The sequence below is a fragment of the Rhodococcus sp. OK611 genome, from assembly GCF_003050885.1.
Taxonomy (GTDB): domain Bacteria; phylum Actinomycetota; class Actinomycetes; order Mycobacteriales; family Mycobacteriaceae; genus Rhodococcus_G; species Rhodococcus_G oryzae.
Window position 1 is genome coordinate 1 of the sequence record NZ_QAOZ01000010.1, and the last position, 57096, is coordinate 57096.

General features: G+C 68.8%; 52 protein-coding genes and 5 pseudogenes (1 of these 57 only partly in view). 28 read left to right on the forward strand and 29 right to left on the reverse strand.

The annotated features are described in order from the left end of the window. The coding region (locus tag C8K38_RS13660; protein WP_143548478.1) for an HNH endonuclease signature motif containing protein at positions 1 to 480 on the forward strand (480 nt) is incomplete at its 5' end. A gap of 78 nt (positions 481 to 558) precedes the next feature. Here C8K38_RS13660 and C8K38_RS13665 read toward each other — a convergent pair. Beyond that, entirely contained in the window at positions 559 to 1380 is an 822-nt protein-coding gene (locus tag C8K38_RS13665) for a thioesterase family protein (protein ID WP_097212394.1), read from the reverse strand. Positions 1381 to 1538: 158 nt separating this feature from the next. On the opposite strand from C8K38_RS13665, the gene C8K38_RS13670 reads away from it, so the two are divergent. Further along, positions 1539 to 2168 (forward strand): TetR/AcrR family transcriptional regulator, encoded by a 630-nt coding sequence (locus C8K38_RS13670; protein WP_097212393.1) that lies wholly within the window; start codon positions 1539 to 1541, stop codon positions 2166 to 2168. 43 nt (positions 2169 to 2211) lie between these two features. Continuing rightward, a complete protein-coding gene (locus tag C8K38_RS13675; RefSeq protein WP_097212392.1) occupies positions 2212 to 3189 on the forward strand; it encodes a pseudouridine synthase in 978 nt (325 codons plus the stop codon). An 8-nt stretch (positions 3190 to 3197) separates the two neighbouring features. Here C8K38_RS13675 and C8K38_RS13680 read toward each other — a convergent pair whose 3' ends face one another. Beyond that, positions 3198 to 4130, reverse strand: coding sequence for an arabinofuranosidase (locus C8K38_RS13680; RefSeq protein WP_097212391.1), 933 nt, complete (start codon positions 4128 to 4130; stop codon positions 3198 to 3200). Positions 4131 to 4304: 174 nt separating this feature from the next. On the opposite strand from C8K38_RS13680, the gene C8K38_RS13685 reads away from it, so the two are divergent. Further along, positions 4305 to 4757, forward strand: a complete 453-nt coding sequence (locus tag C8K38_RS13685; protein WP_097212390.1) for a hypothetical protein — start codon at positions 4305 to 4307, stop codon at positions 4755 to 4757. Here C8K38_RS13685 and C8K38_RS13690 read toward each other — a convergent pair. Together C8K38_RS13690 and C8K38_RS13695 are read right to left on the reverse strand one after the other, a co-directional pair. Beyond that, the gene (locus C8K38_RS13690; RefSeq protein WP_179800595.1) at positions 4754 to 4981 is read right to left on the reverse strand and encodes a transposase; all 228 of its coding nucleotides are present in this window, start codon (positions 4979 to 4981) and stop codon (positions 4754 to 4756) included. The two genes, C8K38_RS13685 and C8K38_RS13690, sit on opposite strands and share 4 nt — an antisense overlap. A gap of 209 nt (positions 4982 to 5190) precedes the next feature. Beyond that, positions 5191 to 5646 (reverse strand): DUF6326 family protein, encoded by a 456-nt coding sequence (locus C8K38_RS13695; protein WP_099459053.1) that lies wholly within the window; start codon positions 5644 to 5646, stop codon positions 5191 to 5193. A 162-nt stretch (positions 5647 to 5808) separates the two neighbouring features. Here C8K38_RS13695 and C8K38_RS13700 point away from each other — a divergent pair, with 162 nt between their 5' ends. Next, the gene (locus C8K38_RS13700; protein WP_097212389.1) at positions 5809 to 6948 is read left to right on the forward strand and encodes a sensor histidine kinase; all 1140 of its coding nucleotides are present in this window, start codon (positions 5809 to 5811) and stop codon (positions 6946 to 6948) included. Beyond that, positions 6945 to 7601, forward strand: coding sequence for a response regulator (locus C8K38_RS13705; protein WP_072753353.1), 657 nt, complete (start codon positions 6945 to 6947; stop codon positions 7599 to 7601). Before C8K38_RS13700 ends, C8K38_RS13705 begins: the two co-directional genes overlap by 4 nt. Here C8K38_RS13705 and C8K38_RS13710 read toward each other — a convergent pair. From C8K38_RS13710 to C8K38_RS13720, 3 genes and pseudogenes are all read right to left on the reverse strand, one after another. Continuing rightward, positions 7598 to 7924: pseudogene (locus C8K38_RS13710) on the reverse strand (integrase core domain-containing protein); the annotation flags it as partial. The gene C8K38_RS13705 and the pseudogene C8K38_RS13710 sit on opposite strands and share 4 nt — an antisense overlap. A gap of 3 nt (positions 7925 to 7927) precedes the next feature. Next, positions 7928 to 9373, reverse strand: coding sequence for a phytoene desaturase family protein (locus C8K38_RS13715; RefSeq protein ID WP_097212426.1), 1446 nt, complete (start codon positions 9371 to 9373; stop codon positions 7928 to 7930). Positions 9374 to 9383: 10 nt separating this feature from the next. After that, a complete protein-coding gene (locus tag C8K38_RS13720; protein ID WP_097212387.1) occupies positions 9384 to 11096 on the reverse strand; it encodes a DUF3556 domain-containing protein in 1713 nt (570 codons plus the stop codon). Positions 11097 to 11261: 165 nt separating this feature from the next. On the opposite strand from C8K38_RS13720, the gene C8K38_RS13725 reads away from it, so the two are divergent. Together C8K38_RS13725 and C8K38_RS26885 are read left to right on the forward strand one after the other, a co-directional pair. Beyond that, entirely contained in the window at positions 11262 to 11852 is a 591-nt protein-coding gene (locus tag C8K38_RS13725; protein ID WP_097212386.1) for a TetR/AcrR family transcriptional regulator, read from the forward strand. Between the two features lie 688 nt (positions 11853 to 12540). Continuing rightward, positions 12541 to 13755 carry a DUF6575 domain-containing protein gene (locus tag C8K38_RS26885; protein WP_143548477.1) on the forward strand — a complete coding sequence of 405 codons (1215 nt, stop codon included), beginning with the start codon at positions 12541 to 12543 and terminating at the stop codon, positions 13753 to 13755. A gap of 57 nt (positions 13756 to 13812) precedes the next feature. On the opposite strand, the gene C8K38_RS13740 is transcribed toward C8K38_RS26885, so the two are convergent. Both C8K38_RS13740 and C8K38_RS13745 read right to left on the reverse strand, forming a co-directional pair. Beyond that, the gene (locus C8K38_RS13740; protein ID WP_257017528.1) at positions 13813 to 15750 is read right to left on the reverse strand and encodes a site-specific integrase; all 1938 of its coding nucleotides are present in this window, start codon (positions 15748 to 15750) and stop codon (positions 13813 to 13815) included. Between the two features lie 273 nt (positions 15751 to 16023). After that, a complete protein-coding gene (locus C8K38_RS13745) occupies positions 16024 to 16332 on the reverse strand; it encodes a hypothetical protein (protein ID WP_143548476.1) in 309 nt (102 codons plus the stop codon). 121 nt (positions 16333 to 16453) lie between these two features. Here C8K38_RS13745 and C8K38_RS28170 point away from each other — a divergent pair. After that, a pseudogene (locus C8K38_RS28170) lies at positions 16454 to 16603 on the forward strand (pseudouridine synthase); the annotation flags it as partial. A gap of 99 nt (positions 16604 to 16702) precedes the next feature. Here C8K38_RS28170 and C8K38_RS28175 read toward each other — a convergent pair. After that, positions 16703 to 16975, reverse strand: a pseudogene (locus tag C8K38_RS28175) (DUF6891 domain-containing protein); the annotation flags it as partial. Further along, positions 16956 to 17261, reverse strand: a pseudogene (locus C8K38_RS28180) (DUF6891 domain-containing protein); the annotation flags it as partial. The pseudogenes C8K38_RS28175 and C8K38_RS28180, both read right to left, overlap by 20 nt. A gap of 242 nt (positions 17262 to 17503) precedes the next feature. Between C8K38_RS28180 and C8K38_RS13760 the strand changes: the two are divergent. Beyond that, positions 17504 to 17973: pseudogene (locus C8K38_RS13760) on the forward strand (YdeI/OmpD-associated family protein). A 76-nt stretch (positions 17974 to 18049) separates the two neighbouring features. Here the strand turns inward: C8K38_RS13760 and C8K38_RS13765 are convergent. From C8K38_RS13765 to C8K38_RS13785, 5 genes are all read right to left on the reverse strand, one after another. Beyond that, on the reverse strand, positions 18050 to 19177 hold the full coding sequence (locus C8K38_RS13765) for a hypothetical protein (protein WP_097212382.1): 1128 nt from the start codon (positions 19175 to 19177) through the stop codon (positions 18050 to 18052). Between the two features lie 139 nt (positions 19178 to 19316). After that, the gene (gene ychF / locus C8K38_RS13770; protein ID WP_072846694.1) at positions 19317 to 20396 is read right to left on the reverse strand and encodes a redox-regulated ATPase YchF; all 1080 of its coding nucleotides are present in this window, start codon (positions 20394 to 20396) and stop codon (positions 19317 to 19319) included. A 62-nt stretch (positions 20397 to 20458) separates the two neighbouring features. After that, positions 20459 to 20884, reverse strand: coding sequence for a CD225/dispanin family protein (locus C8K38_RS13775; RefSeq protein WP_097212381.1), 426 nt, complete (start codon positions 20882 to 20884; stop codon positions 20459 to 20461). 66 nt (positions 20885 to 20950) lie between these two features. Beyond that, positions 20951 to 21328: a hypothetical protein gene (locus C8K38_RS13780; RefSeq protein ID WP_143548475.1), complete on the reverse strand. Its 378-nt coding sequence runs from the start codon at positions 21326 to 21328 to the stop codon at positions 20951 to 20953. 24 nt (positions 21329 to 21352) lie between these two features. After that, a complete protein-coding gene (locus C8K38_RS13785) occupies positions 21353 to 21931 on the reverse strand; it encodes a class I SAM-dependent methyltransferase (RefSeq protein ID WP_097212379.1) in 579 nt (192 codons plus the stop codon). 156 nt (positions 21932 to 22087) lie between these two features. On the opposite strand from C8K38_RS13785, the gene C8K38_RS13790 reads away from it, so the two are divergent. Then, positions 22088 to 22654, forward strand: coding sequence for a LysM peptidoglycan-binding domain-containing protein (locus C8K38_RS13790; RefSeq protein ID WP_077042527.1), 567 nt, complete (start codon positions 22088 to 22090; stop codon positions 22652 to 22654). Positions 22655 to 22789: 135 nt separating this feature from the next. Then, on the forward strand, positions 22790 to 24379 hold the full coding sequence (locus C8K38_RS13795) for an FMN-binding glutamate synthase family protein (RefSeq protein WP_097212378.1): 1590 nt from the start codon (positions 22790 to 22792) through the stop codon (positions 24377 to 24379). Positions 24380 to 24400: 21 nt separating this feature from the next. Here the strand turns inward: C8K38_RS13795 and C8K38_RS13800 are convergent, their stop codons facing one another. Both C8K38_RS13800 and C8K38_RS13805 read right to left on the reverse strand, forming a co-directional pair. After that, positions 24401 to 25786 (reverse strand): lipase family protein, encoded by a 1386-nt coding sequence (locus C8K38_RS13800; protein ID WP_097212377.1) that lies wholly within the window; start codon positions 25784 to 25786, stop codon positions 24401 to 24403. After that, a complete protein-coding gene (locus tag C8K38_RS13805) occupies positions 25786 to 27072 on the reverse strand; it encodes a hypothetical protein (RefSeq protein WP_257017526.1) in 1287 nt (428 codons plus the stop codon). Before C8K38_RS13805 ends, C8K38_RS13800 begins: the two co-directional genes overlap by 1 nt. A gap of 298 nt (positions 27073 to 27370) precedes the next feature. On the opposite strand from C8K38_RS13805, the gene C8K38_RS13810 reads away from it, so the two are divergent. The 4 genes from C8K38_RS13810 (at position 27371) to C8K38_RS13825 (ending at position 33138) form a co-directional block, all read left to right on the forward strand. Beyond that, positions 27371 to 29761 carry a cellulase family glycosylhydrolase gene (locus C8K38_RS13810; RefSeq protein WP_179800592.1) on the forward strand — a complete coding sequence of 797 codons (2391 nt, stop codon included), beginning with the start codon at positions 27371 to 27373 and terminating at the stop codon, positions 29759 to 29761. A gap of 157 nt (positions 29762 to 29918) precedes the next feature. Further along, positions 29919 to 31406, forward strand: a complete 1488-nt coding sequence (locus tag C8K38_RS13815) for a DNA-3-methyladenine glycosylase 2 family protein (RefSeq protein ID WP_257017525.1) — start codon at positions 29919 to 29921, stop codon at positions 31404 to 31406. Continuing rightward, positions 31403 to 31906 carry a methylated-DNA--[protein]-cysteine S-methyltransferase gene (locus C8K38_RS13820; RefSeq protein WP_097212375.1) on the forward strand — a complete coding sequence of 168 codons (504 nt, stop codon included), beginning with the start codon at positions 31403 to 31405 and terminating at the stop codon, positions 31904 to 31906. The genes C8K38_RS13815 and C8K38_RS13820 overlap by 4 nt, the downstream gene beginning before the upstream one ends. A 107-nt stretch (positions 31907 to 32013) precedes the next feature. Beyond that, entirely contained in the window at positions 32014 to 33138 is a 1125-nt protein-coding gene (locus C8K38_RS13825; protein ID WP_179800597.1) for an AI-2E family transporter, read from the forward strand. A 21-nt stretch (positions 33139 to 33159) separates the two neighbouring features. On the opposite strand, the gene C8K38_RS13830 is transcribed toward C8K38_RS13825, so the two are convergent. Then, positions 33160 to 36141, reverse strand: a complete 2982-nt coding sequence (locus tag C8K38_RS13830; protein ID WP_097212373.1) for an AAA family ATPase — start codon at positions 36139 to 36141, stop codon at positions 33160 to 33162. After that, positions 36138 to 37319, reverse strand: coding sequence for an exonuclease SbcCD subunit D (locus C8K38_RS13835; RefSeq protein WP_097212423.1), 1182 nt, complete (start codon positions 37317 to 37319; stop codon positions 36138 to 36140). Before C8K38_RS13835 ends, C8K38_RS13830 begins: the two co-directional genes overlap by 4 nt. A gap of 120 nt (positions 37320 to 37439) precedes the next feature. Between C8K38_RS13835 and C8K38_RS13840 the strand changes: the two genes are divergently transcribed. Beyond that, positions 37440 to 38609: a DNA recombination protein RmuC gene (locus tag C8K38_RS13840; RefSeq protein ID WP_097212372.1), complete on the forward strand. Its 1170-nt coding sequence runs from the start codon at positions 37440 to 37442 to the stop codon at positions 38607 to 38609. Between the two features lie 89 nt (positions 38610 to 38698). Continuing rightward, a complete protein-coding gene (locus C8K38_RS13845; protein ID WP_257017524.1) occupies positions 38699 to 39472 on the forward strand; it encodes a DUF6542 domain-containing protein in 774 nt (257 codons plus the stop codon). Between the two features lie 51 nt (positions 39473 to 39523). On the opposite strand, the gene C8K38_RS13850 is transcribed toward C8K38_RS13845, so the two are convergent. After that, positions 39524 to 40537, reverse strand: a complete 1014-nt coding sequence (locus tag C8K38_RS13850; RefSeq protein WP_097212370.1) for a 4-hydroxy-3-methylbut-2-enyl diphosphate reductase — start codon at positions 40535 to 40537, stop codon at positions 39524 to 39526. 95 nt (positions 40538 to 40632) lie between these two features. Here C8K38_RS13850 and C8K38_RS13855 point away from each other — a divergent pair, with 95 nt between their 5' ends. The 3 genes from C8K38_RS13855 to C8K38_RS13865 are packed head-to-tail and all read left to right on the forward strand — an operon-like array spanning position 40633 to position 42748. Continuing rightward, positions 40633 to 41259 (forward strand): lipid droplet-associated protein, encoded by a 627-nt coding sequence (locus C8K38_RS13855; protein ID WP_097212369.1) that lies wholly within the window; start codon positions 40633 to 40635, stop codon positions 41257 to 41259. After that, positions 41256 to 42530, forward strand: coding sequence for an exodeoxyribonuclease VII large subunit (gene xseA / locus C8K38_RS13860; protein ID WP_077042538.1), 1275 nt, complete (start codon positions 41256 to 41258; stop codon positions 42528 to 42530). The genes C8K38_RS13855 and xseA overlap by 4 nt, the downstream gene beginning before the upstream one ends. Beyond that, a complete protein-coding gene (locus C8K38_RS13865) occupies positions 42527 to 42748 on the forward strand; it encodes an exodeoxyribonuclease VII small subunit (protein ID WP_037176321.1) in 222 nt (73 codons plus the stop codon). Before xseA ends, C8K38_RS13865 begins: the two co-directional genes overlap by 4 nt. A 13-nt stretch (positions 42749 to 42761) precedes the next feature. On the opposite strand, the gene C8K38_RS13870 is transcribed toward C8K38_RS13865, so the two are convergent. After that, positions 42762 to 44381 carry an amidohydrolase gene (locus tag C8K38_RS13870; protein WP_097212368.1) on the reverse strand — a complete coding sequence of 540 codons (1620 nt, stop codon included), beginning with the start codon at positions 44379 to 44381 and terminating at the stop codon, positions 42762 to 42764. Positions 44382 to 44580: 199 nt separating this feature from the next. Here C8K38_RS13870 and C8K38_RS13875 point away from each other — a divergent pair, with 199 nt between their 5' ends. Both C8K38_RS13875 and C8K38_RS13880 read left to right on the forward strand, forming a co-directional pair. Next, complete coding sequence (locus tag C8K38_RS13875; protein WP_097212367.1) at positions 44581 to 44928, forward strand: hypothetical protein; 348 nt, start codon at positions 44581 to 44583, stop codon at positions 44926 to 44928. Beyond that, positions 44921 to 45562, forward strand: coding sequence for a Dabb family protein (locus tag C8K38_RS13880; RefSeq protein ID WP_097212366.1), 642 nt, complete (start codon positions 44921 to 44923; stop codon positions 45560 to 45562). The genes C8K38_RS13875 and C8K38_RS13880 overlap by 8 nt, the downstream gene beginning before the upstream one ends. A 22-nt stretch (positions 45563 to 45584) precedes the next feature. Here C8K38_RS13880 and C8K38_RS13885 read toward each other — a convergent pair whose 3' ends face one another. Beyond that, positions 45585 to 46154 (reverse strand): DUF4245 domain-containing protein, encoded by a 570-nt coding sequence (locus C8K38_RS13885; protein WP_097212365.1) that lies wholly within the window; start codon positions 46152 to 46154, stop codon positions 45585 to 45587. 101 nt (positions 46155 to 46255) lie between these two features. On the opposite strand from C8K38_RS13885, the gene C8K38_RS13890 reads away from it, so the two are divergent. The 3 genes from C8K38_RS13890 (at position 46256) to C8K38_RS13900 (ending at position 50184) form a co-directional block, all read left to right on the forward strand. Beyond that, the gene (locus tag C8K38_RS13890; protein WP_097212422.1) at positions 46256 to 47533 is read left to right on the forward strand and encodes a hypothetical protein; all 1278 of its coding nucleotides are present in this window, start codon (positions 46256 to 46258) and stop codon (positions 47531 to 47533) included. A 116-nt stretch (positions 47534 to 47649) separates the two neighbouring features. After that, the gene (gene glpX, locus C8K38_RS13895; protein ID WP_097212364.1) at positions 47650 to 48690 is read left to right on the forward strand and encodes a class II fructose-bisphosphatase; all 1041 of its coding nucleotides are present in this window, start codon (positions 47650 to 47652) and stop codon (positions 48688 to 48690) included. A 90-nt stretch (positions 48691 to 48780) separates the two neighbouring features. Next, on the forward strand, positions 48781 to 50184 hold the full coding sequence (locus tag C8K38_RS13900) for a class II fumarate hydratase (RefSeq protein WP_097212363.1): 1404 nt from the start codon (positions 48781 to 48783) through the stop codon (positions 50182 to 50184). A 4-nt stretch (positions 50185 to 50188) separates the two neighbouring features. Here the strand turns inward: C8K38_RS13900 and C8K38_RS13905 are convergent, their stop codons facing one another. Together C8K38_RS13905 and C8K38_RS13910 are read right to left on the reverse strand one after the other, a co-directional pair. After that, complete coding sequence (locus tag C8K38_RS13905; RefSeq protein ID WP_097212362.1) at positions 50189 to 50725, reverse strand: ester cyclase; 537 nt, start codon at positions 50723 to 50725, stop codon at positions 50189 to 50191. 30 nt (positions 50726 to 50755) lie between these two features. Further along, entirely contained in the window at positions 50756 to 51409 is a 654-nt protein-coding gene (locus C8K38_RS13910) for a L,D-transpeptidase family protein (RefSeq protein WP_179800590.1), read from the reverse strand. A 94-nt stretch (positions 51410 to 51503) separates the two neighbouring features. Between C8K38_RS13910 and C8K38_RS13915 the strand changes: the two genes are divergently transcribed. Next, positions 51504 to 51989, forward strand: a complete 486-nt coding sequence (locus tag C8K38_RS13915; RefSeq protein WP_097212361.1) for a limonene-1,2-epoxide hydrolase family protein — start codon at positions 51504 to 51506, stop codon at positions 51987 to 51989. Positions 51990 to 52015: 26 nt separating this feature from the next. Here the strand turns inward: C8K38_RS13915 and C8K38_RS13920 are convergent, their stop codons facing one another. After that, positions 52016 to 52588: a hypothetical protein gene (locus C8K38_RS13920; RefSeq protein ID WP_097212360.1), complete on the reverse strand. Its 573-nt coding sequence runs from the start codon at positions 52586 to 52588 to the stop codon at positions 52016 to 52018. Continuing rightward, complete coding sequence (locus tag C8K38_RS13925; protein WP_257017523.1) at positions 52585 to 54474, reverse strand: DEAD/DEAH box helicase; 1890 nt, start codon at positions 54472 to 54474, stop codon at positions 52585 to 52587. The genes C8K38_RS13920 and C8K38_RS13925 overlap by 4 nt, the downstream gene beginning before the upstream one ends. 165 nt (positions 54475 to 54639) lie before the next feature. Between C8K38_RS13925 and C8K38_RS27660 the strand changes: the two genes are divergently transcribed. Then, entirely contained in the window at positions 54640 to 54765 is a 126-nt protein-coding gene (locus C8K38_RS27660) for a hypothetical protein (RefSeq protein WP_257017522.1), read from the forward strand. 43 nt (positions 54766 to 54808) lie between these two features. Here C8K38_RS27660 and C8K38_RS13930 read toward each other — a convergent pair whose 3' ends face one another. Both C8K38_RS13930 and glyA read right to left on the reverse strand, forming a co-directional pair. After that, positions 54809 to 56188, reverse strand: coding sequence for a PhoH family protein (locus C8K38_RS13930; protein WP_097212359.1), 1380 nt, complete (start codon positions 56186 to 56188; stop codon positions 54809 to 54811). A gap of 251 nt (positions 56189 to 56439) precedes the next feature. Continuing rightward, positions 56440 to 57096, reverse strand: partial view of a serine hydroxymethyltransferase gene (gene glyA, locus C8K38_RS13935; RefSeq protein ID WP_097212358.1) — the 3' end only. Its footprint extends 657 nt past the window's final position; 657 of the gene's 1314 nt are visible here — the last part of the coding sequence; its start codon lies off the right edge, out of view; the stop codon is at positions 56440 to 56442.

Sequence of the window (57096 nt, forward strand, 5' to 3'; positions counted from 1 at the left end):
CGCGACCGCCACCGCCACCTTCGGGGGCGACGGCGCGGGCCCGCCTGGATGCCCTGGTTGGGGCCGATCTCCCTCGACCTCGCCGCCCAGATCTCCTGCGACGCCGACATCACCCCCATCGCCATGGACTCCGACGGCAACCCGATCGACGTCGGACGCACCACCCGCCTCATACCCCGCAAGCTTCGCCGCGCCCTCAATGCGAGGGATTGCGGCTGCGCCTTCCCCGGCTGCGGACGACCCGCCGCCTGGACTGAAGGCCACCACATCCAACACTGGTCCAACGGCGGACCCACCAACCTGTCAAACCTGGTACTGCTCTGCCGCTTCCACCACACCACGATCCACCGCGGCGACTGGACCGTGACCATCAGCAAGACCGACGGCCATCCTTGGTTCACCCCACCCACCTGGATCGACCCCAGGCGACAACCCATGCCGGCACACAACCGGCGCAACCAACTCACCTTCGCCGCCTAAAAGGCGAAACCACAGGGCACCGCCCGACCACCCGAATACGGGACGAGTCGGAGCGGTGCCCTATGTCAGTCTCGCGGTCTATGCGGTCTGAACCGCGAGTTCTGGCTGCGGACGGACGGTGAGGATCTGTTGCGCACAGCCGACGGGTCCGCGGACATCGTGCAGGACCGTGCTCGTCAGCCCCTGCCCAGTCGGGCCGAACGTGACCGTGGTGTCGAGCCCGGTCCACCTCCCCTCCGGCTGGCGGTACAGATGGATGGTCAGGTCCAGGTTCGGGAACATCCACTCGGCGGGGTCCCGCCGCACTCCGATGCCGTTCGCGGTGTCGACCAGGGCGAGGAAGGAGGCCAGGTCACCGGCCTGCTCCCCGACCACCAGGTCCACCGACGTCGATGCCCAGACCGTCGCGCGTCCCGCACTCGGTGCACCGACCTGCCGGGTGTCGAGCGAAGCGATATACCCGCCGGGCCACACCGAATCCATCGGCCACAGTGTGGCCGACTCTGGGCTCGGCAGGGTGTCGGGTTCTCCGCCGGCGACGAGCGCGGTGTCGAGATCGGCCAGATACCAGGCCCGGGCTGTGACCACGGCACGGCCCGCGATGACCACGGTTGCCTGGACCAGTTCGATGGTCCGGCCGGGCCGGACGGTCTCGACGTGAACGTCGAACTCCTCCAACGCGATTCGTCCGAGGATGTCGAAGCCGATGCGACTCATCGGCAGCGCGGGGCGACCTTCGCGTAGCCGCATCCTCTCGATCTCGTGGACCACCAATCCGGCCAGCGGACTGAAATGCTGCTCGTCGGCCGCCCACGCGCCGCTCGCATGCGGAGTCGGGACGAACCGATTCTCCGAGACCCGCTCGAAGTAGCCGGCCCCGTGTCCTGTCGCCTCGGTCATCGGACGCACCTTTCACCATTTCTCGACCCTTGGGTCGAACTTTATCCCATCTGGTCGAATTACCGCCTCAATGGTTGATCCTGTTCATTCGGTTGAACCCGATTACCTGCCATTTCGCGGTAGATCGTCCCGACCCAGACTCCCGATATGATCGGGCGATGACTTCGACCGTGGAAGGGGAACCCGCCGCCCAAGCGGGGCGCGCCACCCGCCGTCGCGATCGTCGCAAGGCCGAGATGATCTCCGCGGCGCTCGAGATCCTGTCCAGCAGCGGCTACCAGGGCATGCGATTCGAGGACGTCGCCGAGCGCACCGATATCGCGAAAGCGACTCTGTACCACTACTTCCCGAGCAAGGATGCGCTCGTCGCCGAGGCTCTGGAGAAGCTCACCACCGACGTTCTGACCAGCCTTGGCGGGGCGCTCGAAGCCGCCACGGACCTGTCCGCGACCGACCAGTTGCGCGCCCTGATCGCCGAGCAGTTGCACATCCTCACCGTGCGCTACCCCGAGGTCGGCAAGGTGTTCTCGTTCCCCGCACCGTGGCCGCCGGTCCACAGCGAGGCGATCAAATCGATGCGCATGCGCCACGACCAGCTCTTCCGCAGGGTCGTCGATCTCGGCGTCGCAACCGGTGAGTTCGACTGCCCCGATCCGTCGGTCGCCCTGCACTGCCTGCACGGCATTCTCAACCACGCCTCGATCTGGCTCCGCCCGGACGCCGACCCCGACGGTCAGACCCGCGCCGCCGTCGTCGACGAGGCGATGCGTCTGTTCGCGCGCGCCTGACCTCGCGAAACCCCGCGGCACGTCCGCGCCAGTAGTCGGTGGGATGATGATGCTCGTGCCGATGCCCTCACCGCTGCCCGTCAAGAACGGGGTCGGACCGACGCGGCTGCGCGTCCCGACGTCCGGGCCGTGGGCGACGATCGCCGAGTATGTCATCGCGAGGTTCGACCACCTGGACGCGGACGGACTGTACCGGCGGCTCGACGCCGGCGAGATCGTGGGCACCGACGGCAGTCCGATCGGTCGCGGCACGGCGCTGGGCGCGCACCCGTTCGTCTGGTATTACCGCGATCTGCCGGTGGAGGACCCGGTTCCGTTCCACGAGGAGATCCTGCACGTCGACGACGACCTCGTCGTGATCGACAAGCCGCACTTCCTCCCGACCACCCCGAGCGGGCGGTACCTGCGCGAGTCCGCGCTCGTCCGATTGCGGGTCCGCCTCGACAACCCGGACCTGACGCCGATCCATCGACTCGACCGCGGGACCGCGGGCCTGGTGATGTTCTCGGCCCGCCCCGCGACGCGAGGCGCCTACCAGTCGTTGTTCGAGAAGCGGCTGGTCACGAAGGTCTACGAGGCGGTGTCGGCGCGACCGAACGGCTGGGACCCGGACGCACCGACGCTCGCCGGGCGCGTCGTTCCCGTCGTCTACCGCAACCACATCGAGGCGCGGCGGGGCGAGTTGCGGGCCGTCGTCGACGACTCACGCGAGCCCAACGCCGAGACGGCGGTCGAGATGCGCAGCACCGGCGTGAGCGCCTCCGGACGTGCCGTGCTGCACACGGTCCTGCGTCCGCACACCGGGCGGATGCACCAGTTGCGGATCCACCTGGCGGCGCTCGGCGTCGGGATCCTGGGCGACCGCTTGTACCCCGACCTGCAGCCCGAGGCGCCGGACGACCATTCCCTCCCACTCCAATTGCTCGCGCGGGAACTGGAATTCACCGATCCGCTGTCGGGGATGCCGCGACGGTTCGTCACCCGCCGGACCTTGAGCGAGGCGCCCGTGTCGGGGCGCTGAGCATGCGGTTACGCAGGCTCTCTCATCACGCCGACATGGCGCACCGTCCCGGAAAGGCCTGGAAGCTCTTGCGCGGGCGACCAGGTGTTCAGCCCATCCGTGCTGTCGGAATAGAGGTACTTTCCCTCGGTGTAGGCGTCGAGATATATCCGCCAGGCGTTGTTCGGCAACTGAACCAGGGCTGGGCCCTCCAGCATCGAGCCCCAATTTCCGGCCGGGACGAACGAATAGGGTCCCGTCACCGACGGCGCGACCGCATGCTCGATGACCTTCTTCGTCTCGTTCTTGGTGAAGGCGTGATACATCGATCCCACCTTGACCACGGTGGTATCGATGTGGTCCGCGCCGATGCCGTCGAGCGGAACGGGCAGGCCCCAGATTCGGAGCGACGGATCCAGCGCGGTCATCAGATACGGCACGAATCCGCCGCCGGTCGACATCGACAGGATGACGCTGACGCGCTCGCCGTCCACGAACCATTCGGGTGCCCAGGCCTTGGTGGTGAACGGCGACAGCGACGGTCCGTCGCTGAACCCGGCCGACCCCGAGGAGCCCGGCGGGCTCGCCGAGCCCGTTCCGTCCCCCGTGCCCGGCAGGAACGCGCAGCAGAGCGGGACCGGCCAGGCCCCCAGGAACGTCCAGTTGATGCGGTCACTGCTGCGCGCGAAGCCGATGTTCGCACCGTCGACTGTCGTGTAAGTGAGGTAGTAGAGCCCGTCCGTGTGCCGGAAGATGCTCGGGTCGCGCACCACCCCTGACGGCGGCCGATACGCCGACAGTCGTAGGGGCTGGAAGTGAGTGGCGTCCCCCGACTCGTAGACATCCAGGTCGTGGTCGCTGATGTTACTGAACGTCACCATCGTGTATCGCCAGTCCGGCGGTGCGGCGCCACTGCTCCCAGGGAGCGCGACCAGCAACCCCGCGACAGCGAGCATCACCATCGATATGGCGGAAAAGCCGTTTCGTTTGGTCGGCATCACCTGTGCAGCATCTCTGACAGCAGGCTCACAATGCGTAGCTTTGGCCGCAGGCGCTGCGGATCGTTACCGATGGCGATGTGGTCGGATGCGCCCGCTTCTCGGAGAGGCTGGCGTCTCGATCCCTATGATGCGGGCATGTTCGAGTTCGTACTCTGGGGCTCCACTGGACTCATCGTGGCTGGGCTCCTCGCATTCTGGTGGCGTCAAGATGTCCGAGAACGCAAGGAGGCCGAGCTCTTCAAGCGGTGGGCCAACGCGACCGTGTGGAACAGCGATCCATCGGCGAAGATCGTGGTGATATCTCGGACGGTCGAGAATGTCGCCTCGCTCAGCGACGGCGTCGTGGAGATCGAAGCGATCTTGACCTCAGACTCGCCAGTAGTCGCGGAAGCGGGATGGTATCTCCTCATCACGGGTTGGACGGATGCTCGAGACCGTGCGAAACCAGGCGAACCCATCGCGTTCGGGCCCGCTGAGATCCTCGACTCGTTCCCGCCCCACACGCCAGAGCTCGTAGATCGACTGAGGGGGCGAGGGGATCGACCACCTCGCCTCGCGAGTCGACTGCTCGGGCTCAGGGGACTCTAGGGCGTGTCTCCTACTGCGTTGAGCCAGAGCATGATGGCTCGGAGGACGGCTCCGCCGCGGTATGTGAGGGCGAGATTGTCGTAGCGGGTGGCGAGCCCGCGCCATTGCTTGGTCTCGTTGAAACCGCGCTCGATGACGTTGCGACCCTTGTAGTCCTCGGCGTCGTAGGTGACGGGGCGACCGCCTCGGTAGCCGCGCCGCGTGCGGCGCCCATCTGTACCCACTAATCGGCCCTCACAGCACCTGGACCGCTTCCAAGACTTTGATGCCGTTGCGTTTGCCGGTAGGTGCCTTGGAAGGCCCCTACGCGACGTCCCAGTGGTAGTTGGTGTCCCACCGCCAGGAGGCCCACACCGCGGCACCCGAGGCAGATGGCTCCGAACAGGACTGGGACTGCTCTTGGGTTCACGCTTGCTGTTGGGCGCGAACGGTTTCACGGTCCGGGCTGGTCGCCATGGTCGCCGACGGTGCGGGGCCAGGTCCAGGCGTACCGCACGATGAGGGCGAGAAGGATCAATTCCAGAACGATGCCGAGGCCGTAGAAGTACAGCCAGGACGCGCCCACCGCGTTGAATGCCGTGACGGGGACGTAGAGCGAGGCCACGATGAGGTTCGTGATGCGGTTCGCCCGGGCGGGCAGCGTCATCGACAGCACGACCATGAGGATCGGGATGGCCATGAGGGTCAGCGCCGTGGTCGAAAAGGTCTGGGAGAGGTCGAACTCGAAGACCTTGCCGTCGAGGATGTCTTCGATGACGCCGGGCGTGAAGAAGTTGAGAATGTCCACGTAGGCGTATAGGAACATGAAGCTTGTCCACGTTGCGGCGAGCTTGGCTCTCACCGGGATCCGCTGGTCTTCCAGTGTGGCGGTGGGTTGACCTGTTCTCATCATGGGCTCCGTTGTTGTGGTGAGGATCGGTAGGTCTACGATCGCTGAGCCCGGCGGCGGGCGCCTCGGCCCGGAGGCTGGGGTTCGCCTGGCCGATGGCATGGTCTCTCTCTCGTTCTTTCGGCGGGTACGCCGAGGCGCGCCGACCCCTAGGCTGTAGCCGTGGTCACTGTCCGGCGCTCCATCTGGCATGAGCCGCGGCCTGCTGACGCCCCACCCATCGGTCGGCTCGACTGGCTGCTTGTGGGCGTGTTCGCGGCCGCCGCCTTGGTCGAGGGCATCGCTCGGCCGGGCTTGGCCTGGCGACCACTTGTGACGATGCTCGCCCTGGCGGTGATGCCTGCCCTGCTCTGGCGGCGGGGTCGCCCCCTGATGGCCGCCCTGGTCGGGTGGGGCGTCGCCGGGCTGCTCTCGGTCCTCCAGCTGACTGCGCACGCCGAGGACCTCGGCCTCTACTCCATGATGGCCGTCCTGATCCTGCTCTACTCCCTGGTGCGGTGGGGCTCGGGCCGGGAGATGGTCTTGGGGACGGCGTTCGTGACGGCCGTCGTCGCGCTGGGGATGTACGTCTCCTCCGCGGGCTGGGCCGACGTTTTCGGCGGGAGCGTCCTCTTGCTGTTGTTCGTCGCCCTCGCGGCGGTGTTCCGCTACCGCGCGGACCTCTGGCATCGCCAGCAGCGCGAGATCCGCAATCAGGAGCGCGTGGGGCTGGCTCGCGAGCTGCATGACACCGTGGCCCACCACGTCTCGGCCATCGCGGTGCAGGCGCAGGCCGGTGGCGTGGTTGCCGGCATCGAGCCTGAGAAGGCTGCCGAGATCCTGGCCGCGATCGAGTCTGAAGCGTCGCGAACCCTGGCGGACATGAGATCCATGGTGCGGGTGCTGCGTGAGGAGGAAGCCGTCGCCTACTCACCGCAGCTGGGTGTCGCGGACCTGCCTGCTCTGGCGCGCGCGGACGCGACGCCCACCGTCGAGGTCTCGCTGGACGGTTCGTTAACCCGGCTGGCACGACCCGTGGATGCCGCGCTCTACCGGCTCGCGCAGGAGTCGCTGACCAACGCCGTACGGCACGCCCGGAGCGCGACCCGCGTCGGGATCGACGTACGCCGGGAGGGCGACGCCGTCAGGCTGCGTGTCAGCGACGATGGACAGACCGAGCCGGGGCCGGCCCCGGAGCCTGGGTTCGGCCTGCTGGGCATGGCCGAACGCGCCCAGCTCCTCGGCGGATCGCTCTCCGCGGGGCCGGGGCCCGAGGGTGGCTGGGTGGTCGAGGCCGTGATGCCGGTGGAGGCGATGGCATGAGCATCCGTGTTGTCGTAGCCGACGACCAGGACTTGGTCCGGACCGGGCTGGTGATGATTCTCGGCGCGCAACCCGACCTCGAGGTCGTGGGGGAGGCAGCAGACGGGCTCGCAGCGCTCGACCTGGCGACCCGGCTGCGTCCCGATGTCCTCCTCGTCGACATCCGGATGCCCGGGCTCGACGGCGTCGAGGTGACGCGGCGCCTGGCCGGGCCAGACGTGACGGACCCGATGGCGGTCGTCGTGATCACCACCTTCGACCTCGATGAGTACGTCCTCGGCGCCCTACGCGCCGGCGCCCGCGGCTTCCTGCTCAAAGACGCCGGGCCGGAGCTCCTCGTGCAGGCTATCCACGCGGCGGCCAACGGGGACGCGCTGATCGCCCCCAACGTCACCCGCCGGCTGCTGGCGACCTTCGCCGACCAGGCGCCGGTGGTACCGGTCCAGCCCATCGACCCGCTCACCGAGCGCGAGAAGGAGGTGCTCGCGCTGGTGGCACGGGGCCGGACCAACGCCGAGATCGCCACCGAGCTCTTCGTCGGCCTGAGCACGGTCAAGACCCACGTCGCATCGTTGATGACCAAGCTCGGCGCCCGCAACCGCGTCGAGATCGCGATGTGGGCATACGACACCAGACGCGTGAGAGTCGATTAGTGGGTACAGATTGCAGCGTAGGCCCGTGGGGTTCGGTAGCCCAATGATGAGTGCGGCCGGTCGTGGTTGTACTCCTCCTTCCAGTCGCTGATGGTGACCTTGGCGTGGGTCAGGGACCAGAACAGGTGCATGTTGAGGCGACCGTTGAAGGACTCGATGAAGGGGTTGCGCCACGGCTCCCCGGGTGGGATGAACAGCATCCCGGTCCTCGTGCCAGCCCAGTCGGTCAGCGCAGCAGCGATCATCTCCGGCACGTTGTCCAACCGCAGCACCGCCGTGCCACCACCACGAGTGGCCGTGATCCGGTTCAGTTCAGTGGTAACCCGTCAGTCGGCTCGGCGCCGGAGGGGCTGCACATCGACGCCCAGACTGCGCAACGCGCTGGCGGCAGCGCCTGCCCCGCACATTCCGTGTACGCCCGCACCTGGCGGCGTGGAGGCCGAACACAAGAACATGCCATCGACACCGGTCGCGTACGGGTCGAGCGCGAACCCCGGTCGCCCGACCATCTGGAGCGGCGAGTTCGCCCCTCCCCCGATGTCGCCCCCGACGTAGTTCGCGTTGTGACGCTCGTACTCTGCCGGACTGGTCGCGTGCGCTGCGACGACCCGGCCGCGGAAACCGGGCGCGTACGCCTCGATCTGGTCCAGCACGACCTCCGTCGCGTCCCCGTCGTAGCCGGACGGGACGTGCGCATACGCCCAGATCGGATGCACTTCCTCGACCGACCGGGTCGAGTCGGCCAGGTACTGCTGCCCGACGAGCACGAACGGCCGCTCCGGCATCCGGCCCGCGACGATCGCGGCCTCCGCTGCCGCCACCTCGCCGGCGGTGCCGCCCAGATGGACCGTGCCGGCGTGGCGCGCAGATTCGTTGGTCCACGGGACCCCCTCGCGCACGGCCAGGTCCACCTTGAACGCGGCAGGGCCGAACTTGTAGGACCGGTACCGGCGCTGGCCCCGCCCGCCGAGCCGATCACCCAGGATCTCGGCAACCGCCTGCGGAGTCGTGTCGAACAACGTCACGTCGGCGGCCGGCAGGTCGGCGAACGATCGGACCGGAGCGTTGAACTCGATCTCCCCTCCGCGCTCGCGCAGGAGGGAGACCAGCGCCGAGGTGATCGCCTGCGAGCCGCCCTCGGCGACCGGCCATCCGTGACGATGTCCAGCAGCCACCAACATCACGCCCACCGACGCCGACAGCGGACGGTTCAGCGGCTGGAACATGTGCGCCGCGCACCCCATGAACAGGGCCCGGGCCTGCGGTGTGCGGAAGGCCCTGGCCAGGACGGTTGCCGGGAGTCCGGCCCGGATTCCGAACCTGGCCAGGGCGACCGGATGCCTGGGCACTCGCAGGAGCGGCCCGAGCACCTCGGGGGCGAGGGTGTCGAAGGTGCGCGCGAGGGGCCCGAAGACCCTGCGCCAGGCCTCCGCGTCCACCCCCATCCCGGCGGCCGTGCGATCGACGTCGCCGGCCAGCACACCGGCCGACCCGTCCGCCAGAGGATGGACGAGGTCGATCTCGGGCCACCGCCACCGCAGGCCGTGTTCGGCGAGCGGCAGGGTCGCCAGGTACGGCGAGGCGACCCCGAGCGGGTGCACCGCAGAACAGACGTCGTGCAGCAGTCCGGGCAGCGTCAGTTCACTGGTGCGCGCGCCTCCTCCCGGACTTTCGGCACCTTCCAGCACCGTCACCTTCACTCCGTGCCCGGCCAATCGGACGGCGGCGGCCAGACCGTTGGGGCCGGAACCGACCACGACTGCGGTCCTCACGTTCGCCATGTCAGCGGGCCTGAGGGTTTTCGCTCACCGTCACCGGCATGTCGTCGGCCCACGGTTGCCGGTTGACCATGTCCGCGACCCGAACCGTGCCCCGCTCGAACTCACCGGTGGCGGCGTCCAGCAGCCGGTAGGCCTGGGTCTGCTTGTGGATCGGCTGGGCGTCCAGGACCAGGACCCGCAGTTCACCGGAATCGAAGGCACACAGGCTTTGGAGCGTCTCGACGAGCTGCTCGGAATGCAGGTGACCGTCACCGAAGTTCCAGCCGAGCACGACGCCGGCCACCGTCTCGCCGTCGAGTTCGACGTACTCCGTGGTGGGTTGGTCGGCCAGGAGTCGGGGCAGCAGTGCGGCGTGCGCGCGGCCGTGCGTGTGGATCGCGCGGAACGCGAAGCCGGTGAGCCGCGTGACCCGGGCCTCGTCCTCGCCGCCGTAGATCTTCTCCAGCTGGCGGTGCGGCAGCATCGCGAAGCGGATCGTACCGTCGGTCAGCTTCTGCTCGCCGCTGGGCGAGAGGCACCAGACGGTGGTGTCCCAGTTCCCGGCGTAGTACCGCATCCCGAGCAGGAAGCAGATCCGCTCGGGGAACAGGTTGCCGAGGATCACCAGGAGGAAGCTGACGGCCGGGATCAGCAGGACCGCGGGATGCACGAGGTCGTCGAGCCCCAGGGATGCCTTGTCCACGAACAGCGTCAGCACGGCGAAGATCATGAAGACGTTCCACTCGAGCGGCGTCCCCATCGGGATCGTCACGATGATGTGCAGGTGGAACAGGATCATCACGGTCGCCGCGACCGTCGTGACGGTGCCGCCTCCGGAGAGGATCAGTACGAGCGGGACGCCGAACTCGATCGCGGTTCCGCCGTGGGCGAGCAACTTCGAGAGCCAGGAGGGGCGCAGGTCATCGGGGTACGAGCGGGTGAAGAGGTGCTTGATGCGCTTCGTTCGCCACAGCGGGCTGTTCGCCTCCATCGCCTGCACGACCGACGGGAAGTGCACGTTGAGCTTCGAGACCGCCGCACCCCACCAGATACACAGCAGGACGAACTTGGCGGCCACGATGGAGTCGGGGAACGGGACGAGGAAGGTCACGGCAATCGCGCCGTAGACCTCCGCGCGGGCGGCCAGGAAGATCGTCCGGTCACGCAGTCCTATGACCGCGAGCAGTCCCAGGACGACGGCCACCTTCTGCCAAGGCAGCTGAACCGTCCCGGCAGCGGTCGCGGAGACCAACGCCACCAGCAGCGAGACGAGCAGCGCGGCGTACGCGGCGATGTCTACGACGCCGCGCTTGTCTCCGGAGGTGAGCGGAACTCGCCTCGGCCACGGCGGCATCCGGATGGTTCCACGGCGGAACCAGTAGAGGAACGAACCCAACGGCGGCAGGAAGCGCAGGTTCAGGGGCCCGAATCCGCAGCCCAGGCCGGTGACCTCGAAGAGGATGCACCAGAGCACGACCTTCTGCCACACGACCGGCAGGGCCCACCACTGGCCGACGTCGAGCAGGCCGTCCACGCCGGGTGTGGTCAACGCGAACATTGCCGCGCCGAGAATGAACAGGGCGATCTTCGCGAGGTAGCCGACGTACACCACATCGGGTGTCCCGAAACCTTGTGAGAGGTAGTTCTCCGAGAGGATGCGCATCTGGGTGGGTCGGCGGCCGCGGCGCAACTCGTCCGCGTCGATGTCCGGTTCCACCGGTAGCAGGAATCCCATAGGTCCTCCGTAGCGCTCACCGTTCCGACACGCCGTCGCCTCGGTCGGCGACCGGGCCTCCGCGCGGCCGGTCATGGTGGAGAACGTAGTGCTTTGTAGACACTTTGACACAAGTGTTTACAGAAGAATTCTCCGAACTTTTCGACGCCCTATGATCGAGCGGCAATGAGACCCGACTCCAGCGTCGTGCGCGACCGCATCCTGGACGCCGCCGAACTCTGTCTGGCGCGCGACGGGATCCGCCGCACCACCGTGCGCGCCGTGGCCCAGGAAGCCGATCTCAGCCGCGCCTACCTGTACCGGTTCTTCACCGATAAGGCGACACTGCTCTCGGCGGCACTGATCCGCCGGGGCGCGGACTTCTGGGAGGACGCGGCCGATCGGATCGCGCGACAGGACAGCGTGTCCGGCATGCTGACCGAGGCGGTCGTGCTGTCGAGGCAGAATCCCTTGGGGCCGTTGGCCGTTGAACTGGCCGCCCGGGAACCGCACGAGTACGCCGAGATCATGGGCACCTACTCCCAGGACGTGGTCGCCCAGCTGTCCGACTTCTGGGTGGACCGGCTGCGTGACGCCCAGCAACGCGGCCTGGCCCGAGAGGACCTCGACCTGCCCGGGGCGGCGGAATGGCTGGTCCGGATGCTCGTCTCGCTGGTGGGGACGCCGGGATCAGCAGTCGACGTCGACGATCGGGAGGCCCTGTTGGCCTACCTCCAGACGTTTCTCGGTCCGGTGTTCAGCCCAGCGTCACGCTGAAACACCGACAGACACCCGTGGCCCCACGCAGACGACAGAACCCGCAGGGCTGCGGACGAACTGCTCCGAGCCTCTGCGGGTTCTGCTGCGGACGGGCGGCCTAACAAGCCGTTCGCCTGGGGTTCTACACGTTGAAGCGGAACTTTAGTTCCGCGTGAAATAGTGCTATCTACCTGCGGTGATGCACCTCACAACATCGGCCTTAGCCCTATGGCAGCCCTTTCTTGGGAATCTGCGCGCTCGTCGCGGAATGGGTATGACATGATCACGACCGATATGGACCATCGGGGAGGGACACGTTGACAAGCGAGTGGCCGGACTACTATCCGGCGCAGTGCCCGCCTGCGGATGCACAGCCAGCCATTGGCCACTACTTCCGCCTAGTCGATGCCGCCCCGCCCTCAGGCGAAGACACCATGACTCATGTCGAGCTCCAGAGCATCGGAGCGCGTTATAAGGGCAAGGACTTCGGCGACAAGCAATGTATGGCTTCAGGGTTCAGCGTGTTCGATGAGCTCGCGGCTGCCGAGAGGACCCGCAGGTCCGTGGGACCTCTTAGGAAGAAGAAGATCGCAAAGATCGATGTATCCGGCCCCGGAGCAATCCTGCAGACCGGAAACGATCGGAGCCACCACACATGGTGGAGGCCCATCAATGACAGCGACTGGACCAACTGCTCGGTCGTCGCATGAACTGGCTCCCGCGCGACACCGTACTTGGCCGATTGAGCATCGAAGAGACCTTCGAGGAATACGACGGTCCTCGACTCTTCTCCTGCACATCAGCATCTGGCAATCGTTACGTAGCCGCATGGGCAGAAGAGAGCAACGATCATGACCTATGGCTCTATGTCCCAGTCTCCCCAGAGCGATTCCAGATAGTGCGCTCTGGCGGAATCTCCGTGCGATCCGCGTTCATAAATCCCGAAGATTACGTCTTCCTTGTAAAAACCCATACAGATCCAGAGTTCCGCGACACCATCGAGCGAATTCTGAAGGGACCAGACATCGCAGATGAGTGGCTACCCGATAATCAGTACAGACTGGAACTAAAAACGGATACGGCGCCACGCGCGGTCAGCCCTACCGCCCTTGCTCAACGCGCAAAGCGGGAAATGCGACCAATGCTCCGACTCGAAATAGACCCCCGCACCAGCAAAAGAACTGCCGCACCAACGAGGGCAGTCGGTTCACTCTTGGTCCATGCACAGAACCTACTCGACACTGTCGGGCAGTCCGCCCGCCTGAACGGAAAGGAGGCACCCCTAGCCGGTAGAATCCCAGTCGAATATCAGCTTGAGACCGCGAGCGAAGTCATCGAACTAAGCGCAGCTAGCTTTGTCATCGACCTCGCATCGACAGGCTTCAACAGCCTGTTCGACTCCCCCTTTGAGAAAGCTGCAAACGCGATCGTTCACACCCTCGCCCTCGATGACGAGGACGAGACCTTCAAAGCTCAGATGAAATCCTTCAACACGAGGGCAGCGAAGAGCTTCCGGACTTTCGTACAGCATCTCGACAAGATCGACGGTCCAGTAACTATCGTGTCCGCAAATGAATCAGCCAATTTCACAGCAGCCAACATGTCCACCAACAAGATCAAGCGAATTCTAGCAACGCTAAACTACCTTGCTCCTGACAATTCCGAGCCACCAGTGGAAGCTAGGATGCGGCTATTCCGAGGAGACGTCGACAACCATACCTTTGGCGCCGAAAACCGCGAGACCGGCGAAACCTATAGCGGCTACGTAGACAGTCAGGCACTCCCTGGATTTCTGCAATCACAACTAAACGCTGATTACGATATGGTTGTGGCAGTCACTAGCATCACGGATGATCTGACCAATCAGAAAAAGTTCACCTACCGGCTGATGCAGATTGGCCCACCAGCCGCTAACCCCTGAGTGCTTGCATGTTCGCTCCCAAGGTCGAGAGTCGAGCAAAATAGGTCGCGCGTTGCGTCAGACCCGATCTAGATACTCAGCCACGTCCTCGGCGATCCACGTAAACCGAGCCGCATCATCCCGAGAAACTCGCGATCCCTCATGAACCGCCTCATCCCGTAGCGAGACAAGATCCGCGACAACGCGACGCAGGTCGGGGTCAACCCCAGTCTTGGTCGTGAGGAGCTTCAGCGCCGACATCACCCCCATCCGTCCCGACTTCGTGAAAAGGTCATGCCGGTCTAGTGCCCGCATTGCAGCGTCTTCAACTAACCGGTACGCAACAAGCAGGGTAACGAGCGGCTCGTCATCGGACGCGACGGCCTTAACCGGCGCTCCAACGTCTGTTGCGGGCTCCGATTCGTTCTCGTGCTTCGTCACGATGGCACACTCCGAAAAGGAACCACCGTCGCTCGCAGTGATCTCCTTGACGTCCTGCTCAAGCTTGTCCAGTGCCTGATTGAACTTAAGTGAGACACCCATCCCACTAAGCTCGACCAACTCGGCAAACCGTGCAACCAACTTCGAGGCAAGCTCTCGAATCTGGCGACGCAGTACAACGACAACAGTCACTACGACGACCGGCCACGCCAACGAGCCGACTACTGCCGCAATGAACTCGAGTACTCCCACGGTCCGGGAGCATAGCCTTTTCGGTGCGCTCAACCGGTGATCGCTCGCACATTCGTCGGCTCCGGCCGTGGGGCCGCGAACGCTGCGTCCATCGCGTTGGAGACCGCGTCGCTGGCGTCCTCGTACAGATGCCCGTAGATGTCCATTGTGATCTTGAACGAGCTGTGGCCCAGCTGGGCCTGGGATTGCCTTGGCGGGGACGTTTGCCGCGATCAGCAGCGCCGCGCATGTGTGCCGCAGGTCGTGAAACCGCAACGACTTTGGTAGACCCGCCTTGGCGACGGCCTGCTTCCAGTACCGCAGGTAGAAGTCCCGCCCCCAGCTCATCGGCTCGGTGCCGTAGGCCGCGTCCCTCGTCTCTGGGCCGGGCCACACGTACATCTCGGGGGCGAACGCTCCAGCTGCCGCGCGCTCATGGGCCAGGTCAGCCAGGGCGTCGCGCAACACGGGCGGCATGGGCACCACGCGGGTCTTGCCGTTCTTCGGCGGGACGACGCACCAGTCGCCGCTGGACACGGCGCTGATGGACTCGGCCACGGTGATCCGCCCGCGCAGTAGGTCCACGTTCTCCCATCGCAGGCCGCAGCACTCCCCCGCTCGCATTCCCGTCTGCGCGGCGAACCGCACCAGCAGCGCCAGGGCGGGGTCTTCGCTGACCTCGCCCATCGCCACGGCCAGCCGCTCCACCTGAGCCGCATCCAGGTACGGCGTGCCGGTGGTGTCGCGATGAGCCTTGGGCAAATCGTCGCGGGTGAGGCCGTGCGCAGGGTTGCCCCGCAGGTACCGCGCCCGCACGGCGGCGTCGAGCACCTGTCGCATCACTCGCACCGCGTTGTGGACGGTGCCCGGTGCCAGCGGCTTCCCGACCGGGGTCTTGCCCCCGCGCTCCCGGTACCGTGCGTCTCGTTCCGCCCGACGCGATTCCGCGTTGACGGACTTGTTGTTGTGGCCGACGCGCTTTCCCTCGGTACTCAGCGTCGTAATCCACGCGACCAGATCCAGCGTCGTGATGCTGCCGACTGCCCTGTCGCCGAAGGTGGGATAGATGCGCTGCTCCAGGATGGTCCGATAGGACTGCTCAGTCTTGGGCCGCAGGTTGCGGCTGCCGAGCCACAGCTCAGCGATCTCCTTCACGGTGCGCCGCCCGTCGCTGGGGTCGATGTAGTCGCCCCGGTTCAGGTCGGCGCTAATGTTGTCCAGGTACTTCTTGGCCTCGGTCTTCGTGGCGAAGGTCTTGCTCTTGCGCTTGCCGTCAGCGCCGTACCACCGCGCCTGAAAACGGCCTGCCGTCTGCTCTCGGATCGCGTACCGATTTGCTCCCATACGCCTGCTCCTCTATCCCGTTGCCTCACAATATGTTTCCAGTAGCTAGCCGTCCAAACGTTCAGATCACACGTCACTTGCACTGTCCAACTTGATATTTCACCTGCACGGTTGCGAATCTCTCGTCGGCACGTAGCCCCGTCCTAGCCCTGAAGCCCCCGCGTCAGCAAGGCCGCACAACCTCGACTTCGGATTTGACCCGGCGGCTGGCAGCCGGGCAGGCAACTACCCGGCCAGCCACTTCAAATCGGATGTGGGGACACTCAGGCCGGTCTAATGCCGCCTGCGGCGGCTGGCCACCGGGGCGGGTGGCGGTGCGGTGGCCCGGAGTTGGCTCAACGCCTCCTCGTAGTCCATCAGGCCCCCGCTCGGCTGAGCTGCAGGAGCAAAGGCCGGGGCGGCGCGTTCACAACGCGCGGGCAGCTGAGAAGGTGGGTCCTCCACCACTTCGGCATCGAGGACGTCATCCTCGGCGGCCGCGTTCAGCTCGTCGGCCATCCAATCCGGCGTCGGCGTGGTCTCCACGCCCCGCACCGCGCGGGAGTCGGCGCGGCTACCGCCAGTGACCACGTCCGTGAGCACCCGCTCCCATTCCGGCGTCGGGCCAACCTCTACCGAGACGGCCGTCTTGGCACTGAGGCCTCCGCGGTCCAGGGCGTCTTTGATCGCGGCCGGCTTCACCGCAGGCGGGGCGTCACCGTTGTATCCCGACCTGCTTCCCGAGGCGCCGGACGATCATTCCCTCCCGCTCCAATTGCTCGCGCGGGAACTGGAATTCACCGATCCGCTGTCCGGGATGCCGCGACGGTTCGTCACCCGCCGGACCTTGAGCGAGGCACCGGCGGGGCGCTGAGCGGGCGGCTCGCCGGCATTCGTGAGCAGCACCCGCGTGCCCCAGCTCGCGATTCCATTCCGGCTCGATACCGTGCCGTCGGAGCACCGGGAACATCACGTCGTCGAGCAGGCGCGTCACCTCGGCGCGGTAGATGTCTTCCTTCGCGGCCTCACTGAGCGCGTCGTAGGTGTCCTCGTCGAAGTCCTCCGGAGGAAACGCGCCGTAGCCGACGTAGGTCTGGCCATCCGCCACGAGATTCTCGGTGTCCTGCTGGTGAAAGTAGACGTATCCCATCCAGTGGCGGCTGTCGTCGCGGTCGCCCCCAGATCTCCCCGGACGCACAGGTTCCGCAGTAGGAGAAAGCCGCGCGGGCGACGACGCCGTGAGCATTCAGCTCGTCGAACGCGGCGATCGTCCGGGAGGTGTACGCACCGATCTCTGCCTGCTGCCGCAGCCGAACGGTGCGGAGCGCGTCGAACGCCGCGGCGAGCTGGTCGTCGGTGAGGTCGTAGTCCTCGCCGTAGGTGTCGATGAAGTCGTCGACGTCGTCGCGGCCGGTGACCAGCTGATCCCAGATCTGCTGAGTCAGCTCGGCACGGCCGTCCTCCTCGACAAGGAGGTCGGGAAGAACTGCGTAGGGCGGAATCACGTTGGGGTTGTTCGATACCACGCTCACGGCGCCACCTCCAGATCAGGACGGAACCGAGCGAATCACCCGGCGGCGACGATGGTAGCCACCACCGCCGCCAGAGAGTCAGCATCGCTCCCCCTGCACCGAGTTCTGCGGACGCGTGACAGCCAGCGCTTAGCCTTGACGCTATGGCCAACCCGAACGCCGAACACCTGCATCCCGGATCCCTCGACGAGTGGCATGCGTCGCTGCGCGACAATCACGACGACTCCGACGGCGTCTGACTTGTGTTCTGGCGCAAGGAGTCCGGCAACACACCTCTCGACTACGACCAGGTGGTGCGTGAGGCGCTCTGCTGGGGATGGGTCGACGGCACACCCGGACCATCGACGAACAGCGGCGGGGCATGTGGTTCACCCGACGCGGCCGCAACAGCGCGTGGGCCGCGTCCAACAAGGCGCGCGTGACCGACCTGCTCGCCGAGGGACGGATGCAGCCGGCCGGACAGGCCGTCATCGACGACGCCAAACAGCGCGGTCTGTGGACCCTGCTCGGCGACGCCTAGGCACTCGTCGAGTCACCGGAACTCGCCGCCGCCCTCGACGCCGACCCGCAAGCCCGTGGCCACTGGGACGCATGGCCGCCGAGTGTCCGCAAGTTCGCGCTCAGCCAGATCGCGTTCGCCAAACAACCGGCGACCAAGACCAAACGAATCGCCGGAATCGTCGAGAAGGCCTCCCGGAACGAACGCCCGTGACCGGCTCGGACCTCCCACGCGAGAAGCGTGCACCACGAGCATCCGGCGCCGAGAACATCAGCAGACCCGTGCGTCATCACGAATACCTGGCAGCGAACCAACCTTCCAGATCTGTCGAGTACTTTCGAGCTTTGTAACGTCGAATCCTTTGCATGTCCGAAATATCGAGTTTGTTGCGCAGCAACTCGTTCCCGCTACGGGCCACGATCTCGGCCACCCGACGGGTAAGATCGTCGCGAACGAGTTCCGCGATTGGGAACGCACTGGCGGATACCCGCCCACCTCGCTGGTGCGGAACTGATCCCATCGGTTCGATCATCTCGAGAAACTCACCGAGACGCTTGTCGTCGGTGACAAAGGCAACCGGTTGCGGTACGAACTGACCGAACTCAGGTGCCCACGGCTGCGTTGCCATCCGCGAGTAGGTGAGGTCAAAGCTTGTATTCCAAAGTCGATCCAACGTCTTTTCAAGCCCCGTCTCGTCCTGCAACTTCATGATGCTCAAAGCCATCTGACGCCCCCTCGAGTTCCCGGCCAGCAGAAGAGCGCCGAGCACGATCTCACGTGAACCGCGGCCGTAGAGTTCTCCCGCGAAGCTGTCGAGCTCACCGAACGCCCCCACCGAGTCGCGTTTCTGCAGATAGAGTTGATATGCCTTGAGCACCAAGGCATACGAGGGAACGACAAAGTTCTGCCGCACTGTCCTGAGGTCATCGGAGATGACCTCGTTCACATCCGCCTCACCATCCGACTGGGCAGCTGCGACAGGAGAGACTTCGTTCCCATCCAGCCATGCACGGAGCACTGACCGATCATCACCGAGCAAGCGCAAAGCGTTCAGGCTCCGCCGATGATAGTTCGAGACCTCCCGCACCTCTTCCGTCCGACGCATGGCGCTCTCAGCCGCACCCAGGCCCGGCATTATGCGGACGTTCTCGTCCAAGCGTTCGATCAGATCGGCGATACGTTGCCGGATGGCACTGTCCGTGTACAAGGAGCCCTTTCGGGCGATCGTGTCCAGGTGTCCCGTCACGTTCGCGTCGAGCAGGATGGACTTCACAAGCCCCTCCCGCTGCGAGGGGAAGTAGGAGTACGTCGACACAGAGTTCACCTGTCTTCCAATCGCCATTCCGAAACGCTCCGGCAGCGCCGAGTCGCGCTCGTTCAGCGCGCGATACGTCGACGGGATGGACTGGTCCGTCATGCGAACTGAAACGGCGTGATCGCCTCGGCCAACGCCGGCGGCACACAGATGCCGCCCAGACCGTCGCGACCTCCACCTACCTGTACTGCCCAGGCAGGTTACCTAGCGACCAGGGATACCACGCAGTCCGTTGATGACGCTAGACGTTGAAGCGGAACTCCACCACGTCACCGTCGGCCATCACGTACTCCTTGCCCTCCATGCGCACCTTGCCTGCGGCCTTGGCCGCGGCCATCGAACCCGCCTCGTCCAGGTCGGCGAAGGACACGATCTCTGCCTTGATGAAGCCGCGCTCGAAGTCGGTGTGGATGACGCCTGCCGCCTGCGGGGCGGTGTCGCCCTTGTGGATGGTCCAGGCGCGCGACTCCTTGGGGCCGGCGGTGAGGTAGGTCTGCAGCCCGAGGGTGTGGAAGCCGGTCCGGGCGAGCGCGTGCAGGCCGGGCTCGGACTGACCGATCGAGTCGAGCATCTCCTGGCGGTCCTCCTCGTCCAGCTCGAGCAGCTCCTGCTCGACCTTCGCGTCGAGGAACACCGCGTCCGCGGGGGCGACCGACGCCCGCAACTCGGCGACCTTCGCCTCGTCGGTGAGCACCGCCTCGTCCGCGTTGAAGACGTAAAGGAACGGCTTGGTGGTGAGCAGGCTCAGCTCACGCAGCAGCCCGAAGTCCAGCTTGTCCTTGACGCTGAAGAGGGTCTTGCCCTCGTCGAGGAACGCCTGGGCCTTGACCGCCTCGTCGTGCAGCGGCTTGAGCTCCTTGTTCTTGCGCGCTTCCTTGTCCAGCCGCGGCAGGGCCTTCTCGAGGGTCTGCATGTCGGCGATGACGAGCTCGGTCTCGATCACCTCGATGTCCGAGGCCGGGTCGACGCGGCCGTCGACGTGCACCACGTCGTCATCGGCGAACACACGAACCACCTGGCAGATGGCGTCGGCCTCGCGGATGTTGGCCAGGAACTTGTTGCCAAGGCCTGCACCCTCGGACGCGCCCTTCACGATGCCGGCGATGTCGACGAACGAGACCGTCGCGGGCAGGATCCGCTCGGAGCCGAAGATCTCGGCGAGCCTGACCAGCCGCGGATCGGGCAGCTCGACCATGCCGACGTTGGGCTCGATGGTCGCGAACGGGTAGTTCGCGGCCAGCACGTCATTGTTGGTCAGCGCGTTGAAGAGGGTGGACTTGCCGACGTTGGGCAGTCCGACGATTCCGAGGGTAAGGCTCACGGTCTCCAGAGTCTACGGACCGGGGTGGGCGCCCTGCACACACCGGTCCGTAGACCTGCGGATCAGTACCCGCTGGTGCTGTCCTCGACGCTGCTGATCCCGGCGGCGAAGATCACCGCGAAGAGGATGACGTACAGCACCCCCAGGCCGATAGCCAGCCACAGCGCGATCTGGCCGAGCTGCTTGGTGCGGTCGGAGGCGTACTGGGCACCCTGGTAGTCACCGAGCGCCCACCTCGGGTACACCGAGGACGAGTGGTTGAACGCGGCGAACGCCAGCGGCCAGAAGAAGACGACCGCGGCCACCGCCCAGCCCGCGTTCGACGGCGGCGGCGCGGGCACAGCGCCGGGAACCGGAGGCCCGTACTGGACAGGGGCTTGCATCGGCTGCGGGGCCTGCGCGTGCTGCGGATAGGACGGGTACGCGGGCTGCGGATAAGACGGCGCCGCCGAGGACGTGGGCGCGCTCGCAAGATCGGTCTCGGACATGGTCCCCCCAGAAAGTCAGTCGGATACAGCGCAAGCACCCTATCCGAGCGAGTCGTCGCCCTGTCGTCAGTGCAGGCCCGGACTGCGGGCCTGCACCCATGGCTCAGCGAAGGCGGGCAAAACGAGTAGCCCACGGCCGTGACATGCGGTCTCCCGGCGCTCACAATGAGAAGAGCGCAATCCGAGGGCACCCCGGAACCGCGCGGTGCGCCACGCCGCCACCAGGAGGATCACCATGACCAGAAATTCACTCCGCGCAGCGATAGTGGCCGCGGCCACGGTGCCGGTGATCGCGTTCGGCCCTGCCATCGCCGCCGCCGGACCGGCATCGCCGATCCCCGCGCCCGTCCAGCCCGCATACCTCAACCCACAGCAGGGCCCCTTGGGTGCCGCGCTGACCTGCTCGCCCTTGGCCTTCATTCCGTTCGCCGGGCCAATCGCCATAGCCTGTTGGGTCTGAGGCGGCCGCTACCCTCGCTTGCGCGCGACCGTCACCGCCCACGTCGCGTCCGGCCGCCAGGGCCTCAGATCCCACGTCGCGAAACGCTGCTCGAGCACCAGCCCGGCCGACTCCAGGTCCGCGTCGAAGTCGCGGACCGTGTACCGGTAGTCGGTGGCGAACCCGGTCACCAACACCCCGCCGTCGGCCAGGTGCGCGGCAAACCGTTGCAGCACAGTCCGTTCCGTCCCTGGTTCGAGGAAGATCAGCACGTTCCCGGCCGCGATGATCGCGTCGAACACCTCGCCCGGCAGGTCGAGTTCGGCGAGGTCCGCCCGGTGCACGGTCAGTTCCGGGTGCGTCCGCGCGGCCTCCACCAACACCGGATCCAAGTCGACCGCCGTGACATGGTGACCGCGCCTGGACAATTCGACGCCGACACGCCCGGTGCCACATCCGGCGTCGAGTACCCGCGAACCCGGCGCGATCACGGCATCGACCATCCGGGCCTCCCCGTGCAGATCCACGCCCTGCGCCGCCAACTCCTCGAAACGCCGGATATAGGCGCGTGATTGCTCTTCGTTACGTTCGTTCTCCCAGCGCGTCACATTGTTCAGACTATGTTCAGATCGCCGTTCAGCCCCAGCGAAACTCTTTCGCGCCGCGTACGCTCTGTGAGCACGCCGAGGGCTGGATCATGCGGTCCCCGTGTGGATCAGCACTACAAGCGCTTCACCGACGATCACCTCTGAAAGGGGAACAACGTGGCGGACACCTTGCAGGCCGGTTCGAGCCTCACGGCCGGACAGTCGATCACCTCCAACAACGGCGCCTACGCGCTGACGCTGCAGGACGACGGCAACCTCGTGCTCAGCGAGGGCGGCAACGCTGTGTGGGCCAGCAAGACCAACGGCAAGAGCGCAGTCAAGGCCGACCTGCAGGACGACGGCAACTTCGTGCTGTACACCGAAGGCAACGACGCCGTGTGGGCCTCCGAGACCTCGGGTAACTCCGACGTCAAGCTGGTCGTCCAGGACGACCGCAACGTGGTGCTGTACGCGGGCGACAAGGCCGTCTGGGCCTCGGACACTGCCGTCGAGGTCGTGGCCGAGCCGGAGCCCGAGCCCGCCCCCGTCGCCCCGGCCGCCGCCGAGGCCCCGCCGGCGCCCCCGGCCCCGCGCACTCACACCGTCGCCCCCGGCGACACCCTCTGGGACCTCGCCACCCACTTCTACGGCGACGGCAACCAGTACCAGCGCATCGCCGACGCCAACGGCATCCCGAACCCGGACGCCATCAACGTCGGCCAGGTTCTGACCATCCCGGCGTAGTACACCCGCTCCACCCGACACGGCGGTCCCGGATCTCATTTCCGGGGCCGCCGTGTCGTTTTCGGCGCCCCGCACGCCGGGTGCAACACTCGGTCGACCCGACCGGCAATGGACGTGACACGAAAAGGATGCACCGTGGTGAGATGGCTGATCGTTGCCGGAGTGTGGCTCGCCGGACTCGCGGCACTGGCGCTCGCCCTCGGCATGGGATCCGGATGGCGGGTCGTCATCGCGATTCTCGCCGCCATCCTCGTGGCGCTCGCGGGCCTTGGCACCTGGGATCTGCTCCAGCGCCGGCACAGCATCCTGCGCAACTACCCCATCCTCGGGCACGCCCGGTTCATGCTCGAGAAGATCCGCCCCGAGATCCAGCAGTACTTCATCGAATCATCCACCGATGGAACGCCGTTCGATCGTGAGACCCGCGATCTCGTGTACGAACGCGCCAAGGGCACCAAGGACGACGAGCCCTTCGGCACCGAACGCGACGTACACGCGCCCGGGTACGAGTTCATGGCGCACTCGCTGCGGGCACGGCACGCCCCCGAGGCGACCCCGACGGTGCGGCTCGGCGGGCCCGACTGCACCCAGCCGTACGACATCGCGCTGCTCAACGTCTCCGCGATGAGCTTCGGCTCGCTGTCCGCCAACGCGGTCGAGGCGATGAACGCTGGCGCCGCACGCGGCGGATTCGCCCACGACACCGGCGAGGGTGGCATCAGCCCCTACCACCGCAAGCACGGCGGCGACCTGATCTGGGAGATCGGCTCCGGCTACTTCGGATGTCGCACGGCGGACGGACGATTCGATCCGCAGGTCTTCGCAGGTAAGGCCGTCGACCCCCAGGTCAAGGCGATCTCGATCAAGCTGTCCCAGGGCGCCAAGCCCGGCCTGGGCGGCGTGCTGCCGGGCGCGAAGGTGAGCCAGGAGATCGCCGACACCCGCGGCGTCCCGGTGGGGGTCACCGTGATCTCGCCGCCCGCACACAGCGCCTTCGACACCCCCGCCGGGCTGATCGAGTTCATCACGACGCTGCGTAGCCTCTCCGGAGGCAAGCCCGTCGGGTTCAAGCTCTGTGTTGGCTCGCGCTCGGAGTTCCTCGGCATCTGCAAGGCCATGCTGGAAGCCGGGACCTCGCCGGACTTCATCATCGTGGACGGCTCGGAGGGCGGAACCGGCGCCGCCCCCGTCGAATTCGAGGATCACATGGGCATGCCGCTGACCGAGGGCCTGATGCTCGTGCACAACGCACTGGTCGGCGCGGGCCTGCGTGACCGGATCAGGGTCGGCGCCTCCGGCAAGGTCGCCAGCGGCACCGACATCGTCAAGCGCATCATCCAGGGCGCCGACTTCACCTTGGCGGCCCGAGCGATGATGTTCGCGGTCGGCTGCATCCAGGCCCAGGCCTGCCACACCAACCACTGCCCGGTCGGGGTCGCGACGCAGGACCGCTCCCGTTCGAAGTCGATCGACGTGCCGGACAAGTCGGCCCGGGTGTACCGGTTCCAGAAGTCGACGGTGGCCAGCGCGAAGCAGCTGATCGCCTCGATGGGCCTGGACGGCTTCGACGAGCTGCGGCCGTCCATGCTCAATCGGCGCGTCGACGCGTTCACCACGAAAACCTATGCGGATCTTTATGAGTGGCTGCAGTCGGGCGAGTTGCTCGAGGACCCGCCCGCGGGCTGGCGCAGCGACTGGATCGACGCGGACGCCGCCCGATTCTGACCGCGCGGCCGGCGCCGCGCGTCAGTCCGCGAAGTTCCTGTCGATCCAGTCGATCGTCTGCATGCCGAACAGGTCGGTCCCCCACCCGTAGGGGTCGGCGAACAGCCGGTTCAGGTTGCAGTCGCTCGGCGCATAGGTGACGTCGGTACCACCGGCCCGGTAGCGGGCCGCGAGGTCACGGGAATCCTGTGCGGGCACAAGGGACATGGGCGAGTCGTCCTTGCCACACGAGGAGATCAGCACCTTGGATCTCGGCGCCTGGCCGCCGAGCCTGTTGTCGTCGTAGACATGCTGGAACTCGGGGATGTCGGCGGGACTCTGACCGCTGGAGAACAGCAGCCGGAGCGGCACGAAGGGCGCCGTGAAGTAGGACGGCATCTGACACTGCACGCGGTACTCGTCCGCCAGCGCCCTGCCGACCGGGTTGAGCTTGTCGTTGATCCGCATCTCCGGATACCAGGGCTCGAGCCCGAGCAGGGTCGCGAAGGCGAACCCCGAACCGACCGAGCCGTCCGCGGTCCGCATGAAGTTCCGCTGATCGATGACCATGCCCTCGAGGACAGTCGATTTGACGTTCAGCTCGGGTGCGTAGCCGGCCTGCATCTCCGCCGCGGAGGCCGCGCCGACTCCGCCGCCCGCGACGCCGAACAGCGCGATGGGGGCCTGCGGGCTCAGCCCCGTCCCGCCGCCCGAGGTGGCCGCGCGCAGCGCGTCGAGCTGGGCATGGCCTGCGAACTTCGCCGCGAAGACGCCGTGCGGATCGGGGTCGGCATCGTTGCCGACATCGGAGATCACGACGGCGTATCCCCTGCCGAACATCAGCGCGAGCGGCCCGAGCGCGGACCACGAGGCGCCGTCGAGGGCGTCACCGCCCGTCCACTGGGTGCTGGGGTGACAGTAGGCGCCGACGCTGTCGTTGGCCTCCTGGTACCCGATGACCTTCTTCTCCGACGCGGGCACGCCGTCGATCGGGATCATCACGAACCCGGTGCTGATCGTCGGGGTCACCCCGTCGTTCCCCGTGGTGACGTACATGATCTTGTACGCCTCGAGGTTTGCCGGCTTGAAGCCGGTGAACATCACCTCGACCCGCTTGGCCTTGAGGAGGGTGCCCGGCTTCTCGGCACCGGTGAGCGGCGGCTCGACGTAGAACGGATCGTTCGGCCGCAGCGCGCCGAGGATCTCGTCGCGGGTGCCGAACTCCCCGCCCTCGAACGCGCCCTCGACGAACGGATTGAACACCTCGCCCTGCAGCGCGGGCGTGTCGACCGCGACGGGCGGCGGCGGGGGTGCCTGCGCCGCACCGACACCCGGCGACAGGATCGCGAGGACGACGGCCGCGGCGGCTGCCGAGAGCGAGCGCACCCCGCCGATGCGGGGACGATGATGGCGCGGATCGGTCGACATCAGGACACCGTCACTTTCGTGTTCTGGAGGGCCGATTGCAGGATCTGCGGAATGTTCATCAACGGCCGGTGGCTCTCGATCTGGATCTCGTACGGGGTGTGGAGCTCCGCCTCGAGCCGCGGCCAGTCGTCTTCCACCGTCGCCTTGTACCTGGGCAGCAACTGGGTGGTGATGTAGTCCCACCGCTCCTCGTAGACCGACCAGTTCCAGCTCGGCAGCGGCGTCGTCAGGGTCGCGGTCCGGCCGTCCGGCAGGGTGGTGGTGATCTCGATGGGACGGAACGAGCGCGGCGGCAGCACGCCTGCGACCGAGGGTGACCCTGCGACCGTGGACAGGTAGCTGACGGCCTCGCCGACGTCGCCCTTGTAGGCCCGCACGTCGTCCCATTGTTCCCGGATGATCACGCCCTGTTCGCGACGCAGCAGGGCCACGTTGCCACGGGCGATCCGGTCCGCATCCGTCGAGGCGATGTCGCGCCACGCGTCCATCACGTCCTGCCCGAACAGCCCCGCCGCGCGCATCTCCTCGAGTGCGGGCAGGCCCTCGGTGACGTACGCGCGGTGCATCGGCATCAGATCCGAGAAGATGTTCTTCTGCATCACCAGGATCATGCCCAGGATGTGGTGCAGGTCGTCGCCGGTGACCGTGGCGCCTGCACCGGCCAACGCGCGCAACCCCTTCGGGAGCAGGTCGACGATCTGCGGTCCCGCGACCTCGGTCGCCGACGCGACGATGGCGCGCGTGGTCTGTTGCAGCTGTGGAAAGTCGTAGATGTTGGTGATCAGCTCGAAATCGATGAGCCCGCCGCCGAAGTCGGCGCCGACCTGCCCGGCCATGCCCGCCCACTGCAACTCGCGGTGCTGCAACTGCAGGTGCTCGTAGTACCGGTACGACCGGATCAGGTTCTCCCGGTTCGCCTCCACCCCGGTGCGGGGATCCCACCGCGCCAGGTCGATGCCGGCCTCGGCGGTGACATCGGCCAGCCAGTACTGGTAGAGCAACGCCGCATATGAGCTCGGCGCCGCACCGGACGCCCTGGCCTGGTCGAGCAGCCGCGCGAGCACGCCGCGATCGGTCGGCAGTGCCGGGTTCACCCCGCCCGGTCCGTGCGCGGCATCGCGGTTGACCAGGGGCAGGTTCAGGTAGGTGTCCGCCTCGGACGCGGCGGCGGGCGCAGGCGTGCTCGGTCCCGCCACCGCCAGCCCCAGCACGACGGCGGCCAGCGCGGGCAGGCACCTCCGGAGAACGGAGGACCGCGACGGCGCGCGGGCGGTGCGAGCACTCATGGCTCTCCCGAGGTCGGAACATACCGCGAAGTAGGTTTTCCGAGACTAGTTCACGTTCCGCGAGGCTCTGGGCATTTTCGGCGGACCGGCCCCCCGGCAGCCTTTCTCCACGCCGGTGCCCGCTGCTACTGACCGCCGAGCGTGCAGTTGTTGCCGTCCCTCCTGGGCCGAAGCGACGGCAGGTGCACGCTCGGCCGGGGTCCGGTCCCGCGATTCGGACAATCGTCCAGTTTCGGGCGCGAGCAGAAGCGCAGGCACTTAGGATTCCGAGAACTCCTGAGTGAACGGAATGTGTCGGATGTCTTCGAATCGTCTTGCCTGGATCGCGACCCTGGCCCTGGGTGTGCTGGTGATCGTCCAGGCCGCCGCGGATCCGAGCGGCCTGCTGAGCCTGCTCGGCTGGACCGGCGCGGACCTGTGGCCGATCCGGGCGCCCTGGCAGATCGCGCCGTTCGTCGTCTACCTGCCGGTGCTGCTCGGCGTCACCTGGTGGGCGGTTCGGTCGATCGCCGGGTCCCGCTGGCTGTTCGCGGCCACCACAGGAAGCGTCGTGCTCGCCGTGCTCCTGGCGAAGTTCGCGATGTCGTTGGTGGCGGTGGGCGACCTCGGGACCGCGGCGTGGGGCAGCGGGTTCGCCCTCGCAAAGGCGATTCCCGCCGGACTGATCGTCGCGGGCGTCGTCGCGATCGCGGGCCGCCGCCGCAGCGTGGCCGACGCATCGGACGACGCGCCGTCGGTGTGGGCAGGAGCGCTGATCTTCGGCGCCGTCGCCCCGCTCCTGGCGGGACAGTGGTGGGCGGGCGCCCCCTACGACCGGTGGATGCCGGCGCCCAACGTCCTCAACGGCGTACTCGCGACCGTCGGCGGGATCGCCGTACTCGTCCTCGGCGCCATCGGCTGCCAGCGGGTGCTCGGCCGCCGGGTGACGGGCGGGACCGCGGCCACCTTCCTCGCCGGATGGTTCGCGGCGATGGGCGCGGGCGCGCTGCTCGCCGTCGCCGCATCGATCGTCGGGATGGTCTCCGACGACGGTTTCGCGGGCGACCTCTGGCCGCTGATGGGCGGGTACATCCGGCTCGCGGACGGCGTCGCCTACGGCGCCTGCACGGGATGGATCGTCGGACTCGCGGCGGTCTGGTCGCGGCGGCAGGCGACCCAGCCGTCGCCGATCCCCCGCCCGGCCCTGCGGGCGGGAGCGGTGACGTTGGCCGCCGTCGCGGTGACCGTCCCGTTCCTGGCACGCCCCGATGCGCAGCCCGTGTCGCCTGCGCCCCTCGACTCCGTCGAGGCGGGAACCCTGCTGCCCCTGAGTGTCTCGGGTGAGGTCATCGCCGATGCGGCCGGCCGCGAGGTGCTGCTGCGCGGCGTCAACGTCAACCAGCTCGTCGACTTTTACGCGCCGCGGCCCGAGGTCCCCTCGACCCTGCCCCTGACCGACGCGGACTTCGCCGGTATCGCCGATCACGGGTTCAACGTGGTCCGGCTCGCGTTGTCCTGGTCGGCCCTCGAGCCGGAACGCGGCCGCTACGACGAGGCCTATGTCGACCAGATCCGGGTCGCCGTCGCGCAGGCCAAGGCGCACGGCCTCTACACCGTGCTCGACATGCATCAGGACGGCTGGTCGAACGCCCCATCCCCCGATGACGTCAGCTGCAGGCCGGGCACCTCGCCCATGTGGGGCTACGACGGCGCGCCCGAGTGGGCCACGATCACCGACGGCGCACCGCGCTGCCAGTTCACCGGGCGCGACATCTCGCCCGCCGGCGGCCGCGCGTTCAACAACTTCTACTACGACACCGACGGCGTGCAGGAACAGCTGGTCCAGGCCTGGGCGATGCTCGCGGGCGAGTTCAAGGACGAGGATGCCGTCGCCGGGTACGACCTGCTGAACGAACCGAACTTCGGCGAGACCGCGCCGCTCACCTCGTCGCTGCTGCTCGGCCGCTTCTACGACCGGACCATCGACGCCATCCGCGAGGCGGGCGCCGAGCAGATCGTCTACTTCGAGCCGAGCATCCTGTGGTCCGGCCTCGGGTTCGACAGCGGCCCCCCGGCCGGCTTCACCGACGACACCAACATCGTCTTCTCCCCGCACCTCTACGCCGAGTCCATCACGATGGACGCCTCGCTCGGCCTGCCGACGATCGTCAGCATCGAACGCGGCTTCACCCTCGCCGACCGGGTGGCGCACAAGTACGGCGGCATCCCGGTCTGGACCGGCGAGTACGGCTATTGGGGCGACGGGCGTGTCGACAAGGCCGCCCGCTTCGCAGACGAGCAGGACGCGCGCATCCAGGGCGGCGCCTTCTGGGTGTGGAAGCAGGCCTGCGGGGACCCGCAGAACGGCATCCAGGAACTGGGCGACGGGCTGATGCCGGTGCTGTGCAGCACCGGGGAAGACGCCCCGCGGAACACCGCGCTGATCGACGAGCTCACCCGCGCCTACCCGCGATTCGCGCCCGGGCGGATCACCCACCTCGCGGCCGAGGGTGACCAGCTGGAGCTGACCGGTACCGCGGGCGACGGCGGCTGCCGGCTCGAGGTCTGGTTCCCGAGCCGGGTCGACGCAGGCGCCTCGGCCGTCGACACGGTCGGGGTCGAGGACGTCGCCTTCACCCCGCTCGGCGAGGGCTCGCTGATGACCGGATGCGCCACCGGCGACTACGAGGTCCGTACCCGCGGCGCCTGATCCGTCGAGTGTGCACCTGGGGCACCTCCCTGCACGAAGTGCTCGGGGGAATGTCGCTCGCTCTCGGGCGATGCGACCCCAGGTGCACACTCGACGCCAGACAGTGATGTCCGATTTCCGCTAGCGCGGCCGCGGGCGCGCTGCCACAGTGGTGACTGTGACCGCACCGCATCTCGACTTCGACCGCTGCTACCGCGCCGTGTCCTCCCGCGACGCCCGCTTCGACGGGCAGTTCATCACCGCGGTGCGGACCACGGGCATCTACTGCAGGCCCTCCTGCCCGGCGATCACTCCGAAGCCGGGCAACGTCAGCTTTCTGCCGACCGCGGCCGCCGCCCAGCAGGCCGGGTACCGCGCCTGCCGCCGGTGCCTGCCCGACGCCGCGCCCGGTTCGCCGCTGTGGAACGTGCGCTCGGATCTCGCAGCCCGCGCAATGCGGCTGATCTCCGACGGTGCCGTCGAGCGCGGCGGGGTGGAATCGCTGTCCGCCTCCCTCGGGTACTCGTCGCGGCACCTCACCAGGGCGTTGACCGCGGAACTCGGCGCAGGACCGCTCGCCCTCGCCCGGGCACATCGCGCGCACACCGCCCGATTGCTGATCCAGACCACGGCCATGCCGATGTCGGACATCGCCTTCGCCGCGGGATTCTCGAGCATCCGGCAGTTCAACGACACGGTCCGCGAGGTGTTCGCGGTTGCCCCCTCGACGATGCGCACCGAGGCCGCCAAACGCGCCGACGCACCGCCCGCCAAGGGCACGGTGTCGTTGCGACTGCCCTACCGCAAACCCCTCGACGCCGGCTGGCTGGCCTGGTTCCTGTCCGGGCACGCCGTCGCAGGCATGGAGCGCTGGTCCGACGGCGAGTACCGGCGAACGCTCCGACTCCCCCGCGGCTGCGGGGTGGTCGCGCTGCGTGTCCTGCCCGAGTACGTGCGGGCCGAGCTCACCCTGCGGGACATGCGCGACCTCGCGCCCGCCGTCGCCAGACTGCGACATCTCCTGGACCTGGACGCGGACCCCGAGGCGGTGGACGGCGCCCTCGCCGTGGATCCCGCGCTGGCGACGAGCGTCCGGGCAGCCCCCGGCATCCGGGTACCGGGCAGCATCGACGCGGACGAACTCCTGCTGCGCACGATGATCGGGCAACAGATCTCACTGGCCGCGGCGTCCACCCAGACCGCCCGCCTGGTGGCCGCGCTCGGCGCCCCGGTCGACGACCCGCACCTGACCCACAGCTTCCCCGGCACCGACGTCATCGCCGCGCGCGGCCGCGAGGTGCTCACCGGTCCCGCCCGCCGGATCGACGCCGTCATCGGGGTCGCTGAGGCGCTCGCCGCGGGCACCCTGACCCTGCACGCAGGCCGCACCGCCGAGGATCTGCGCGCGGATCTGTTGTCGTACAAGGGCATCGGACCGTGGACGGCCGACTACGTGGTGATGCGCACCCTCGCGGACCCCGACGTGCTGCTCGACACGGACCTCGTCGTCCGCCAGGGCGCACAGGCGACGGGCGCCGACCTGACCGACTCCTCGCGCTGGACCCCCTGGCGCTCGTACGCATCAATGCACCTGTGGCGTAACGCACTTGCCGCGCGCGGTGCGCTCGATCCCACACCGACCCCCGATACGGAGGACAAGAAATGATCGCCCAGTACGCCACCACCACGACCCCGATCGGCCCGTTCACCGCCCTCGTCGACGACGACGGCGCGGTTCTGGCGTCGGGATGGACGGACGACCCCGAGGAGCTGCGGGCACTGATCCACCCGAGCCTGCGTCCCACCGCGCTCACCCGGCTCTGCGATCTCGGCGCCGTCACCCGCGCCGTCGCCGACTACCACCGCGGCGAACTGACCAGCATCGATTCGATCACCGTCCGGCAACAGTCGGGCGAATTCCTGGTGCACGCCTGGGATGTGCTGCGCACCGTGCCCGCCGGGGACCCGATCACCTACACCGAGTTCGCCGGCCGCTCAGGACGTCCCGCCGCGGTGCGCGGAGCGGCGTCGGCCTGCGCCCGCAACGCCGCCGCGCTGTTCGTGCCCTGCCACCGGGTGCTGCGCACCGACGGCACGCTCGGCGGGTTCCGCTGGGGCCTGCCCGCCAAGCGCTGGCTGATCTCACACGAGGAGCACGCACGGTAGATTCGGTCCATCACCGCCAGGAAGGACCGACCGTGAGCGATCAGCCCACCGCGCCGCCGACCGAGCCGCGTCAGCACCACCCCCGCGACCGCGGCGAGATACTCGGCATGGGCGGCATGTGGCTCGCCAAGTGGTCGCTGTGCCTGGTGCTCATCGCCGCGGGCGGCTGGGTGGTGTGGACCCTGCTCGGCGTCCTGTGGGTCGCGGTCCTGCCGGTTCTGCTGGCGATCGTGGTCTCGACGGTGTTGTGGCCGCCCACCCGCGCGATGACCTCTCGCGGCGTGCCCCCTGGGGCGGCGGCAGGCATCACCCTGATCGCGTTCCTCGGCTTCTTCGGCGGGATCATCGCGCTGATCGTGCCCTCGGTGGTCGACCAGGCGCCCGAGCTCGCGAACAAGGCCAGCCAGGGCATCACGCAGGTGCAGGAGTGGATCAAGGGCCCGCCGATCAACCTGCAGGACGATCAGATCGACTCCGCGGTCCAGGCGATCATCCACAAATTGCAGACCAGTGCTCAGGCCATCGCGACCGGCGTGTTCAGCGGCGTCAGCGCGGCCGGTTCCATGCTCGTGACGCTCACGCTGGTGCTGGTGCTCGCGTTCTTCTTCATCAAGGACGGGCCGCGCTTCCTGCCGTGGCTGCACAGCGTCACCGGCGGTCGCGCCGGACGGCACTTCGAGGAGGTGTCCGTCCGGATCTGGGACACCCTCGGCGGATTCATCCGCACCCAGGCGCTGGTCAGCTTCGTCGACGCCTTCTTCATCGGCCTCGGCCTGATCATCCTGGGCGTGCCGCTGGCCCCGATGCTCGCCCTGCTCACCTTCATCGCCGGTTTCATCCCGATCGTCGGTGCCTTCGTCGCGGGCGCCCTCGCCGTCCTGGTCGCGCTCGTCGCGAAGGGCTGGACGACCGCGCTGATCGTCCTGGTCATCGTGATCGCGGTGCAGCAGCTCGAGGGCAACGTGCTCCAGCCGGTGCTGCAGAGCCGCACCATGAAGCTGCACGCGGTGATCGTGCTGCTCGCGGTGACCGCGGGCGGCTCCATGTTCGGGATCGTCGGCGCGTTCCTCGCCGTCCCGGTCGCGGCCGTGGTGGCCGTGGTGATCCGCTACATCGGCGAGCAGGTCGACCTGAAGCTGGACGATCGGGACCCCGACGCCGGGACCGAGACCGAGGTGGTGAGCGAGGCGGTGCCCGCCGCCGAGCCAGGCGATCTCGCGACCGCGGACTGACGCAGGCGCGCCCGGCCCGCACTATCCCGCGACGACCTCCACGCTCGACCCGGACCGCCCGCGGATCACGTGCAGCCGGCTCGGGATCCGCTGCCGCATCTCGTCGACATGGCTGACGATGCCGACCACCCGTCCGCCCGCACGGAGCTCGTCGAGGACCCCCATCACCGACTCCAGCGCGTCGGAGTCGAGGGTGCCGAATCCCTCGTCGATGAACATGGTGTCGAGCACAAGGCCTCCCGACTCCGCGGCGACGACGTCGGCCAGACCCAACGCCAGCGACAGCGATGCGAGGAATGATTCGCCGCCCGAGAGGGTCTTCGCCGAGCGCACCACCCCGGTGTAGTCGTCGCGGATGTCCAGGCCGAGCCCGCCCCGCTTGCCGCGCGGCCCTGCCCCGTCCGCGTGCACGAATTCGTAACGGCCACCGGACATCCGGCGCAGCCTGGTCGAGGCGGCGATCGCGACCTCCTCGAGCCTGGCGGCGAGGACATAGGACCGCAGCGACATCTTGCGGGCATTCTGTCCCCGCCCGGCGATCACCTCGGCCAGGCCCGCCAGTTCCGCGTGCCGCTCCTGCATCGGGGCCAGCGCGCCGACCTCCTTCGCCAGCTGCGCGACAAGCCGTTCGAGGTCCGCCAGCCTGCGGTCGGCCTCCGACGCGACGGCGATCGCCGAGTTCACCACCGCGTTCGCACCCTCGACCTCGGACTCGGCGACCGACGGGTCGACGGGGTCCATCCCGGCGACGGCGGCCACCTCCGCCTCAGCAAGGACCGATTCGGCCCGCACCCGCTGATCCCGCGCCTGCTCGAGCGCGGCCTCGATCGCCGCCACCCGACGCTCGTCCCTGGTGGCCGCGGCCGCCTCGTCCACCGACTCGAACCCGGCCTCGGCCGCCGCCCTGGCGACCTTCGCGGACAACGCCTCCGCGCTCTCCTGCGCGGCGGTGACCTGCGCGCGCAGGTCTCGCAGTCGCGACACCGCCGCCGCGAGCGCGTCGAGCCGGTCGCGGCGCGCCTGCGGGCTCTCGTCGACGCCCGAGGCCTCCGCGATCCGCTTGCTGATGGTCTCCAGCTGATGCACCGACCCCGCGATCCGCTCGTCGAGGGTCGCGAGTTCGGCCGTGGCGACGCGTGAACGTTCCTGCAGGCCTTCCTGTTCGGCTCGCAGCCCGGACAGGCGATCGGAGAGCGCCTGCTCACGCGCTGCCGACGCCTGCGCGGCCGCGTGCGCCTGGGTGGCCGCCGACAATTCTGCCGCGAGCCGATCCCGGGCGCGGTCGCCGCCCCGCTCGAGCAGGACCTCGATGGCCTGATCGATCTTCGCGAGGCGATCGGTCGCGACATCGACCTCCTGGGCGAATCGCTGCTCCGACACTCGGGCGGCGTCCTCGTCGGACCTGGTCACCATCGTCTCCGACGGCTCGGCCGGGTTCGGGTGCTCGGCCGAACCGCACACCACACACGGTTCGCCGTCGGCGAGTCCGGCCGCGAGCTCGGCCGCCATGCCTGCGAGGCGGCGTTCGCGAAGGTCGAGCAGCTCGCCGCGCGCGTCCTGGTGTCGGCCCCGCGCCGCCGACAGCTGGTCCGCGGCGTCCGCCCGGAGCTGTCGCTGCTGTGCGAGGGCGACGGCGGCGCCCTGCACGTCGGCCGCCCTGCCCCGCGCCTCGTCGAGGGCGGGCAGCGCCGCGACCGCCTGCCGCGCCGCGGCGAGATCGTCCTCGGCGGCGCGTAGCTGCTCGGGCAGCGCGGTCCGACGGAGCTCGAGTTCCGCTGCGGCGGAGGCGAGCTCGCGGCGCCGCTCGCCGAGCCGGTCCACGGTCTCCTGCAGGGCGTCGGCGACCAGCGATTCGGCGATGAGGTCGTCGAGCCGCGCGACCTCGTCGGTCCAGCCGCGGATCGTCGCGGCGATGACGCCGCGGTCCTCGGCGACCTCGGGCCAGGACAGCTGCTCCAGCAGCGCCCTGCCCTCGTCGACCGCGCCGACACCTCCGGCCAGGGTCTCCATCAGCTTCAGTTCCCGCGCAGCGGTTTCCGCCGCCGCGGCGGCCTCGACACGGATCTCGGCGATCGGCGCGGCCCGCACCGCCCTGGCGAGTTCCTCGGTCTGCGCTGCCCGCTCGTCCGCGCCCTCGGCGTGGGTGCGTAGCTCCGCCGCTGCCTTCGCGGCCCGCTGCTGCAGGCCCCGGATCCGGGTCACCTCGGCGAGCGTGGCGGTGGCCCGCGCGGCGACCGCCCTGGCCGCGACGAGTTCCGCGGTGGCGGTGTCCCTGGCCTCCTCCGCGTCGGCCCGCAACTTGTGCGCCCATGTCAGTGGATCGGCGTCGGCGCCCGCTTCGATGCCCGCCGCCGTGGAGACGCGAGCGAGCATCAGGTCAACGGACTTGCGTCCGGATTCCAGCGTCGCCGCGCTCTCGCGCCTGCGTTCGGCGAACCAGTCCTCGACCGTGCCGAACCGGGTGGTGTCGAACAGCCGCTCCAGCAGGTCACCCCGCTCGTCGGTGTCCGCGCGCAAGAATCGCGCGAACTCCCCCTGCGGGAGCAGCACCACCTGGAAGAACTGGTCCGCGCTCATGCCGAGCAGCCGGCCGATCTCCTCGCCGATCTCGTCGAGGCGGGTCAGGTTCTGACCGTGACCGTCCAGCCAGGTGAGCGTCGCCTTCGCGTTCTCCTTGGTGGTACCGGTGCCACGGAGTTTTGCCCGTTCGTATTCGGGGCTGCGGGTCAGGCGGAGCCTGCGGCCTCCGATCGTCGCCTCCAGCACCACCTTCGGCACCGAACCCGCGGCGGCGTGATCCGAGAGCAGTCGCTTGCCCTGCTGCCGGGCACCAGGGACCGTGCCGTACAGCGCGAAGGCCACCGCGTCGAGGATCGTGGTCTTGCCCGCGCCGGTCTGGCCGTGCAGCAGGAACAGGCCATCCGCGCCGAGGGCGTCGAAGTCCACCGTCGCGGTGTCGCCGAACGGCCCGAACGCCGAGACCTCCAGACTGTGCAGCCTCACGCGATCTCTTCCAGGGCCGCCGGTTCGCCGAGCTCGTTCTCGCGGACCGCGGCGCTCAGCGCGCGCTCGACCAGGCGCAGTTCGCTCGCCGTCGGCTCGCCCCGCATATCGGTGAGGAAGCTGGTGGCGATCTGCAGGTCGCTGCGCCCGCGAACGCGCTCCCCGTAGTGCAGGTTCGCGCTGCCCTCGGGTCGCTGCCATTCGAGGTGCACCATGTGCGGGAACCGGGTCTGCAGGGTGCGCATCGGGTCCTCCGGCCGGACCGGATCGGTGAGGATCGCCGAGACGTAGTTGTCCTCGTCGGCGGTGAACCGTTCGTCGTCGAGCAGCTCGTCCACGGTGCCGGTCAGCTGGCTCAGCCCGCGCACCACCGGCAGGTCGACGCGGCGCACCTCCGCGAGACCCGCGGCGTCCAGATCGGCGATCCACACCGCCTTGCGGTGGGTCCGCTCGCCGAACGAATACGGCAGCGGCGACCCGGAATAGCGCACCCGATCGGTGAGGGTCTGCGGCGAGTGCAGGTGCCCGAGCGCCACATAATCGACGCCGTCGAACGCGGAGGCCGAGACCGTCTCGACCCCGCCGACTGAGATGGATCGTTCAGAGCCGGTCGCCTCGGCCCCGACCACGAAGGCGTGCGCGAGCAGGACCGCACGCGGCCGGCTGCCGTCGACGGCGCGGCCCCCGAGATCCGCACGGACGCGCGCCATCGCCGCATCCAGGATCTCGGCGTGCGAGCGCGCAGTCGGCACGCCGAGCTCCGCCCGCGTGGTCTCGGGCTCGAGGTACGGCAGGCCGTAGAAGGCGACCTCGCCGTGCTCGTCCTCGAGCAGCACCGGACGGTCCACCTCGGAGACCCGCGTCATCAGGTGCAGTCCGCCAGCGGCCGAGAACGCCGAGCCCGCGCCGAGCCGCGCCGGGGAGTCGTGATTGCCGGAGGTGGCGACGATCACCGCTCCCGCCGCACGGATGGCCTCGAAACCGTTGTTGCACACCGTCACCGCATCCGCGCTGGGGATCGCGCGGTCATACACGTCGCCGGGGACGACGACCACGTCCACCTCGTTCTCCGCGACAAGGGCCGCGATGGCCTCGAGCGCGCTCGCCTGATCGGCGAGCAGGTCCACGCCGTGGAAGGTGCGCCCGATGTGCCAATCGGAGGTGTGCAGGATTCGCATGCGCCGACCGTAGATCACGGCGCCGACACGATCGATGACGCGCGCCGAGCACGGGCACGAGGGGCGCCCGAGGTCACTCCAGGGCGGAGCGTGTCGGTGCCCTCGTGCACCATCTGCCCCATGGACCCCGTCACCGCCTTCGGACTGCTCGTCGCGCTCGGCCTCGGCATCGCCGTCGGCTGGCTCTGGCACGCCTCCCGGTCCGGCCAGCACGCGGCGCGGGCCGAGGCCCAGCTCGCGGCGCTGCGCGAGAACGAGAGGACGCTGCGACAGTCCCTCGCCGCGGTGAACGAGGACTCGGCTCGGCGCACGTCGGGCGCTGTCGGCGAACAGGTCTCCCACCTGGTCGGCCCACTGCACGACGCGGTCGACGCGCTCGCAAACCAGGTCCAGCAGGTCGAACGCAGCCGGGTGCACGCGTACGCGGGGCTGTCCGAACAGGTCGCGGGCATGCATCGCGCCTCCCAGCTGCTCACCACCCAGACCGGCCAGCTCGTCACCGCGCTGCGCGCCCCGCAGATCCGTGGCCGTTGGGGTGAGATCCAGCTCGAGCGGGTGGTCGAGCTGGCGGGAATGGTCAAACACTGCGACTTCGACACCCAGGTCAGTGGCGAGGGCGTCCGACCGGACCTGCTGGTCCGGCTGGCAGGCGGCAAGCAGATCGTGGTCGACGCCAAGGTTCCCCTCGCCGCGTACCTGGACGCGGCACAGGAAGAGGATCCCCGCATCAGGGACGGTCACCTCACCCGGCACGCCCGACAGCTGCGCACACACGTCGACCAGCTCTCCGCCAAGGCCTACTGGGCCTCGTTCGATCCGAGCCCGGAGTTCGTGGTGCTGTTCGTCCCCGGCGACCCGTTCCTGGACGCCGCGCTCACCGCCGACGCCGAGTTGCTCGAGCACGCCTTCGCGAAGAACGTGATCCTGGCCACCCCGACCACCCTTGTCGCACTGCTGCGCACCATCGCGCACACCTGGCGGCAGGAGACGCTCTCCCGTGAGGCCGCGACCATTCACCGCCTGGGCCGCGAGCTGTACACCCGGCTCGGGGTGGTCGGCAGCCACCTGGACCGGCTCGGATCCCAACTGGGCAAGGCCGTCGACTCGTTCAATCTGACGGCCGCATCCATGGAATCGCGGGTCATCGTGACCGCCCGCAAGCTCCACGAACTGGAGGTCGGGGACGGTGAGGTCGCCGAGATCGGGCGGATCGACTCGTGGCCGAGGGCCGTCGGCCTCGGCGAGAACTTGCCCACTAACGGTCGCGCCAACGAGGCGATCGGATCGTGAACGGCTAGTGTCTAAGGGTGTCTGCAACCCAACGTGCTCGCTCTGGGGTGCCGCTCGAGATGCGGTCTGTTCTCCCCACTGTGCCCGGCGTGCCCGCAGCGGCAGCCGTTCTCATCGCGGTGGCGACGACCTTCGTTGGATTCGCCATTGACGCGGTCCGTGGCAACGAACTGACGTCCGCGTTCTCCGTCTTCTACTTTCTTGGCTGTGTCGGCGCGGTCCTCGCGGTTCGCAGCCGCGGCCTGTTCGCCGCGATGGTCCAGCCGCCGCTGATCCTGTTCGCGGCCGTGCCGCTGGCCTACCAGTTCCTGACCACGGGATCCAAGGGCGGGCTCAAGGATCTGATGTTCAACGTGGCGATCCCGTTGGTCAATCGCTTTCCACTGATGTTGACCACCACCCTCGCCGTGCTCATCATCGGCGGGGTCCGGCTCTACCTCGGCCAGCAGGCGGTCCGCCCCCCTGCCCGCGCGAAGAGCAGGTCCGCGGAGGCAGGCGCCGCCCGCGGCACCGATCGCCCCGCGACCCGGCCGCAGCAGGCGGCACGACGAACCGATCAGCCGCGCACGGCGGCCCAGCGCACCGCACCGGCGCAACGCCCGCACGGGGCTCCGCAGACCCAGCCCGGACGCGCGGTGTACCGGGACCCGGCGCCGACCCAGGTCCAGCGTCGTCCGGTCCCCCCTCCGCCTGCGCAGGGGAACTCCGGCCGCAGGCCGGAACGCGCGCCGACCACCGCGACCGCCCGGGTGCAGCCCCCTCGCGGCGCCGCCGACCCGTACACGCCCGTGCACCCGATCCCGCAGGTCCGATACCGGGACCGCGAGGACTCGGCTCACGATCAGCCGCGCGGCAGGTACTGACGCCCGCGGACCGGCTCCATGTGGGCCGGGACCGGGGCGTCACCGCCCGCGCTAGGAACCGGTGTTGCTCGGCTTGCGCAGCTCGCGCGGCAGCGAGAAGACGAGCGTCTCGTTCGCGGTGGTCACCGGCTGCACATCGTGGAATCCGTGCTCGGCGAGAAGCTCGATCACGCCGCTGACCAGGATCTCCGGCACCGAGGCCCCCGAGGTGAGACCGACCGTGGTGACGCCGTCGAGCCACGCGGTGTCGATCTCGCGCGCGTAGTCGACCAGGTAGCTCGCCCGCGCGCCCGCGCCGAGGGCCACCTCGACCAGCCGCACCGAGTTCGACGAGTTCCGCGACCCGACCACGATCACCAGATCGCACTCCGGGGCCATCGCCTTCACCGCGACCTGCCGGTTCTGGGTGGCGTAGCAGATGTCGTCGCTCGGCGGGTCCTGCAGCAGCGGGAACTTCTCGCGGAGCCGGGCCACCGTCGCCATCGTCTCGTCGACGCTGAGCGTGGTCTGCGACAGCCAGATCACCTTCGTCTCGTCGCGCACGGAGACGGCGTCGACCGACTCGGGTCCATCCACCAACTGGACGTGGTCCGGGGCCTCGCCCGCGGTGCCCTCGACCTCCTCGTGGCCCTCGTGCCCGATCAGCAGGATGTCGTAGTCGTCCCGCGCGAACCGCTTGGCCTCCTGGTGCACCTTCGTCACCAGCGGGCAGGTCGCGTCGATGGTCTTGAGGTTGCGCTCGGCCGCGGACTCGTGCACGGCAGGCGACACCCCGTGGGCGGAGAACACCAGCAGCGAGCCCTCCGGCACCTCGTCGGTCTCGTCGACGAAGACGACGCCGCGGTCCGACAGCGTCTCGACCACGTGCCGGTTGTGCACGATCTCCTTGCGCACGTAGATCGGTGCGCCGTGCTTCTCGAGGGCCCGCTCGACCGTCTCGACCGCGCGGTCGACACCCGCGCAGTATCCGCGTGGTTCGGCGAGCAGGACGCGCTTGCCGGAGCCGCCCGGAGCAGGGGCGCTGGAACGGGCGATGCCCAGGTTCAGGGGGACTGCGGAAGACATGACACCAGGGTACGGGCAGCCTCGACGGGGCGCCCGATCAGGCACACCGCGCGCCCAGCTACCAAAAGGGGCATTCGTCAGGCAGTCTTAGGGCCATGATTCGTCCCCCTTTCGCTGCGCGGGTCGCTGCCGGGATCGCCGTCACGGTTGTCGAAGAGGTGCAGAAGCTGCCGAACACCGCGGTCGCGCTCCCCATGACCACCATCAGCCACATGCTGCAGACGACCATGCGCGTCCAGCAGTCGATGACGGCGCTGGCGATCAAGGGCGATCAGGCGTTCTCGATGCTCTTCCATCAGGACGAGGAACAGCCGGAGTGGGCGGTCTTCGACGAGGACACCGCGCCCGCGCCGTCGGGCGGCGACGGGGCCGCGGCCAAGCCCACGAACCAGGGCCGGTTCGCGCTGTACTCGATGCAGCCGGAGTCCGAGCCGGACGCACCCGCGGCGACGCCCGCGAGCGCCGCACCCGAGAAGGCGGCCGCGAACAAGTCCGCCAACGGCACGCCCGCGTCGACGAAGGCAAAGCCGGCAGCGACGCGGCCCGAGATCGCCGAGTACCTCGACTACGACAACCTGACGCTCGCCCAGCTCCGGGCGCGGCTGCGGACGTTGTCGGTCGAGGAGCTCGATGCCCTGCTGGCCTACGAGAACGCCGCCCGCGCCCGCGCCCCGTTCCAGACCATGCTCGGTAACCGGATCACCAGCGCCAAGGCAAAGTGAGCTCCGTCCAGCCGAGCCAGACGGGCGCGCCGACCTCGAACTCGCCCGAGCACCCGTGGCCGGTCCGATCCGTCGCGACCAAGGTCTCGCAGTGGATCGATCGCCTCGGCAGCATCTGGGTCGAGGGCCAGATCACCCAGATCAACGTCCGTCCCGGCACCCGCACCGCGTTCCTGGTGCTGCGCGACGCCTCCGTGGACATGTCGCTGTCGGTGACCTGCTCCCCCGCGCTGATCCGCGACTCCCCGGTTCCGCTGACCGAGGGCAGCCGGGTCGTGATGTTCGGCAAGCTGTCCTTCTACACGGGGCGCGGCACGGTGTCCCTGCGCGTCACCGAGATCCGGGCCGTCGGGATCGGCGAGCTGCTCGCCCGGATCGAGCGGCTGCGCGCGCTGCTCGCGGCCGAGGGTCTGTTCGATCCTCGGCTCAAGCGGCCGCTGCCGTTTCTCCCGCACACCGTCGGCCTGATCACCGGGCGGGCCAGTGCCGCCGAGCGTGATGTGCTCAGCGTCGCCGGAAAGCGTTGGCCCGCTGTTCAGTTCGAGATCCGCAACACCGCGGTACAGGGTCCGACGGCAACCGCCCAGATCGTCGCGGCGCTGGCCGAGCTGGACTCGAACCCGGCGGTGGAGGTGATCGTCCTTGCGCGCGGTGGCGGCAGCGTCGAGGACCTGCTGCCGTTCTCCGACGAGACCCTGTGCCGCGCGATCGCCGCGTGCACCACCCCGGTGGTCAGCGCGATCGGCCACGAACCGGACAACCCGCTCTGTGATCACGTCGCGGACGTGCGCGCCGCGACGCCGACCGACGCCGCCAAGCGGGTGGTCCCCGACGCGGTCGCCGAGCAGGCGCTTGTCGCCGAATTCCGGGCGCGCGGCGCGGCCGCACTGCGGAACTGGGTGGCACGCGAGGCGCGGTCGCTGGCCGACCTGCGCAGCAGACCGGTGCTCGCCGACCCGCTCGCCGCCGTCGAGCGGCGGGCCGAGGAGATCGCGCGGCTGCGCGAGGCGGGCAGGCGCGACGTCAACCGGCTGGTCGCCGGTCAGGCCACCGTCGTCGAGCACCTCGCGGCCCGGCTGACCACCCTCGGGCCTGCGGCGACGCTGGCCCGCGGGTACTCGGTGGTGCAGAAGGTGGTGCCCGGGTCCGATCCGGAGGTGCTGCGCTCGGTGGAAGACGCCCCACCCGGCACCCAGTTGCGGGTTCGGGTCGCCGACGGCGCGGTCATCGCCGCCGTCATGGGCAAGGACAAGTCAGGAGAAGCACAGTGAGCCAACCGGTATCGGAGCTCGGCTACGAGGCCGCGCGCGACGAGCTGGCCGACGTGGTCAAGATGCTCGAGCAGGGCGGCCTCGACCTCGACCACTCCCTCGCGCTGTGGGAGCGCGGCGAGGCGCTGGCCAAGCGCTGCGAGGAGCACCTCGCGGGGGCGCGGGCCCGGGTCGAGAAGGCGCTCTCGCACGCCGACGACGAGGGCGACCCGCGCTAGCGCGGAGCAGGCCTCAGCCGCCCGCCGAGTAGGTCGCGCGGCCGGCAAGGTAGGTCGCCTCCACCGTGAGATCGGCTATCGCGGCGGGTTCCACGGCGCGGGGGTCGGCGGACAGCACGACCAGATCGGCATATTTACCGGGGGCCAGCGTCCCGATGATCTCGTCGGCGAAGAGTTGGTGCGCGGGCCAGAGCGTCTGGGCGCGCAGTGCCTCCTCGACGGTGATGCGCTCCTCCGGCGCGAGGACCCGTCCGGTGCGGCTGGTCCTGGTCACAGCGACGGAGATGTTGCGCAGCGGCTCGACCGGCGTGACCGGCGAATCGTTGTGCAGGGAGACCCGGATGCCCGCGTCGAGGGCGGATCGCGCGCGCATCCAGTGCGAGCCGATCTCGTCGCCGAACAGCCCGTCGACGAGCACATCGCCCCAGTAGTAGAGGTGGTCGATGAGCAGGCTGCAGGTCACGCCCAGCCGGGCGGCCCGCCGAAACTGGGCCGCGGTCATCGCCCCGCAGTGTTCCAGGCGCAACCGGTGGTCGGCTCGGGGATGCTCGGTCAGCGCGGCCTCGTACACGTCGAGGATCGTGTCCACGCCGCGGTCGCCGAGGACGTGGCAGGCCATCTGCCACCCCAGCGGGAAGTACGCGCCGACGATCGCTGCGAGCTGTTCGCCCGTGTAGTTCGCCTGGCCACGGTGGTCGTGTCCGAGGCCGATCACGTTGAGCGTGGCGTCGGTGTTGAGGTACGGGAACGAGGTGTCGATGTTTCCCACCCATGGCGACCCGTCGACCCACAGCTTGATACCGATCTGCCGGAACATGTCGTCACCGTCGTCCGGGGAAGACTCGGAACGCATTTCGGCGGTGGACATCTCGTACGTCCGCAGCCGGACGAGGGGGTGATCGCCCGCGTAGTGGGCGCGCATCAGCGGCAGTTGGTGCGGTGAGAACGCGAGGTCCGCGATCGTGGTGATGCCACGCGCGGCCAGCCCCTGCAACTCGGCACGCCACAGTGCCGCCGGGTCGACGTCCCGGCTCTGCATGGGGCCCGCGAGGGCGAAGATCGCCGGGACCTCGTACGCCTTGCCGGTCAGTTTCCCGTCGGCGTCACGCTCGAAATGCGCGCCGGTCGGATCCGGCGCATCCTCGGGCAGACCCGACAGCCGCAGCGCCGCCGTGTTCGCCCACGCGAGGTGACCCGAGTTGTGCATCACCAGAACCGGCCGCTCCCCGGCGAGTTCGTCGAGCCAGGGCCCGGTCGGTTCTGGGAACCCCGATTGGAGCAACGGGTCGAGTCCGCTGAAGACGAGCGGCACCGTCGCGGGTGTGTCCGCCAGGGTGTCGCGCATGAGGGCGATCACCGCGTCCGCGTCCGGAACGATGACGGGACGGATGTCGACGACGGTCTCCGCGTAGCGGGTCATGTCCATGGTGGGGTGGCCGTGTGCCTCCACGAAACCCGGAAGCACCGCCCGTCCGCCGAGATCGACCACCTCCGTGTCGGCGGTCCGCAGCGCGAGGATCTCGTCCGCCGTCCCCACCGCCGAGATCCGCCCATCGCGCACCGCGAGCGCTTCCGCAACGGGCAGAGCCTCATCCATCGTGACAACGATTCCGTTGGTGAAGATCAGGTCCATGTCGCCTCCGAGGAAATTGACACTTCCGGATTCCTCTCACAGTCTGCGGCGTCGATGCGCGAAACCTGTCGAATCGTGCGAAGAGTGTGGGCACTGTTCCCCGACAACCCGGTGCTGGTACCGGTCGTGCGCTGAACGAACTCCCGATGAGCGGGAGCGCCCGCTGCCCACGTCACCGGCGACTCCCTAGCCTCGGCGCATGGCAGGCGAAAAGGTGTACGTCATCGACCGGGTGGTCACCAGGCCGGGGCGCGCACGAGAATTCGTCGACGCATACCTGGCCGAGTACGCCCCCGGAGCCCGCGGGCGGGGCATGACCCTCGAGCACGTGTTGGTGAGTCCGCCGATCTGGTTCGACGACGAGTCGAACACGATCACCGTCACCTGGACGCTCGACGGCGCGGAGGGCTGGTGGCGGATGACGTGGCAGGGACGCCCGGACCCCGGACTCGGGCAGTGGTGGAAGCGGATGGACGAGCTGGTGCTCGAGCGCACCCGCACGATGGCCTCCGCCGCACAGGACGTGGACGGGTTGACCGATGTTTAAGATCACCAAGCTCATTCACCACCGCCCCGACGTCGATGACGACGTCCGGGCCCGGCTGGCCGACGACCTGCGCCACACCGTGATCAAGGCGGGCGCGCACCGCGCGCTGATCCAGCCGACGCTGCCCGGTGTCCGCAACGGCGGCGACTTGCTCGCGCATCTCCAGTTCGACGCCGAGGATCGGTGGCGCGCGGCCGAACCCGCCGTCGATGCGCTCCTCGATCCCGCGGCCGTCGACCACGTCGACGGCGTCGAATACCGCGGCGAGCCCCGCGGACAGCTCGGCGTCGGCGCCGAGGGCGGGGTCTACCGGACGCTGCTGTTGCGTGTCGATCCCGGCGCGGCGGACACCGTGGTGGAGCGGTTCGAGGCCGAACTGCTCCGGATGCCCCGCCATGTCCCCGCGATCCGCGCCTGGCAGCTCAGCCGGGTGTCACGGGCGGAGGGAGCGTCGCCGTGGACGCACGTGTGGGAACAGGAGTTCACGGACCTGCAGGGACTGATGGGCCCCTACCTCGCGCACCCCGTGCACTGGGCGTACATCGACCGATGGTTCGACCCGGAGTGCCCGGACGTGATCGTCCGCGACCGGGTCTGCCACAGCTTCTGCACGCTCGACGGTTCGGCCGTCTAGCGGACCGGACGGAGGGCCCTGATCAGGGCGTCAGCGGCTGGGCCGCGTCGATGGCCGTGGCGAGCTCGGTGAACTCCTCGGTCGTGCCGCTGCCCTTGATGAGGACCCGGACATCGCCGAGATCGGTCACCCAGATCGGCTCGCTGCCCTCCTCGGCGTACTCCACCCACCGATCACCCGCGACCGGGGCGACACCCGTAGGGCTGCGCAGGTCGCCTGCGACCCAGGGCACCAGCGCCTCCTCGGTCGCCGCGCTCTGACTCAGCTGCAGGTAGCGGCCCTTCGGGGTGATGTAGCCGACGGTGGTCACGTCGCCGCCACTGTCACCGCCCACCACTCCGCGGCTGCCGGAGTTCGGCTGCCAGTCCTCGGGCACGGCGGGGTCGCGGACCGGGAACCCGAGCACACCGGCGTCGTACTTGAGCGACGCGTCGACGTCGAACTGCGGCACCGGCCCGGAGGTGGGACCGCCCGGGCTGAACGAGCAGCGACTCGCGACCCCGGCGACGATCAGGCACAACAGGACCAACGGGATGATCGACCACATCATGTCTTTGTTGTTCTGCAGAATCCGGGGTTTCTTCTCGGCCACGCAGCTAGTATCCCAGCCGCGCGTCAGCCGAGGTCCGGCGGTTCCCACCGGCGGACGTAATCGCCCACCGGAAATCAAATATATGTTGTTAGATGTCCGGCATGCGCTCGAGGATCTGCATCCGCCCGCCTGCCATTCGCACCGCCGCGATCCGCGGGGTGCTCCTCGCGCTCGGCCTCGCCGCGGTCACCACGGCCGCGCCTGCAGCGGCAGTCGCCCAGCCCGCCGGCTACGCCGCCCTGCTCGACATCGCGCCTGCCAACGCGAAGGCGGAGCAGGCGGGCGGGCTGGACCCCCTGCTGCCGACCGACCCCGCCGTCCTCGGCGACGCGCTCGGCGAAGCCCGGGCGGCAGGCGTGCCTGCCGGCCGCTATTCCGCACTGCTGCACCAGTACTGGCTCGCCCGCGGCGCCCGGTCGGCGGGCATCGACCTGGCCACCTGGGACCCGAACACCGGCCTCGCCGCCAACGCCACGCTGGTGGACCGGGTGTACGAGAACTACGGCCGGTACCAACGCGCCCGCGCCGAGCTGTACTGGGCCGGGATGGCGGGGATGGCGGGCGCGTCCTTCACCGGCGGCTTCTGGGACCTCGACATGGGCCGCATGGCGCTCGGTGTCGACGCCGTCCGCGGCCTCGCCGGCGCGGTGGCCGCGGCCACCGGCGCGCTGCCCGAGGCGGCGACGACGCTGCTGCCGCCGGACGCCCGGGTGCTCACGACCGTCGGCCCGACCGTGACGGCGCAGGATCTGGACTGGTACCAGAAGCGCCTGCTGATCATGCAGAAGCACATCTTCTTCGACATGGTCCCGATGCACGAGGCGTACCTCGCGGGCGGGCGGGCCGCCGTCGACGAACTCGACGCGGCCGGCTTGCTCGACGACAACGCCAGGGCCGCGTGGGCGGGCATCTACTCCGGCACCCCGGCCGGCTACGCCGATGCCATGGTCCGTATGGCGGACCGGGAACAGAACCAGGTCGTCGCCGACCAGTGGGACGCCACGTCGGCGGCGCGCGGCGGCGTCGGGCGGGCACTGACCTATGTGACGACCATCGCCGCGAAGCCCTCGGTCCCTGGCTCGCTGGCCCCTGGGGTGTTCGCCCCGGTCTCGGTCACCGGCGAGGTCGCAGGCGCCACCTACCGGCTGCGGGCGCCGCTGCCCGACTTCAACTGGGCGGATCGCGGACCGCGCTGGTCCTACATCGCCGGAGACATCGCGGTCGCCTATCGGCGCCTCGCCGAGGATCGACCGGGGGTGGCCGCCGCGCTGCTCACCCAGCCGTTCCGTCAGTTCGCCGACCAGCAGCGAGCCGTCCACCGCGCCCCCGACCTGCTCCGCGATCTGAGCACGGGATGGTCGCTCGAGCGGCTGCCGTAGCCCAGCCTCATCCGCGGGCCACCGGTGATGAGACAATCACGCTCGAGTCGAACCCTGACTTCCCCGACGGAATCTATGGCGGCGCTGCATGCGCCGACCACTAGGAGGCACCGCACATGACGGCCAGCACCCCATCGAGTCGCCGCGAGGCGCCGGACCGCAACCTGGCGATGGAGCTGGTCCGCGTCACCGAGGCGGGCGCGCTGGCCGCGGGCCGCTGGGTCGGCAAGGGCGACAAGGAGGGCGGTGACGGTGCCGCCGTCGACGCCATGCGTCAGCTCGTGAGCAGCGTGTCCATGCGCGGCGTCGTGGTCATCGGCGAGGGCGAGAAGGACGAGGCGCCCATGCTCTACAACGGCGAAGAGGTCGGCAACGGCGACGGCCCGGACTGCGACTTCGCGGTCGACCCCGTCGACGGCACCACGCTGATGTCCAAGGGCATGCCGAACGCGATCTCCGTCCTCGCGGTCGCCGAGCGGGGCGCGATGTTCGACCCGTCCGCCGTGTTCTACATGGAGAAGATCGCCGTCGGCCCCGACGCCGCCGATGTCATCGACATCACGGCCCCGGTCGCGGAGAACATCAAGCGCATCGCGAAGGTCCGCAAGTCCTCGGTCTCCGACGTCACCGTCTGCATCCTGGACCGGCCCCGGCACGCCCAGCTGATCGCCGACGTCCGCACGACCGGCGCCCGGATCCGGCTGATCTCCGACGGCGACGTCGCAGGCGCCATCGCCGCGGCCCGCCCCGACTCCGGCACCGACATGCTGATCGGCATCGGCGGCACCCCCGAGGGCATCATCGCCGCCGCCGCCATGCGCTGCATGGGCGGCGCGCTGCAGGGCCGGCTCGCCCCGACCGACGACGCCGAGCGCCAGAAGGCCATCGACGCGGGCCACGACCTGGATCGGGTGCTGCTCACCGAGGACCTGGTCTCCGGCGAGAACGTCTTCTTCACCGCCACCGGTGTCACCGACGGTGACCTGCTGCGCGGCGTCCGCTACAGCGGCGGCGGCGCGCACACCCAGTCGATCGTGATGCGCAGCAAGTCCGGCACCGTCCGGATGATCGACGCCTACCACCGCCTGTCGAAGCTGCGCGAGTACTCCTCGGTCGACTTCGACGGCGACCCGGACGCCCAGTTCCCCATGCCCTGAGGCACTCCGCGCCTGTGAGTCCTTTTGGTCCGTATAGGGGCCACAAGGACTCACAGGCGGCGCAGCCGCTCGAGTGGCAAGCTGCTAGGTATGACTGAGAACGCCGAATCGCAGTTCCGCATCGAGCACGACACCATGGGCGAGGTCAGAGTCCCGATCGACGCGCTGTGGCGGGCCCAGACCCAGCGCGCGGTGGAGAACTTCCCGATCAGCGGCCGCGGCCTCGAGCGCGCGCAGATCCGGGCGATGGGCCTGCTCAAGGCCGCCTGCGCGCAGGTCAACAAGGACCTCGGACTGCTCGATGCCGTCAAGGCCGACGCGATCATCGCGGCCGCCGAGGAGATCGCCGAGGGCAGGCACGACGACCAGTTCCCGATCGACGTGTTCCAGACCGGCTCGGGCACCAGCTCCAACATGAACGCCAACGAGGTCATCGCGTCGATCGCGAAGGCGAACGGCGTCGAGGTGCACCCCAACGATCACGTCAACATGTCGCAATCGTCGAACGACACCTTCCCGACGGCAACCCACCTCGCGGCCACGGAGTCCGCGGTGAAGGCGCTGATCCCCGCGCTCGACCATCTGCGGCTCGCGCTGTTCGACAAGGCCGCCGCATGGAAGTCCGTCGTCAAGTCCGGACGGACCCACCTCATGGACGCCGTGCCGGTCACCCTCGGGCAGGAATTCGGCGGCTACGCCCGGCAGGTCGAGGCAGGTATCGAGCGGATCATGTCTGCCCTCCCCCGGCTCGGCGAGCTGCCGATCGGTGGCACCGCGGTCGGCACCGGGCTCAACGCCCCCGACGGGTTCGGGCCCTTGGTGGTCGCCGAACTCGTCCGGACCACCGGGATCGACGCACTCTCCCCGGCGCGCAACAGCTTTGAGGCTCAAGCCGCCCGCGACGGATTGGTCGAGGCATCGGGCGCACTGCGGACGATCGCGGTCTCGCTCACCAAGATCGCGAACGACATCCGCTGGATGGGGTCGGGCCCACTGACCGGACTCGGCGAGATCCGGCTCCCCGACCTGCAGCCCGGCTCGTCGATCATGCCCGGCAAGGTCAATCCCGTTCTGCCGGAAGCGGTCACGCAGGTAGCCGCGCAGGTCGTGGGCAACGATGCGGCCGTCGCATGGGGTGGCGCGGCAGGCTCCTTCGAGCTCAACGTGTACATCCCGATGATGGCCAGGAACCTGCTCGAGTCATTTCGCTTGCTCGCCAACGTCTCCCGACTGTTCGCCGACAAGTGCGTCTCGGGCCTTGTCGCCAACACCGATCACCTCAAGACGCTCGCGGAGTCGTCGCCCTCGATCGTGACGCCACTGAATTCCGCGATCGGCTACGAGGAGGCCGCCGCCGTCGCGAAGGAGGCGCTCAAAGAGCGCAAGACGATCCGCCAGACGGTGATCGACCGCGGGCTGGTTCCCGAGAAGCTGACCGAGGCGGAGCTCGACCGCCGTCTCGACGTCCTCGCGATGGCGAAGGTCCAGAAGTAGCGGCTCAGGCAGGCGGCGACTTCCGAGCGCGACTCCTGGCCCACAGCATCCGCACCAAGTAGGCCGGGCTCGGCTGCAACCAGCCGAGTTGCTCGGCCATGCCCAGATCATCGCGGTTGGCCCAGTGCTCGATCACCAGGCTGTCCTCGAGTCGTACCCAATGTGATTGGGTGACAGCGAAACTCCGGCCGGTCGGCGGGAATGCACCGGCGACGGCGCCGCCCTCGTCGAAGTTCAGGAACAGCCCGACGTGGCGACCGCTCATGGTCACCTCGACCGCGACGAGGTCGCCCTCCGCCACGATGTTCCCGATCTCGAAGTGCAGGTCCGCGAACGGCCTGCGCAGCCACAGCGCGGTCGCATGCCAGGATCCCGGTCCGCGGACCCGGGTGTGCGGCGGCTCGGTCTTGGTCTCGTGGTTGACCGCGTCCGGATGGATGATGGCGTCGAAGTCCTCGCGGCTGCCCGCGGCGACGAACTCGATGCTGCGCACGGCGATCGACTTCGCGTCCGCCGAGGGGGTGGATCGATCGCTGTTCACTCCGGCCTCCCGGCAGTCGACGAGCCTTGCTCAGTCCGCGATGGCGATGACCGCACCCGGCTGCAGCCACCGGATCAGCCAGACCAGGGCGCCCTCGCTCACCGCGACGCAGCCCAGCGTGGGTTCGCCGTTCGAGACGTGCAGGAAGAAGGCGCCGCCACCGCCGGGCACCCGCTCCTTGTTGACGCCCATCACCACCGCGTAGCGGTAGGCGGGGATCTCCAGCTCCTCGCTGGCCGACTCGTCGAAGGCGCAGGACCCCGGGGCGCAGACCTGATGCGTGTTGTAGGTCGCGCTGTCCGGATCGCCGTCCCACCAGTCGTTGGCACCCACCTTCCGGTACGGCAGGCCGCCGCCCGGGTTCCCGGCGGTGCCGAACGCCGCGTCCAGGCTGAACACGCCCTCCGGGGTCGCGGGCACGCCGTCCGCGGCCGCATCCGTGAACCCGTCCGCACCGACCTGTGCGGGCAGGCTCGGGGAGATCCGGTGCCAGCCGAGCGGGGAGCGCTGCCAGGCCTCCAGAGTGGCGTTCGAGCCGCCCGACCCGCGGACGGCGATGACCTGGGTGGCCCCTCCGACGGCCCCGTCGAACCAGGGCCCCTGAGCCAGAGCGTGCGGCGCACACAGGAGCGCCAGCACCGTTGCGATGACGGTCGATAGGATCGCGCTCGCCAGTTTGCGCACACCACATGGTGTCCCGCGGGGCCCGCGCGGTCAAGCACCTGGCCGGTACGGTCGGGATACCGTCACCCCCGACCACACGAGCGATCGGACCGACATGAGCCCTGCAACCATCGAACCGAGTTCCGTGGACACACCGGCCGACGTCCGGGTGGTGCGCGCGTTCCTGGCCGCCCTGGCCAGGGCCGATGTCGACGCCGCGGCCGAATACCTGCACCCCGAGATCGCCTGGCACAACGTCTCGCTGCCGATCCTGCGCGGATACCCCACGGTGACCCGGGTGCTCCGGCAGCTCGCCCGCCCCGGCCTGCGGTTCGACGTGATCGTGCATCACGCGGCGGGAGAGAACGGCGTGGTCCTCACCGAGCGCACCGACCTGCTCGGCGCGGGTCCGGTCAACGCCGAGTTCTGGGTGTGCGGCACGTTCGAGCTGCGCGACGGAAAAATCGCGGTGTGGCGGGACTACTTCAGCGTCCGCGATGTCATCCGCGGCATCGTGGTCGGCGTTGCCAGGGCCGTGACCGGCAGGCGCGGCGGACGCGGCACGGGCTACCTCAGTGAGGCTGCTGCGCTGGACGCGTGAGAAGTCGGCGGCCGAGCAGCTTCTCGTCAGCCGTAGAACGACGCCGGGTCCACCTCGGACAGGGTGATCCAGTCCGACGGCTCCAGCGAGCCGGGGCCCGCCGAGCCGACCGAGTCGTCGGATCGTAGCCGGACGGCCAGCGCCGGTTCCTCGTCGATCAGCTGGACGAGGGCGTACACGGTCGCCAGGTGGTGCAGGCACGGCGTCCGGCGGCTCGTGCAGGCACACGTCGCCCCACACTCCGCCGGTGTCGCCGCCACCGCGATGCCCGCGCCCTGCAGCTCCGCCACGGGCGCATCCGGGAGATCACCGGACGCACCTGCGTCGCCGAGCCCGGCCGCGCCGAGCACCTCGCCCACCCGCGCCAGCGCGGCATCGTCCCAGCGCGGCACCTCGATGGTGACCGCGTGGGACTTCTGCCTCGCCGCCACCTCCGCGCACACCCTTCCTGCGGACACACCCGTGACATTCACCGCGCCGCCCCTGGCGAGGCGCCGGGCCTCGGGCAGCAGCGCATTCGGCGCCGAGGCCGCCGTCGACTCGATCGTGCGGAGCCAGGCCCGACCCCACGCCGTCGCTCCGAACTCTGCCGCCGTCATCGAGCACCGACCGCGTCGAGGTCGAGCAGCGAGCGCAGCTCGTCATCGGCCAGCTCGGCCAGCGCAGCCTCCGAGTTCCCTGAGATCGATTCCGCCAGAGCACGCTTCGATTCGTGCATCGAGGCGATGTGGTCCTCGATGGTGCCGCCGGTGACGAGGGTGTACACGTTCACCGTTCGGCGTTGGCCGATCCGATGCGCCCGGTCCGTGGCCTGGTCCTCGACCGCGGGATTCCACCATCGGTCGTAGTGCACGACATGACTGGCTCGGGTCAGGTTCAGACCGAATCCCGCCGCACGCAGACTCAGGATGAGGACGGGGGCCGAGTCCGGGTCGTCCTGGAACTCCTGGACCATCCGATCGCGCGACCGTGCGCTCAGACCACCGTGCAGGAAGGGGATCTCGCCGACCCCGAGCTCGGTCGTCAGGTGCGTCGACAGCAGCTCCCCCATCGTGCGGTACTGCGTGAACACCAAGGCCCGATCCCCGTCTTCGACTATCTCCGAGAGCATTTCGGTGGCCCGGTCGAACTTGCCCGACCTGCCGCGCAGCGCGCCGCCGTCACCGAGAAACTGTTCGGGATGGTTGCAGACCTGCTTGAGGGTGGTCAGTAGCGCGAGCACGTTGCCGCGCCTGGCGATCCCACTGCCGAGCCCCGTATCGAACGCACGCTCCACCGCGTGACGGTACAGCCGCGCCTGCTCCTCGGACAGCGTGCACGCGACCGACGAGTACTGCTTGTCCGGCAGCTCGGTGGCGACCGCGGACTTGGTACGCCGCAGCACGTGTGGCGCGATGAGGGCGCCGAGCCGGGCCGCGGCCGTCGCCGATCGTCGGGACTCGATCGGCACCACGAACCGCTGACGGAAGCGTGCCCTGGTGCCCAACAGCGCCGGATTGGCCGCGCGGAAGATCGACCACAGCTCGTCGAGCCGATTCTCGACCGGGGTACCGGTCATCGCGACCCGAATCCGCGCGGACAGCCGCGCCGCCGCCCTGGCCGCGAGGGAATCGGAATTCTTGATCTGCTGCGCCTCGTCGAATATGACCACGTCCCAGGCCGCTTCGCACAGTCGGTCGACGTCCGAGCGCAGCAGACCGTAGCTGGTCAGCACCACGGTCCCCGGAATCACCGTCGCAGGCAGCGCCCTGCCCGCACCGTGATGGACGATCACCGGGAGGTCGGGGGCGAACCGTGCGAGCTCGCGACGCCAGTTCCCGACAACCGAAGTCGGGCACACCACGAGGTGGGGACCCAGCTCGTTCCGGGTGGCGAGCGCACAGATCGCCTGCAGCGTCTTACCGAGCCCCATCTCGTCGGCGAGGATGCCGCCGCCCACCTCCTCGAGAGCCAGGAGCCAGGCCACACCCTGGACCTGGTACGGCCGCAAGGTGGCGCGGATGTGCGCCGTCGCCAGGTCCTCGGTGGTCCGCGCCGCCGAGGTGAAACTGTTCAGCAGGGCGGCCGCGGTATGGATCGCCGACTCGTCCTCGTTCAGCAGAGCATGGGCCGCGGCGGGCATCTGCGCGGCGAGCTCGTCGCTCGCCGCCCGGTCCCCGCCCGCGAGGTGCGCGGCCGCGCACCACGACCGGACGGATCCCCCGGCGCCCCCGTCCGGGTCCATCGCCCGCAACGCGGGCAGCACGTCCACCAGATCGATCAGTCGCGCATCGACCGTGCGAGGCGCGACGGCGCCGCCGACGGGAACCGCGAACCGGCAGCTCGCCGCCCGCCCCTGCGGCAGACCCAACCGAACCAGCTCGGCGGCAACATCGTCTGTGCCCCACCACGCCATCGCCCCGTGAACCGGGATGAAGGTCGCCTGCAGCAGCCTCGGGCGGACCCAGTCCGAATTCGCGTCGATCACTTCGCTCTCACCGTGCACGTCCGCCGATGGTACGGACGCCCCGGCGGTACGCGCCATTGACAGGGGCCTCGAAAAGCCCTGGTGAGGTGTGTTCATCCCGACATTGACCGGTGTCGATCCGGCGTGTCTGTCGCCCCATAGAATTCACCGGATCGACTCACCGATCCGGTACCGAAGGGACCCATGATGGAAAAGCTCCGCAACTACGGCCTGCTCATCAAGTACGTCGCCACCACCCAGTGGCGCAAGCTCCGCGGCACGGACAAGACGGCCCAGACGCCTGCCCAGGACCAGGCTCCGCAGCAGTAGCAGATGGGGAGGCCCGAGCGACCGGGCCTCCCCACCCCGCGCCTCAGGCGGTCGGGCCGAACTCCTCGAGCATCTCGGTCACCAGCGCCGCGATCGGCGACCGCTCGCTGCGGGTGAGCGTGATGTGGGCGAAGAGCGGGTGCCCCTTGAGCTTCTCGATCACCGCGGCGACGCCGTCGTGCCTGCCGACCCTCAGGTTGTCGCGCTGGGCGACGTCATGGGTGAGCACCACCCGGGACCCGGTGCCCAGCCGGGACAACACCGTGAGCAGCACGTTGCGCTCGAGGGACTGCGCCTCGTCCACGATCACGAACGAGTCGTGTAGTGACCGGCCGCGAATGTGGGTGAGCGGCAACACTTCCAGCATCCCGCGGTTGATCACCTCGTCCATCACCTCGGGGCTCGCCAGGCCGTCCAGGGTGTCGAACACCGCCTGCGCCCACGGACCCATCTTCTCGCTCTCGCTGCCGGGCAGGTAGCCGAGCTCCTGTCCACCGACCGCGTACAGCGGCCGGAAGACGACCACCTTCCGGTGGGTGCGACGCTCGAGCACCGCCTCCAGCCCTGCGGTCAGGGCGAGCGCCGACTTACCGGTACCGGCCTTGCCGCCGAGCGAGATGATGCCGATGCTCTCGTCGAGCAACAGATCGAGGGCGATCCGCTGCTCGGCCGAGCGGCCGTGCAGGCCGAAGGCCTCCCGTTCGCCGCGGACCAGCTGCACCCGCTTGTCCGGGGTCACCCGCCCCAGCGCGCTGGAGCTGCCACCCATCAGCCGGATTCCGGTGTGACAGGGCAGTTCTCGCGCCTCGTCGAGATCGATGATCCCCTCGGAGAACAGCTCGTCGATCCGGGTCGAGGCGACGTCGAGTTCGGTCATCCCCGTCCATCCCGACGGGACCACGTCGTGCGCGTGGTACTCGTCGGCGGGCAGACCCACCGCGCCGGCCTTGACCCGCAGGGGAATGTCCTTGCTGACCAGGACCACCTCCTTGCCCTCGGCGGCGAGATTGAGGGCGCAGGCCAGAATCCTGGAATCGTTTGAGTCGGTGCGGAATCCGATCGGCAGGACCGAGGGGTCCGTGTGATTGAGCTCCACCTGGAGCGTGCCGTCGTCGGAGCCGATCGGAACCGGCTGATCCAACCGTCCGTGCTCGATCCGCAGGTCGTCGAGCATCCGAAGCGCCTCGCGGGCAAACCATCCCAGCTCGTGGTGGTGGCGTTTGCCCTCCAACTCCCCGATGACCACCAGGGGCAGCACCACCTCGTGCTCCGCGAAACGCGTGACGGCCCACGGATCCGAGAGCAGAACCGAGGTGTCGAGTACGTAGGTGCGAACTGACCGTTCGGGAGACTTCGTGGTTGCGGACCTCGGGGAGTTCCCGGCATGTCCGGAATGGGCAGATACGGAGCGAGTTGCTGTCACGTGAGGCTCCTACGTCTGCGCGGCACCCGCGCAAACTTCAGTTCGCTGGGCCGGTCCGTCCCTGGTGCGTCAATCCGCACGAGGGCCGGGCGCCGGCCCTCTCGTACTGAATACTTCAGCCACGATCAGAACCTCCCGGACAGGCAACTAGGTCCGCTGCCTGTTACCGGGGACGCTACTGCGATCGGCGCCCTGCTGCACTCGCAACACGCAGGGCGCCGATGAACACGTCGTTAACTCCAGCTCAGGCGCTAGACCGTCTTGGAGAGCAGGCCCCAGTCCTCGAGGCCCTCGTACAGCGGCAGGTCGAGGGCAAGCTTCGAGACCCGGGCGCGCAACGCGGCGAAATCGGTGTCCGAGCCCTGCGCCAGCGCGGTCGCGATGATGTCCGCGACCTCGGTGAACTCGGCGTCGCCGAACCCACGGGTGGCCAGCGCGGCGGTGCCGATGCGCAGGCCGGAGGTGACCATCGGCGGACGCGGGTCGAAGGGCACCGCGTTGCGGTTGACGGTGATGCCGACCTCGTGCAGCAGATCCTCGCCCTGCTGGCCGTCCAGCGCCGAGTTGCGCAGGTCCACCAGGACCAGGTGCACGTCGGTGCCGCCTGTGAGCACGGAGATGCCCTTGTCCGCGACGTCGGCGCCGGTGAGGCGCTCGGCCAGGATCCGGGCACCGGACAGGGTGCGGGCCTGACGGTCCTTGAACTCCTCGGTGCCCGCGATTTTGAGCGAGACGGCCTTCGCGGCGATGGCGTGCATGAGCGGCCCGCCCTGCTGGCCGGGGAACACCGCGGAGTTGATCTTCTTGGCCCACTCCTGCTTGGCCAGGATCAGTCCGGAGCGGGGGCCGCCGAGGGTCTTGTGCACGGTGGTGGACACGACGTCCGCGTAGGGCACGGGCGACGGGTG

Bases quoted from the DNA above. Each gene is read 5' to 3' on its own strand.
- C8K38_RS13825 (WP_179800597.1), top strand. From the start codon at position 32,014: ATGGGCGGCATGTGGCTCGCCAAGTGGTCGCTGTGCCTGGTGCTCATC.
- C8K38_RS13835 (WP_097212423.1), bottom strand. From the start codon at position 37,319: ATGCGAATCCTGCACACCTCCGATTGGCACATCGGGCGCACCTTCCAC.
- C8K38_RS13775 (WP_097212381.1), bottom strand. From the start codon at position 20,884: ATGTCCGAGACCGATCTTGCGAGCGCGCCCACGTCCTCGGCGGCGCCG.
- C8K38_RS13665 (WP_097212394.1), bottom strand. From the start codon at position 1,380: ATGACCGAGGCGACAGGACACGGGGCCGGCTACTTCGAGCGGGTCTCG.
- C8K38_RS13670 (WP_097212393.1), top strand. From the start codon at position 1,539: ATGACTTCGACCGTGGAAGGGGAACCCGCCGCCCAAGCGGGGCGCGCC.
- C8K38_RS13855 (WP_097212369.1), top strand. From the start codon at position 40,633: ATGATTCGTCCCCCTTTCGCTGCGCGGGTCGCTGCCGGGATCGCCGTC.
- C8K38_RS13765 (WP_097212382.1), bottom strand. From the start codon at position 19,177: ATGACGGACCAGTCCATCCCGTCGACGTATCGCGCGCTGAACGAGCGC.
- C8K38_RS13890 (WP_097212422.1), top strand. From the start codon at position 46,256: ATGCGCTCGAGGATCTGCATCCGCCCGCCTGCCATTCGCACCGCCGCG.
- C8K38_RS13880 (WP_097212366.1), top strand. From the start codon at position 44,921: ATGTTTAAGATCACCAAGCTCATTCACCACCGCCCCGACGTCGATGAC.
- C8K38_RS13850 (WP_097212370.1), bottom strand. From the start codon at position 40,537: ATGTCTTCCGCAGTCCCCCTGAACCTGGGCATCGCCCGTTCCAGCGCC.
- C8K38_RS13900 (WP_097212363.1), top strand. From the start codon at position 48,781: ATGACTGAGAACGCCGAATCGCAGTTCCGCATCGAGCACGACACCATG.
- C8K38_RS13725 (WP_097212386.1), top strand. From the start codon at position 11,262: ATGAGACCCGACTCCAGCGTCGTGCGCGACCGCATCCTGGACGCCGCC.
- C8K38_RS13675 (WP_097212392.1), top strand. From the start codon at position 2,212: ATGATGATGCTCGTGCCGATGCCCTCACCGCTGCCCGTCAAGAACGGG.
- glpX (WP_097212364.1), top strand. From the start codon at position 47,650: ATGACGGCCAGCACCCCATCGAGTCGCCGCGAGGCGCCGGACCGCAAC.
- C8K38_RS13805 (WP_257017526.1), bottom strand. From the start codon at position 27,072: ATGAGTGCTCGCACCGCCCGCGCGCCGTCGCGGTCCTCCGTTCTCCGG.
- C8K38_RS13915 (WP_097212361.1), top strand. From the start codon at position 51,504: ATGAGCCCTGCAACCATCGAACCGAGTTCCGTGGACACACCGGCCGAC.
- C8K38_RS13800 (WP_097212377.1), bottom strand. From the start codon at position 25,786: ATGTCGACCGATCCGCGCCATCATCGTCCCCGCATCGGCGGGGTGCGC.
- C8K38_RS13705 (WP_072753353.1), top strand. From the start codon at position 6,945: ATGAGCATCCGTGTTGTCGTAGCCGACGACCAGGACTTGGTCCGGACC.
- C8K38_RS13920 (WP_097212360.1), bottom strand. From the start codon at position 52,588: ATGACGGCGGCAGAGTTCGGAGCGACGGCGTGGGGTCGGGCCTGGCTC.
- C8K38_RS13870 (WP_097212368.1), bottom strand. From the start codon at position 44,381: ATGGACCTGATCTTCACCAACGGAATCGTTGTCACGATGGATGAGGCT.
- C8K38_RS13740 (WP_257017528.1), bottom strand. From the start codon at position 15,750: ATGGGAGCAAATCGGTACGCGATCCGAGAGCAGACGGCAGGCCGTTTT.
- C8K38_RS13685 (WP_097212390.1), top strand. From the start codon at position 4,305: ATGTTCGAGTTCGTACTCTGGGGCTCCACTGGACTCATCGTGGCTGGG.
- C8K38_RS13820 (WP_097212375.1), top strand. From the start codon at position 31,403: ATGATCGCCCAGTACGCCACCACCACGACCCCGATCGGCCCGTTCACC.
- C8K38_RS13810 (WP_179800592.1), top strand. From the start codon at position 27,371: ATGTCTTCGAATCGTCTTGCCTGGATCGCGACCCTGGCCCTGGGTGTG.
- C8K38_RS13680 (WP_097212391.1), bottom strand. From the start codon at position 4,130: ATGGTGATGCTCGCTGTCGCGGGGTTGCTGGTCGCGCTCCCTGGGAGC.
- C8K38_RS13695 (WP_099459053.1), bottom strand. From the start codon at position 5,646: ATGAGAACAGGTCAACCCACCGCCACACTGGAAGACCAGCGGATCCCG.
- C8K38_RS26885 (WP_143548477.1), top strand. From the start codon at position 12,541: ATGAACTGGCTCCCGCGCGACACCGTACTTGGCCGATTGAGCATCGAA.
- C8K38_RS13840 (WP_097212372.1), top strand. From the start codon at position 37,440: ATGGACCCCGTCACCGCCTTCGGACTGCTCGTCGCGCTCGGCCTCGGC.
- C8K38_RS13720 (WP_097212387.1), bottom strand. From the start codon at position 11,096: ATGGGATTCCTGCTACCGGTGGAACCGGACATCGACGCGGACGAGTTG.
- C8K38_RS27660 (WP_257017522.1), top strand. From the start codon at position 54,640: ATGATGGAAAAGCTCCGCAACTACGGCCTGCTCATCAAGTACGTCGCC.
- C8K38_RS13875 (WP_097212367.1), top strand. From the start codon at position 44,581: ATGGCAGGCGAAAAGGTGTACGTCATCGACCGGGTGGTCACCAGGCCG.
- C8K38_RS13780 (WP_143548475.1), bottom strand. From the start codon at position 21,328: ATGGCGATTGGCCCGGCGAACGGAATGAAGGCCAAGGGCGAGCAGGTC.